Here is a 57671-nt window from a genome sequence, read left to right as displayed (position 1 = left end):
CTGGAGTAATTTCTATTAATTTTTTTTGGATACCGTAAATAACCAAACCAGCTACATTTTTAGATTGGGTTTTTAATAATAAGTTATTTCTATGACCTTCTACTGTTCTTGGACTAATAAAAAGTTTATCTGCTATTTCTACAGTAGTATATTGTTCGCAAATTAATTCCAATACATCAATTTCTCTTTTAGAAAGAAGTTTTTTGTCTAAATCGCTTTTTATTCTTTTTCCACTAGAGGAAATGATGTTTTCATGAATAATTTTTAAGACTTTTTCATCATAATAGAAACCCTTTTCGAATACCTCATTAACAGTATGAATTACCATTTTGGGGCTTGTATTTTTTAATAAGTAGGATGATGCACCAACATCAATCATATTAGTGATAAAAGACTTTCCATCGTAACTGGTTAATGCAATTATTTTAATATCAGGATGAGTTTTATGAATAATTTTTGTGGCTTCAACACCATTTACTTCTGGCATTTTTAAATCCATGAGAATTACATCAGGAAATTCATTTGTAGAGGTTATAAAATCAATTAATTCTTGTCCGTTTCCGGCCTCAAAAATTACATTAAAGTTAGCTTCTCTTTCTAATAAAAAGCGAATTCCTTTTCTAAATAACTGCTCGTCATCTGCAATGGCAATATTAATTGTTTTCATACTAAGAGGGGTTTATGATGGTGATTATTATTTTAAAACCTTTGTCTTTTTGACTTTTTATTTGATAGTTTCCATTTAAAAGTGATACCCTACTTTCAATATTTTTCATTCCTAAACCTTTTTGATGGTCTAAGTTATTTTGATTAAATCCTTTACCATTATCTATATAAGTAAACCGTAAATTCTTATTTATAATTTCAATATTTATAGAACTGTTTTTGGCTTTACCATGCCTTATAGAATTATTAATGAGCTCTTGTACTATTCTAAACATATGCAACTCACTTTGAGATGATAAAAAATCTTTAGGATAATTTAAGATGTATTCAATTTTAATTTTTCTACTATTATTAAAAGAGTCTGCTAATTCTTCTAAAGCATCTTTTAATCCAAATTTGTCTAAGATTGGAGGTAATAAGTTATGTGCAATTTTACGAGCACTTTCTAAAGTTTTGTCTGTTGCTTCTAGTATAGTGTCATTTACTAAAAGGTATTCTTCTGGTTTTAACTCACCATCCTTTAAAAGATTAGCATTTAAATTAATTACGTTTAGCTTAGAACTAATATCATCATGTAAATCTTGCGCAATTCGTTTGCGTTCCTTTTCTTGTGTAACAATTATCGATGATATCATTTCTCTTTGATGGGTAATCTCTAATGATTTCTTTTCCAATTCTTTTTCTACTATTTTTTTTCTTGATAAAAAGAAAAAAATCAACAATGCAGAACCCATTAAAAGAAGCATTAAAACACCAATAAGAACAACTTGTATCACTTGATTTTCATTAGAAAATATTTCTTCCATTAGGGGTTTGGCTATTTAAAGTAACCACGAAGTTAAGAAAAAATATTTTTAAATAAAGGTAAGTATTTGTGAAGTAAAATTTTTACTTGATTTAAAAATCAGGTATTTATACTTGATTTCAATTCTGATGATTCTTTCTTTCTAAAATTTTTATACCATTCTAGAAACACTAAGATTTGATATATTATGTAAAGAATACTATTCACTTTCCAAACAAATAGTTTAATGGGTCTTAATTCTAAATTTCCTAAACCAATATTGCCTAACGTAAATAGTAATGTACTGGATAGTAGATAAACAAAAAAACCAGAATTAAAATAAATAAAAGAACGACTTGTTTTAATTTCTATTCTTTGGGTAAAAAACAGAAAACTATAAACTAATAGAGGTACCGATGTTATGGATATTTCAAAAACATTCCACTTAAAATAATCTTTGGGATAAAGACTGTAATACCCGATTAATAAAATAATGACTAAGATTAAGATGTTTTTTATGAATGAAATTAGCTTTTTTCCTTTTAAGACTTTAGCATAAAAACTACTTAAAAGGATAAATTGACCAATAAAATAAAAATGAGAAAGATATAAATTTCTTTCCTTCAAGTGCGATAAATAAGTTGAGTAAAGTTGAATAACTAAGCATAAACACAAGTAATAGAATATTATTTTAAAAACTACCGAATTTTTTCGATAGCTTTTAAAATATAAAATTGTATTTATAAAAAGAATAAAATATCCTATATAAATAATTGATCTATCCAAATATTAATCATTTAAAGGGCTCTTAGGATCACATACTTCTGGACATGGATCTGTAAAATCATAAATACCTCCCCCTTCTGGGTCTAGTACATCTGCATCTTCAGAAGATAATGTTAACATATCTTTTCCATTTTTATCAACACCAACAATCATAAGTTTTTCAATAAAAACATTTTCTCCTTCAATTTTTAACTTTTCTACACCTATGTATGCTCTTACGCTTTCCACTCCATCTTCTTGTAAAACTTCAATCAAATCTTTTTTAGGAATGTTGAAAGCTCTACACTCAAAATATTTGTTGTAAGAAGCTTCATCATCTCTCCATTCTTTAGCCCATTTTTTTGCTGTTTTTAAACTAATTGTATTTCTTTTATTAGGTTTTGGCCCTTTGCTTGGTTCTCCCATAATGTTTTAGTAAATTTTTGTTAATATTTAAGTTTGGTTAGACTCTAAAAATATAGAAAATAGATTAACTGGAGTATTAATAGCAATAAAATTATCTAAAAACAGGGGTTTTTACTTAAATCTTAATTTATTAAAATAGGTGTTTTCCTTTAGATAATGTTTTTAATTGTATTTTCGTTAGATGTCATCTAGTCTAGAAATACAATTAAAAACATTACCAAATTCTCCAGGAGTTTATCAATATTTTGATAAGAATGACAAAATTATCTATGTAGGTAAAGCTAAAAACTTAAAAAAAAGAGTTGCTTCTTATTTTACAAAAAATCATGAAAATGGAAAAACAAAAGTTTTAGTAAAGAAGATTGCAAAGATTAAACATATAGTTGTTAATACTGAAACTGATGCTTTATTATTAGAAAATAATCTGATAAAAAAATACAAACCACGCTATAACGTTTTATTAAAAGACGATAAAAGTTACCCTTGGATTTGTATAAAAAAAGAACGTTTTCCTAGAATTTTTATGACACGAAGAGTCATTAAAGATGGGTCAGAGTATTTTGGACCTTATACTTCTGTAAGAACAGTAAAAGTATTACTAGATTTGATAAAGGAACTCTATCCTTTACGGACTTGTAATTACGATTTGAGTCAAAAAAATATCAATGAACGTAAATATAAAGTTTGCTTAGAATATCATTTAAAGAATTGTAAAGGAGCTTGTGAAGCTTTAGAAACAGAAGTAAATTACAATAACTCTATCAAGGAAATTAGAAATATCATCAAAGGAAATTTTAAAGAGAGTCTAGAAAGATTTCAAAAAATGATGTTGAATTTTGCTGAGAAAATGGAGTTTGAAGAAGCTCAAAAAATAAAGGAAAAACTCGATTTATTAAGCAACTATCAATCAAAATCAACAATTATAAATCCATCAATAAATAATGTAGATGTATTCTCTATTATTTCTGATGAAACTCATGGATATGTTAATTTTTTAAAGATTTCAAACGGTTCAATTATTCAATCTCATACCACAGAAATTAAGAAAAAATTAGAAGAGATAGATAAAGAATTGTTAGAGTTATTTATTGTAGAAATTAGACAACGTTTTAATTCTCAATCACCAGAAATTTATGTTCCTTTTAAAGTAGATTTGGGTGAAAGTATAAAAGTTACTATTCCAAAGTTAGGAGATAAAAAACGGATTGTAGAACTATCAGAAAGAAATGCAAAATACTATAGACAAGAGCAATTTAAACAGATTAAAATTGTTGATCCGGATAGACATGTAAAAAGAATAATGACGCAAATGAAAAAAGATTTGCGTTTAAAAGAAGAACCAAGGCATATTGAGTGTTTTGATAATTCTAATATTCAAGGTACAAATCCTGTGGCAGCCTGTGTGGTTTTTAGAGATGGAAAACCTAGTAAAAAAGAATACAGGCATTATAATATCAAAACTGTTGTTGGTCCAGATGATTTTGCTTCTATGGAAGAGGTGGTATACAGAAGATATAAGCGCTTGCTTGCTGAAGGAGAGTCTTTACCACAATTAATAATAATTGATGGAGGAAAAGGACAATTATCATCAGCTTTAAAAAGTTTAGATATTTTAGGTTTAAGAGGAAAAATTGCGATAATAGGAATTGCAAAACGTTTGGAAGAAATTTACTATCCGGACGATCCAATACCTTTATATTTAGATAAAAAATCTGAAACTTTAAAGATAACTCAGTATTTAAGAAATGAAGCACATCGATTTGGAATTACATTTCATAGAAACAAAAGAAGTAAAAGTGCTATTCAAAGCGAGTTAGAACAAATTCCAGATATTGGTAAACAAACAATTACAACTTTATTACGTAAATTTAAATCGGCAAAAAGAGTTAAAGAAGCTTCTTTTAAAGATTTAAAGGAGGTTATCGGTAATTCTAGAGCTATAAAAGTGTATCAATATTATCATCCTCAAAAAAAAGAATGAAAAAGTTTTTAGTAACACTCTATTTACTCTCTTCAGTTGTTTTTTTTAGTCAAGAAAAACAACCAAAAATTGGATTGGTTTTAAGTGGAGGTGGTGCTAAAGGGTTTGCTCACGTTGGTATTCTTAAAGAAATTGATAGAGCAGGTATTCAATTAGATTACATAGGTGGTACTAGTATGGGGGCTATAGTTGGCGGCTTATATGCAGCTGGTTATTCTGCTAATCAAATAGAAGAAATTATACTTAAAAATGACTTTATCTCTATTTTAAGAGATAGATTGCCCAGAAACTCAGAACCTTTTTTTGAGAAAGAATATGGAGAAAAAACAGCAATTACATTACCAGTAAAAAATGGTACAATTGGGTTGCCCAAAGGAGTTTCTAAGGGGCAAAATGTATTGAATTTATTGCTTGAGTTGTTAGATCAATATAATAAAATTAAAGATTTTTCTAAATTACCTATCCCGTTTTATTGTATTGCTACAGATGTAGAAACAGGCGGGCAAGTGTTATTAGAAAAAGGTTCTCTACCTTTAGCTTTAAGAGCAAGTGGTTCTTTTCCTACTTTATTAAATCCTGTTTTACTAAATAACAAAATGTTAGTAGATGGAGGTATTGCAAATAATTTTCCTGTAGGAGTTATGAAATCTAAAGGGGTAGATATAATAATTGGTGTTGATGTAGAAGGAAGGTTGTTTGAAAAAGAAAAATTAAACTCTGTTATTTCTATTATGAATCAGATTATTAGTTATCAAATGTATCATAAAAGTGACGAAGAAAAAAAGAAACTAGATATTTATATTCATCCAGATGTTTTTAAATATAATGTTGTAGATTTTGATAAAAAACAAGGTATTCTGCAAAAAGGAATTGAAGCAGGTGTTAAATATAGAAAAGTTTTTAAAGAATTAGCAGACAAACAAAAGCATAAAAAGAAAATATTAAAAATTGAACCTGATAACAAAAAATATAAGATTTCTGAGATAGGTACTACAGGCTCTAAATACTATACAAGAGCATATGTTCTAGGAAAATTAAAAATTAGACCTGGAGATAGTTTAACTAGAAAAGAAATTTCTAAAAGAATTTATTTACTTTCTGCCACAAAAAATTATGATAGAATAGAGTATTCTTTGGTAAAAAAAGACAATAAAAATTACAAACTAGATTTTGTAGTAAAAGAAAATGAAGATTATGCAAACTTAAAATTAGGTGTGCATTACGATTTATTATATAAATCGAGTGTTTTGGCCAACTATAATCAAAAACATTTATTAGTAAATAATGATTTGTTTTCGTTAGGCTTAATTTTAGGTGATAACTTAAGGTATAATCTTAACTATTTTGTTGATAATGGATTTTACATTAGTTATGGATTTAGGTCGAGATACAATCATTTTAGAGCCAATTCTAAATTTAAACCAATTATTTCTCAGTACCCCCCTATAAGTAGTATCAATTTAAAATATACAGATTTTACAAATCAAATATTTTTTCAAACCACATTTAATAGAAAATTTGCTCTAGGTGGTGGGTTAGAACAAAAATATATAGATGCAACCACAGAAACAGTTCTAACGAATAATGTAGAAACTACTTTCGATGATAGTAATTATTATAATGTATTCGGGTATGTAAAATTAGATACTTATGATAAAAAATACTTTGAAACTAAAGGGTATTTTGCCGATTTGAATTTTAAATGGTATCTAGCTTCTTCAGATTACAATAATAATTTTAAAAGTTTCGCTCAAGCCAAAGGTACGTTGGGTTTTGCAACTACTTTTTGGGATAAATTAACGTTTAAACTAACAAATGAAGCGGGTTTTACATTAACAGATACGGCATCTGAAGTATTCGATTTTTACCTTGGTGGATATAACCAAAACTATATTAACACCTTTATTTCTCTTTATGGTTATGATTTCGGTGAGCTTTCTGGCAAGTCTTTTGTAAAATCTGAGTTTAATTTTAGATATCGATTTGCAGAGAAGCATTACACCAGTTTTATTGCTAATTATGCTCGAATAGAGGGGAATGTTTTTAGAGATATAGATCTTTTTAAAGATGTAAAATCTGGGTATGCAATTGGGTATAGTTACAATTCTTTTATAGGGCCATTAGAAATAAAATATAGTTGGTCTCCTGATATAAAACAGAGTTTTTGGCTGTTTAATTTAGGGTATTGGTTTTAAAGATTAAAAAAAAAGCCATGAATTTAATTCATGGCTTTTTTTAAGATATTTTAATATTATTTATCATCAGAAACATTTATTGTTGCAGGTTCAATTGAACCGTCAAAAGAATTATGATACTCTTCTAAAAGATTCATTGTAGCATCAAGCAAATCTTTTGTTTCCAGGAGAATACCAAAGTGTAAAGTAGTATTTTTTGGACTTGATTCTTCGCTACGAGTACGATCAATTTGTTTTTCGATTTTAATATTTAATAAGTCAAAAACTTCTTTCTTTTCATTTAAGATAGCTCCAATTTTTTCAAACGATTCAGATTTAAAAGCATTTTCTATATCACTAAATAAAAGCTCTAATTTGTCATCAATAACTTTAAGTTCATTAATTTGACTTGATTTTAATTTTTTGTGATTGTTATTAATATGTTTATAACTTATCTTAGAAATATACTCTAACGACTGAGACATATCTTGCAAATGTCCAAGTATATTAATATAAAACCCACTTGCATTTAAACTAGATGCATCAAGATTTTTAATGAAATATGTAATGTTATCTCTTAAATCATCGATTTCATTAGTAAGTTTTACTACTTGATTTTTACTCTTTTTTAGTAGTGAGATATCTTCTTTTGCTAAACCAACAATAGAATTAGAATAGATTCTATTAGTACGTTTAACAACTTTAGCAATATTACTAGCGCTCTCAAGAATAACACCTTGTACAGAGCTACTTTCAGCTTCACTTAAACTATCTTCATCTTCTATTTTTGTTGATTTTATTTTATGAGATTTATAGTTTCTATATAATAAAATAGAAGTTAATAGAAGTAATATTGGTATAATAACGCTTGGGTTAAAATTGATAAGGAAGACTACAATACCAGCAGCCATAAATGCTCCAATTGCGGTTCCAAACCATCCACCAATAACATTTAAGACACCTGCAACTCTATAAACAGCACTCTCCCTACCCCAAGCTCTATCTGCTAAAGAAGTACCCATTGCTACCATAAACGTTACATAAGTTGTAGATAAAGGTAGTTTCATTGAGGTTGCAATTGCTATTAAAACACCAGCAACCATTAAATTTACAGAAGCACGAATCATATCAAATGCAGGTGCATTAATACTTTGTGACTTTGTCATTGTATAATTTGGTTTTTCAAAACTCTTTTCAATTTTTTTCGAAATTGAAGAAGGTATAATTGCGGAAAAGTAAGCAGATAATTGAGATGTACCTTTAACGATAGATCTAGAAATTAAATTTGGTTCGAATTTTTCATGAGTTTCACCTTGACGAGAAAGACTTATTTCGGTTTCAGCTACAGTTTTTGCTTTTTTAGAAAACCATAAAGTCAACACCATAATAGTACCTGCAATAAATAGTAAAAAAGGTTCAGCTGGTACTTTTTTCTCTAAAACAGCCATAGACATTGTGGTATCCATTCCACCTGCAACCCAAGCTTCATAAGAATGATAAGCAGCCATAGGAACACCAATAAAGTTTACTAAATCATTCCCTGAAAAAGCTAATGCTAATCCAAAAGTTCCAATAGCTATAACAACTAATAAAACGGTTTTTTTAGTTGTTTTCTCAAATATGTAAGAAAACAATGTCCAGAAAAGAAAACTACCAGCAATAATAAAAATTTCGTTCCCTTCTAAAAGACTTTTTAAATTTTTATAATATGGAGTTCCTTTTAATCCTTTAAGAAAGATAAAGTATGTAATAGCAGTTAAAGCTACACCTCCAAAAATAACCCCAAAGGTTTTTACATTTTTCTCATAGTTAAAAGTAAATATAAGTCTAGATACCCATTGTACAATTGCTCCCACTGAAAAGGCAATAACTACGGATAATAAAATACCTGAAATAATCTCTATAGCCTTAGCGGTATTGATATAAGAAGCTAAATCTGCAATAGTTTCAGAATCTGAGTGGCTAATCTTTATTAAAGACATCACTACGGCAGCTCCTAATAAGTTAAAAACAATAGAAACTGTAGTTGATGTAGGTAGACCAAGTGTATTGAAAAAGTCTAATAATAATATATCTGTTATCATTACAGCCATAAAAATTAGCATAATTTCACCAAACTCAAATTGAGCAGGAACAAAAATTCCTTTTCTAGCAACCTCCATCATTCCGCTAGAAAACACAGCACCAATAAAAATACCTAAACTAGCTACAATCATAATTGTCCTTAAAGAAAGAGCTTTAGAACCAATTGCAGAGTTTAAAAAGTTAATAGCATCATTACTAACGCCTACAATAATATCCGCTACAGCTAATACTGTAATGGCAATTAATATGAGTAAATAAATATTATCCATAATTTAGTTAAAATTTAGTTTTGCAAATTTACAAACATAAAAATACGTTAATGTTACCTTTGTGTTATATTAATATATATTAAAAATGAATATCTACTTGAAATCTATATAATAATTGATTGGTTTTAAAACCAATGTCAGTGTAGCTTACATCTGTCTGTACTTTTAATTTATGACCGACTATATATTTAGATAAACCTAAAGTATATTGATTTTCGGCTCCTTTACCTGTAATACTTTTATCTAAAGAAATATTAGTATAACGTGCTGAAACTTCAACGGTTTTAGAAAGTAAATAACCTGTTTGTAAATTTAAACCATTACCAACTTGCACTTCATCACCAGTTAAAGAACCATCAGAGTTTTTTGCAAAAGGATCAGCAGCATCTCTACTTGCATATTCTGCCATAAAAGAAAATCCTTTATGTTTATACATTGCATCTATATAAAATGTAGAAATATTGGTTGTGTAAAACTCAGCGCTAGAACCTGCAGACGTTCCATTGATAAACATGTAAGAACCTTGGTTACTTCTTGTTTTAGAAGCGTTATTATTATAGTCATAATTAAATGCAAGTGATAATTTTGGGTTTTCCTCAAATTTTAAATCACTTCCTTTATAATCTCCTTTTCCAGAAAAATCACCAAAAGGGAATAATTCTATTCTTGCTGTGTATTGATGTCCACCAACATTTCCTCTAGTAATATTTCTACCTTCACCTTGTGAAATTGCATAAATATGTTTTACTAAAAAATTATCAGAGAGTTTAAACTTGTGTCTTAATTGTACACCAATATCACGATCGATAGTAAATCTACTATTTAATAAAGAACGATCTACCATTTGTAAATCTCCAGAAGAAATAACACGTTCTCTATTTCCAGGAAGTTTAGTTTGTCCAATCCATATTACCCAATTACCAGAAAAATTCCATTTTAAAACGGCATCTAAAATATGTCTAGGAGAATTGTGTGTAAAATAAGACCCACCAGATTCATCTCTATTTGATAAACCTAACTCTAGTTTGTATTTTAATTTTGGTGAAAAAGCCCAACCATCAAATTTTAAACGAGACCTTCTTATTAACATATTACTAGAAGGATTTGAAAGCCCATTGTTTACATCCCAACCTGCAGTTGCAAGTGTTTGAAATCTTAGACCAACTTTCATTGTCCAAGTACTGTCTTTCCCTATTAAGTTAAATAAACCTTTTCCAAATTTTGGAGTATTTGTTTCTTGAGCATTAATACTCATAAAAACGACCATACTTAAAGTTATAAGTAATGATTTTAATTTCATAATTATTAGTTTTTGTCGCTGCAAATAACCAACAACTATGTTAAGTTAATGTTAATGTAATATTATTATAATAAAAAAAAGCTGCCTTGATCAAAAGCAGCTTGTCATAATAAACTAGTTGACAAAAACTAATAATTTTATGATGACTAAATCTTAAAAGATGTAGTGCAAATATGATGTCGTTATTTAAAATTAATGTTTTCTCTAAATTAAAAAACTGTTAAGAATTCTTTTCGATTTAACCTTTATTTAATGTTTCTCTAATGTAATCATAATTTACAACTAACACAGAATTTACAAAACAGACAGACTTTTGCGGCAGTAAATTAAACACTAAAATGAAAAAATTTTTATTTATTACTTTTCTAGCTTTAAGTCAATTTGTTATTGCTCAAAGTAAAGGTACATTAAAAGGTTTGTTAACAGATAAAGAAACGAATAACGACCCTCTTCCTTTTGCAAATGTTCTTATTAAAGGAACAACGATTGGAGCAACAACAGATTTTGATGGGAAATATTCTATAAATGTTCCTGAAGGTACACATATACTACAATTTAGTTTTTTAGGATATAAAACTATTGAGAAAACTTTTACAATCAAGGCAGGTGAAACAATTACTATAAACCAAGTAATGTCTGCTGAAGAAGGTGTTTCTTTAGATGAAATTGTGGTAAAATCATCATCAAGTAAAGAAAAAGAAACTGCATTACTTTTAGAACAAAAGAAATCTGTAGTAATTAAAGAAAGTATTGGAGCACAAAGATTAAGTAAAATAGGTGTTTCTAATGCAGCAAATGCAACTACTAAAATATCTGGTGTAACAAGAAGTGAGGGAACTGGTAACATATACATTAGAGGTTTAGGGGATAGGTATTTATCTACAACGATGAATGGTCTACCAATACCTTCTGATAATGTAGATAATAAGAACATTAATTTAAATTTATTTTCTACTAACGTGATTAAAAACGTTGGAATTAGTAAAACATATTCTACAGAAAGTTATGCAGACCAAGGTTCTGGAAATGTCGATGTAAACTCTAAGGAATTTACAAAAAATCAATACTCTATTTCTATTTCTGGAGGATCAAATTCTAACGTTTTAGGGGTTATGGATAGTTTTAGAAGAACTATAGTTAGTAATGATGCAACTCTTGGATTTCATCAAAAGAAATATGCCTTACAAAACCTAATTACATATCAAGGTTGGGATACAGAAACGCAATCTACTCCAGTAAATTATAGTGGTTCATTTTCTATTGGAAAGAAATTTGAGCTTTTTGGAAAAGATGTTTCTATTTTTGCTACAGGAGCTCACTCAAGATCTTTTCAGTATCAAGAAGGAGTTTTTAGAGCGTTTAGATCAAATGTTTTGGATAAAGCTTTTCCAGATATTACTAGACCAATCAATATAAATAAAGGCGTAGACCCTAATGAAAATGATGTAGAGAACTTTATTACAAATACAAATACAACTGGATACGTAAATGTAAAAATAAAGTTGAATGATAATAATGAAATCAAATACAATACATTGTTTGTAAATAGATCTGAAGACAATCTATACGAACAAGGTAGAAAAGGATTTGGTTATGTATTTGACCAAGACCCGCAAGAAGATGGAGCTTTTGTTAGAGATCAAAACTTTAAACAAACTACAATGTTTGTAAATCAGATTATGGGTAAACATAATTGGAGTGAAAACAATACTTTAAATTGGGCAGCTGGCTATAACTTTGTTTTAGCAGAAGAACCAAATAGAATAAGAAATGAGGTTAATATTTTAGATATTACTACGGCACCGACAATACAATATGCTCACGTAGGAGATTTTCAACAAAGAAAAACAAGTCAAAAAATTCAAGATACAGAATACAATGCCTTTGTTAAGAATACACTAGACTTAGGGGCTACAAATGAAGATGATAACAAACCTTATGCATTACATTATGGTGCCAACTTTAGATATAAAGAAAGAACTTTTAAATCTTTATTTGTTGGAGTAAAAGCAAAAGATTTTACAGCACCTTCTATAGATGATTTATCATCAACTTTTACGTCAACCGGATTTAATAATGGATTGATTTTAAGAACATCACCAGCAGATCGATTTGAAGCAGATTTAACGATTATGGCAGGTTTTGTAGATTTCGACTTTGATTTAGGCAATAAATTATCTGGAAATTTAGGTTTACGTTTTGAGAAAAATGAAATAAATGCAATTTGGGATGTTGCCAATTATATTGATTTTGCTAATAATGGGCGTCCAAGATTAGGAACCCTTAAGAGAAATTATGAGAGCTTATATCCAAGTGTAAATTTAAAATATGAAGTTGCTGAAAATCAATTTTTACGTTTAGCATCTAGTGTAACACAAACTTTGCCTGAGTTTAAAGAATTATCTCCATTTGAGTATGTATCTCCAACAGGTCGTGTTACAAGAGGTAATCCAGATTTAGAAAGATCAGAAATTTATAATTTTGATTTAAAATGGGAAATGTTTCCAGAAAGTGGTCAACTATTCTCTGCAACAGGTTTTTATAAAGAAATTATAAATCCAATAAATTTAGCACAAACTAGAGGTTCATCAGGATATTTCTATTATGCAAATACAGGAGATAAAGGAACTGTTTTAGGTTTTGAATTAGAAGCAAGAACAGATGTCATTAAGAATGAAGATGATAAAGGAATCTTAAACTTTACAGGTAATGTTACCAAAATGTGGTTAGAGCAAGATTTATTAAAAGATTTTCAATACAAAAATGTTACAACTTCTAGCTTACAAGGAGCTTCCGATTTTATTGTCAATGGAGCACTAAGTTATAGCAACCATAAAGAAAAAGAATTTGTTGCAACACTAACGGGTAATTATTCTTCAGATAAAATATTTGCTTTAGGATCTCCAGAAGATTTTAATAATAGTGCAGTTTTATATAATGATGAAATTATAGAAAAAGGATTTGTAACTTTAGATTTAGTTTTAAGTAAACAACTTTCAGAAAAGTTAAAAATAAAATTAGTAGGAAGAAATATTATCAACCCAGAGATTAGACAAACTCAATTGGTAAGAAGTTTAGTTACTAATATTGAAACTAATGAAACTGTGCTCTCGTATAAAAAAGGAAGTCAGTTTACTTTAAGTGTTAACTATACTTTTTAACGCTTAACGATTCCTTAACAAAATAGGAAAAACCTTAAAAAACCTAACATACTATTAATATTTAGATAAAGAATATTAAATACTATGTTAGGTTCTTTGCATAAAATTAATAACCATATTAAACTTAATAATGAAAAAATCAGTTTTTAAAATTTTAAATATTGTAGCATTTTCTTTAGCTACTTTAACACTAACAAATTGTGGTAGTGATGAGCCAGGAATCATCATAGAAGAACCAAAATCTGAGGTTTTACAAAATCTTGCCGCTGGGGTAATGAACGGGAATTTAAATGAAAGCTTTACTTTAAATTCTAATACAGTATACAATTTAAATGGGTCGTTTATAGTAGAATCTGGAGCAACATTAACTATTCCTGCTGGAACTAGAATACAAGCTTTAAACGGCGGAACAAGTGTTTACATTGCGGTTTTAAAAGGAGGTAAAATAGATATTCAAGGTACATCATCTGCTCCAGTATTTATGTCTTCTGCCTCAGGGAATCCTGGAGATTGGGGAGGTTTAACAATTTGTGGTGAAGCAACAACTACAGCTGGTGTTGATGCACAAGCAGAAGTAGGTGGTTTTATTTATGGAGGAACTAATGATGCTGACAATTCTGGATCAATCAATTACTTAGTAATTAAAGGAACGGGAGCACAAATTAATGCAGATTCTCAATACAATGGAGTTTCTTTATATGCAGTAGGTTCTGGTACAACTATAAACAATGTAGCTGTAATTAATGGTTCTGATGATGGCATAGAATTTTTTGGAGGAACTGTTTCTGCAACTAATTTATACTTAGAAAATTGTGAAGATGATTCTATAGATTGGACTGAGGGGTGGAGTGGTACAGTAGATAATACTCATATTTCACATACTATTTCTGGATTTTCAACTGCTTTTGAAGGTGACAAAGACAATAAAAACCCTAAATTCAATAATGTAACTGCAGTTTCTACTGTTGGTGGTACCGCTTTGCAATTTAAAAAACAATCTGGGGCTACTATCACTGGTTTATCATTAACAGGATATGATACTTCAATTGATATGAAAGATGGTGGTGCACTAACCAATGTAATTATTGATGGTGTAGCAGCTAACCCAGCATTAAGCTATACAAACCCAGCTACTGTGCAAGCTTCTAGTTTTGCATGGGTAAATTCAAGCGTATCTATATCAACATCGATTTTACAAGGTACAGTTTCTGGTAAAGTAACTCTTGATGCTTCTGTAAAATACAAATTAAACTCTTCTTATATTGTTCAATCTGGTGGAGAATTGGTAATTCCTGCTGGAACAAAAATTGAAGCGAGAAATGGTGGAACTGGCGTTTACATTGCTGTATTAAAAGGAGGTAAGATAGATATTCAGGGCACAGCTGTAAATCCAGTAGTAATTTCTTCTCCTGCTGAAAAAGCTGGAGATTGGGGAGGGTTAACAATCTGTGGTGATGCTACTACAACTGCTGGTATTGACGCACAAGCTGAAGTAGGTGGGTTCATCTATGGAGGAAATAAAGATGACGATAACTCAGGTTCAATTAAATACTTAGTTATTAAAGGAACTGGAGCTCAAATTAATGCAGATTCTCAATATAATGGAATTTCTTTTTATGCAGTAGGTTCAGGAACTACAATTGAAAATATCTCAGTAATTAATGGTGCTGATGATGGTGTCGAATTCTTTGGAGGTACAGTTTCTGCTACAAATATTTATTTAGAAAATAACGAAGATGATTCTGTGGACTGGACAGAAGGATGGAATGGTACTTTAACAAATACTTACATTTCACATACAGTTTCTGGTTTCTCAACTGGTTTTGAAGGTGATAAGGATAATAAGAATCCTAAGTTTAACAACTTAACATTAAAATCTACAGTTGGTGGAACTGCGTTACAGTTCAAAAAACAATCTGGAGGTTCTATTACTAACTTGAATTTATCTGGTTATACAGTAGATTTAGATATGAAAGATGGCGGAGCAATATCTAATGTTAAAATTGATGGAAGTGATGCAAATGCTACTTTAATATCTGGAGAAACAAGTAAATATACTTTAAACTCAGGAAAAAGTGCTACAGCAATTGATATTTCTGGATGGACTTGGATTAACGCAGGTTTGTAATCTATAATAGATAAATTATTAAAAATAAGAAAAGCAGGCTTAAAGCCTGCTTTTTTTTTGATTAAAATTAGTGTTAACTTTTTTTGTCTGTACAACAAGACATTTTACAGTCTTTTCTACAATCCTTTTTTTCAGAAGTTTTAAGTTCACATTTTTCTTTGCAAGCATCAGAACAAGAATGAGTTTCTTTTCCTGAATTTACAGAAGCTTTATATAGTTCTCCGCCTGCAATTCCATCTACAAAAGCTATTAAATCTTTTTTAGAAGTAGTGTTTGCATCAAATTCAATATTAGCAATACTATCTTTAAAAATAACTTTAGCGTCTAAAACACCTTCTTTTTTAGATAATTTAGATTGAATTGTTTTTGCACAACCAATTTCACAAGTCATACCCGAAATTGCCAAAGAAACATTTTCTTTCTTTACCGGCAAAGTTTCTTTTTTAGCTTCGTTTTTGCATCCTACTAAAACAAAACAAGCAACTGCTAATGAGAATAATAAATTTTTAGTTTTCATACTATTTGATATTTATAACCATTTAAAAACGGTATTAGGTTTAATTATTAAAAGATTGTACAAATTTATGAATATAAGACCTGATTATTAAAGAATAGTCGGACTTTTGTGAATATTAAACTTCAAATATGAATAATCAACAAAAAAAGTGGCTATATCTCAGTGTACTTTCAGTAGTTTGGGGGAGTTCTTTTATCTTGATGAAAAAAGCATTAATAGGTTTAACTCCAATTCAAATGGGAGCTTTGAGAATATTAATTGCAGGACTTTTTTTATTGTTGATAGGATTTAAAAGTTTAAAAAAAATACAAAAAAAACATTATAAGCATATCGTATCAACTGCATTGTTAGGTACTTTCTTTCCGGTTTTTTTATTTGCTTATGCTGTAAATGGAATAGATAGTTCTATAGCCTCAATTCTAAATTCTCTAACACCTTTCAATACTTTTATTATAGGAGCTTTAGCATTTGGATTTACATTTAAAAAGAGGCAATTTATTGGAATTGTTATTGGCTTAGTTGGAACAGTAATCTTAATTTTAAAAGGAGCAGATTTAAACCCTAATCAAAATTATTGGTTTTCAATTTTGGTAGTGATAGCATCAATTGGATATGCATTAAACGTTAATATTGTTAAGAAATATTTATACGATTTAAACGCGTTAAGTATAGTAGCAGGAAATTTTTTGCTATTGGTCATACCCGCTTTTATTGTACTATTTTTTACTGGTTTTTTCAATTCCCTAGAATTTACCCCAACTAGATTTACATCTCTTGGTTACATTTCAATTTTAGCGGTATTTGGCACAGGAATCGCTAAGATATTTTATAATAAGATGGTGCATTTAGCATCTCCAATATTTGCATCATCAGTTACCTACTTAATCCCTATTGTTGCAGTTTTTTGGGGGATATTAGATGATGAAAAATTAAGTTTAATTCAATTATTAGCTGGAGCTGTTATTTTGATTGGAGTGTATTTAGTCAATAAAAAGAGATAATGTATTAGTTTTGTATTTATTAGCTTGATTTTTTCAATAATTATTTTGTGAGAACAATATTGTTAGATACTAAAAAAGTATGTATATTTGCATCCGCATTTTCAGTAAGAAAGTGTATTAATAAGTATAAATACGCAAAACAAATAGTATGTACGCAATCGTAGAGATAGCAGGGCAGCAGTTTAAAGTAGCAAAAGACCAAAAAGTATACGTACACCGTTTACAAGGAGAAGAAGGATCAAAAGTAACTTTTGATAACGTTCTTTTAACTGAAGACAAAGGTAATGTAACTATTGGCGCCCCAGCTATAGAAGGAGCCGCAGTAACGGCAAAAATTCTAAATCACTTACAAGGTGATAAAGTAATCGTCTTTAAAAAGAAAAGAAGAAAAGGTTACAGAAAGAAAAATGGACACAGACAAGCTTTAAGTGAGATTCAAATCGAATCTATAGCTGCATCTGGTGCAAAGAAATCAGCAAAAAAAGAAGCTGCTCCAAAAAAGGAAGCTGCTCCTAAAGCTGAGGTAAAAGAAGCAACTACAACAGATTATAGTTCTATGACTGTTGCAGAATTAAAAGCTGCTGCTAAAGAAGCAGGTATCAAAGGATATACTTCTTTAAAGAAAGCAGAATTAATTGAAGCTTTAACTAAATAAAAAATTTCAATTTTAAAACCATAGTATCATGGCACATAAAAAAGGAGTAGGTAGTTCGAAAAATGGTAGAGAATCAGAATCGAAACGACTTGGAGTAAAAATATTTGGAGGGCAAGCTGCTATTGCAGGTAATATTATTGTTCGTCAAAGAGGAACTACTCACAATCCAGGAGAAAACGTTTACATGGGTAAAGATCATACTTTACATGCAAAAGTTGATGGAATTGTTGAGTTTAGAAAGAAAAAGGATAACAGATCTTATGTATCTATTACCCCGTTTGAGGCTTAATAAGCATTTCTTTTTTAAAATTTTTAAAACGCTTAAACATAATATGTTTAAGCGTTTTTCTTTTTTTATTTATTATGCTGTTTTTCTTAAGAATATTTATGTAGTTTTATATTCTAACAAATTATCAAGAATGAGATTATATTTACTTACTCTCGTGTGTTTTCTTGTAGTAAATAGCTACGGGCAAAATTCATCTAAAAAAAAATATTCTAATCTAGTTGAAGAGTTTATCCTAGAAAAGAAATTGGATTCTGCGAGTTATTACTTAGACTCAATAATTGAGGTTTCATACAAGAATACATTGAATAAATTTATTAAAAAAGAAAACCTTTCTTATAAAGAGTATTACTCTTTTATTGCAAAATTAGGAAATCGCCAATCTGTAAAGTATAAAAAGATTTCAGATTTTATTAATTCAGAAATAAAAGAGCCTAAAGATAAAAACATCAATTTAGACTATGCAGAAATAAAATGGACTCAAGTTTCTAAATTAAGAGATGAGGTTGGTTTGGATGAAGCATCAGCAATTCAAAAAGATTTAGAAAAATATATAAATCAATTTGAAGATAATAAACCTGAGGTTTTAAAAATAAAAACTAAAATTAGGACTCATCCTATTGTAATGTTTCAAATTGAGAAAAATGTAAAAAAAGGTAAAGAAGTAATTGCAGAAAGTTTAGATATTGCAAAAAAACTTAATGATAAAGAATTGCAAATTATATTCTTATATCACCTTACAGATTTTCTAATCATTGAAGGCAAGCTTCAAGAATATATAGAGGTTTCTGAAAAAAGTCTAGCACTTGAAAAAGAGTTGCCTAGACATTCTAACTACTATTACAGTATTATTGAAAATTTAATTGATGCATATGCTTACAAAGGAGGTAATAATGAGAGAGTAATACATTTAATTAATATTCTTTATACGAATCCAGCTACAAAAATCCACACTTATTCCTTGTACGCAAAAATTGTGTCACGTTTAGATAAGAAATCAACAATAAAAGAAGATATTCTCAAAAAATTTAATGTAGAAACTGTTCCTGAATTAACATCTAAATTTATGAAGTTAGGAAAAAATTTAAATCCTAACGATTTTTTTCAAGTAATAAATGAGAGCTCTGCAGCACTTGCAAAGCATGGATTTTCTGATTTGGCTCTAAGATATAAAGACGAAGCAATACAGATTACTCAAAAAATATACTCACAAGATTTGTCTAAATCTTTGGCAAATTATAAAACAGAACAAGCCGTAAAAGAGAAAGAAAAAGAAATAACCCACGAAAAAGAGAAAACTGCTTTATATGGTATAATTGCCCTATTAGCTTTTATACTTTTTATAATTACTTTACTGGTTTTAAGAAAAATAAAAAAGCAATCTAAACAACTTTCTGAGAAAAACAAAATTATCGAAGAATCATTAAAAGAAAAAGAACTTTTGGTAAAAGAAGTACATCATAGAGTAAAAAACAATTTTCAAATTGTATCGAGCTTATTAGAATTACAAACCAAAGGAATCGAAGACGAGAAAGCATTAGAATTAGCTAATGAAGGTAAAAATAGAGTGAAGTCTATGGCGCTAATTCATCAAAAGTTATATCAAAATGAATCTGGATTAATCGATTTCGATGAGTATATCAAACTATTAATTAAAGAGCTTTCTTCTATGTATTCTTCAACAAATAAAGTAGATACTTCTATAAAATCTCAAAACATAAAATTTGATGTAGATACTGCAATTCCTTTAGGTTTAATAATTAATGAAATTATAACAAATTCTTACAAATACGCTTTTAACAAAGGTAAAGACAATAGTTTATCTATTTCCATTGAGAAAGCTACAGAAGACAACTATAAGTTAGTTATCGAAGATAATGGACCAGGATTAGAGAAAAATTTTGATGTTAAAAAGGCCAAAAGTTTAGGCTTACGATTGGTAAATAGACTAGTAAAACAATTACACGGTAGTGTGAAGCAGAGTAATACAGCAGGAGCAAAATTCGAAATTTATTTTAAAGATACTTCTGCAAGACAATTGGTGAGTTAATTTTTAGAATTTCTTTTTTGATGTTTAGAACATTTTATTGAAGTTTAGTATCAACTTTTAAACGAATTCTTATTTTAGTATAAAATTGAGCTATATGAGTAAAGTGAAAATTCTTGTGGTTGAGGATGAAATGATTATCGCAGATAATATTTGTGATGCCTTAAATGATTTAGGTTATGAAGCTTTAGAGCCAGCCATAAATTATACAGAGGCTATTGAAAGAATTGAAGAAGAAAAACCAGATATTGCTATTTTAGATATTCAACTTTCAGGAAAAAAAACTGGAATAGACATTGCTAAAAAAATTAGAGATTCTTACAATTTTCCCTTTATTTTCTTAACTTCAAATTCCGATACTTTTACTGTAAACCAAGCTAAAGAGGTAATGCCTCCAGCTTATTTAGTAAAACCTTTTTCTAAGGATGAATTATATACCTCTATTGAAATTGCCCTACATAATTTTTCTAAGAAAATAGGTGAAATGAATAGCGATAATTTGATTATCAAAGATTCAATTTTTGTAAAGGATAAAGGTTTTTATTCCAAAGTACATTTTGAGGATATTTTGTATTTAAAAAGTGCCCATGTTTATATTGAGATTATTCTAAAATCTCAACAGAAAATAGTAGTTAGAACTAGTTTAAATGATATTATTCAAAAATTGAACGATAGTTTTATTAGAATTCATAGAGGATATATCATAAATACAAAATTCTTATCGCAAATTACCCAAACATCAGTTAAGGTTTTAAATGATGAAATTCCAATAGGTAAAAAATATAAAGACGATATTATAAAAAGAATTAATTTAATTTAGGGCGGTTAAATTTGTATAATTTAAGAACAATATAGGTGCGTTCAGAACATTTTTAAGGTTTGCAATTTAGTTTTAATGTATTTTTGACCTAGATTTAGGTTGTTTTAACATTTTTCGGGGGAATGTGATGTTATAACAGAACTGAATTTGTTTAATAAAATTGAGCTATCCATTTTTGGGTAGCTTTTTTTATTTACACCACTTAGTATTTTGTACTTTTACAAACGGTGAAAATTCTATACAACATATTCGTATTTAAGGCACAAATACTACTTTCTTTAATTGCTTTGTTCAATAAAAAAATAAAGCTTTTTGTTGATGGGAGAAAAGAAATATTTTCTAAAATTTCATCTTTAAAAAATAAGGATACTATTTGGTTTCACGCTGCTTCTTTGGGCGAATTTGAACAAGCAAGACCGATTATAGAAGAAATCAAAAAGAAATATCCTAATTATAAAATACTAATTACTTTTTTCTCTCCTTCTGGATATGAAATTAGAAAAAATTATAACTTGGCAGAAGTGGTTTGTTACTTACCATTAGACTCTAAATCAAATGCTAAACAATTTGTAAAAGCTCTAAACCCAAAGTTGGCTGTATTTATTAAATATGAGTTTTGGCCAAATTTGTTAAACGAACTAAAAAAAAAGAATATTCCTACAATTTTAGTTTCAGGAATTTTAAGAGAAAAACAAATTTTCTTTAAATTTTATGGAGGTTTTATGAGAAAATCTCTGCACGCCTTTCATCATTTTTTTGTTCAAAATACAACTTCAAAAAAACTTCTTAAAAATATCAACTATTCAAATGTTACTATTGCAGGAGATACACGTTTTGATCGTGTTTCTAAAATTTTAGAACAAGATAATTCGTTAGATTTTATAGAAGATTTTAAAAATAATCAATACACAATTGTTGCTGGCAGTACCTGGAAAGAAGATGAAGAATTGTTGGTAAATTACATCAATAATCAATCATCAGAAAAAGAGAAATTTATTATTGCACCGCACAATATTAAAAGTGATGCAATTGTAGCACTACAAAAATCAATCACGAAAAAAACAGTTCTTTTTTCTGATAATGATGGAAAAAATTTAGCAGAATATCAAGTGTTTATTATTGACACTATTGGAATTCTTACAAAAATTTATGCAGCTGCAGATGTTGCTTATGTAGGTGGAGGTTTAAAAACGGGTTTACATAATATTTTAGAACCTGCAACTTTCGGAATTCCTGTAGTGATTGGAAATAAATACGACAAATTTAAAGAAGCTGTAGATTTGGTAAAAATTGGAGGTTGCATTTCTGTTAGCAATCAACAAGAGTTTACAAAGGTTTTTATCAACTTTAAAAAAGATGAAAATTTTAGAAAATTAACAGGAACTATCAACAAAAAATACATTCAAGACAATTTGGGTGCAACAAAAATAATTATGAATTATTTAAAAACTAAACTATAGTTATGGATTTTATATTTCAACCTTGGGCTTGGTATATTGGAGGGCCTTTAATTGCCATATCATTACTCTTGTATTTTTATTTTGGTAAAAACTTTGGAGCTTCCACAAACTTCGAGACTTTGTGCACTATGGCAGGGGCAGGAAAAATTTCTGATTATTTCAAAACTGATTGGAAAGAAAGTAGTTTTGCACTATTATTTGTTGTAGGATTAATTATTGGTGGGATGATTTCTTCAAATTTTTTGATTCCAGAACAAAGTATTGATTTGAATCCTACTACAGTGTATGAGCTCACAGATTTAGGGTTTTCCAATGTTGGCCATCAATATTTTCCTGATGAAATTTTTGGAGAAGATGTTATTTTTTCTTTTAAAGGATTTTTAATTTTATTGATATCTGGAGTCTTTATCGGATTCGGAACACGCTATGCGGGAGGTTGTACTTCTGGACATGCTATTACTGGTTTAAGTAGCCTACAGTTACCATCGCTATTAGCTGTAATAGGTTTTTTTATTGGTGGTATTATTGCTACTTGGTTTTTAATTCCTTTAATTTTTTAGATGATGAAGAATATTAAATTTTTACTATTAGGAATCTTTTTTGCCATAGTTTTAAGTAAAACACAGGCTATTTCTTGGTACCGTTTTTATGAAATGTTTAAATTCCAATCTTTTCATATGTATGGAATTATTGGTGGGGCAGTAGTAATTTCGATGATTTTTATGCAATTGTTTAAAAGAGGAAAAATTAAAGATATTAAAGGAAATAGAATTTATCCAACACCAAAAAAGAAAGGTTTATTTAGAACTATTATTGGCGGAACATTCTTTGGCTTAGGTTGGGGAGTTTCAGGAGCATGTGCCGCTCCCATTTTTGTAATTTTTGGTTTTAAAGCAATTCCTGCAATCATTTTATTAGTTGGAGCGCTTTTAGGTGCATTTATTTATGGATTATTAAGCAATAAATTACCAAATTAATAAGTGATTAAAATCATAAAAATAAATCTTTAAAGGCGATACTTTAGCAAACCTTATGAGCAAATTAATAGACAGTTTTGGACGACAAATGGAATACGTAAGATTAGCGGTTACAGATCGTTGTAATTTACGTTGTCAATATTGTATGCCTGCTCACGGAATTGATATTGTACCAAGAGAAGAGTTACTTACGTTTAAAGAAATGTACAGATTAATTCGTGTGTTAACAGAATTAGGTGTAAAAAAAGTGCGTTTAACAGGCGGTGAGCCTTTTGTGCGAAAAGATTTTGTTGGTTTTTTAGAAATGCTGTCTTATAACGATTTGTTAGATGCTATCAATATCACTACAAATGGTGCTTTAATTTCTCATCATATAGATAAAATTGAATCACTTAAAAAAGTAAAAAACATCAATTTAAGTATTGATAGTTTGCAGCGTGATAAGTTTGCAAAAATTACACGTAGAGATGTGTTTCCTGAAGTTTACAAAACTTTTGAAACCCTTGAAAAAAGCAGCTTGAATTTAAAATTGAATGTAGTAGTACAATCTGGTTTTAATACAGATGAAATTGTCGATTTTGTAAGATTGACAAAAGATAAAAATGTTGCAGTACGTTTTATTGAAGAAATGCCTTTTAACGGAAAAGGACAACGTGATATGCAAGAAAACTGGACATTTAAAAAGATTTTAAACGAGATAAAAACTGAGTTTTCAGTGGGTGAAATTCAAACTGAAAAATCATCAACATCCAGAAATTATAAAATTGAAGGACATTTAGGCTCTGTGGGGATAATTCCTGCATTTACAAGAACTATTTGTGGTGATTGTAACCGAATAAGAATTACAAGTACTGGAACTTTTAAAAATTGTTTGTTTGATGATGGCGTTTTTAATTTGCGAGATTTTATCAGAAATGGAGCTTCTAATGACGATTTAAAAGAGCTCTTTTTAAGTTTGGTAAAAGACAAACCAGAAAATGGTTTTATAGCAGAAGCAAACCGAAAAAAAGGAAATGTTTCTGAAAGTATGAGTACGATTGGGGGGTAAATATGGATGTTTTTCTTAGTGCTCTTGATGGTTATCCAATTCAATCTGGTTTTATTTTAATTGGATTAGGAATTATTGGATTGTTATTTCAATTAGATTTAAAAGAACCTTTAAAAATGAAAGATCACAGTTATTTTTCGTGGAAAGTTTTTATTAATAAGTGGTTTCTGATAATTATGGCTTTTATTTGGGGATTAACATTAATACTTAAAAATATTTAATGATTTCAGTAGAAGAAGCAAAAAATAGCATATTAAATACAACTCAAAATTTTGGAGTTGAAGAAATTCCGTTTATAAAATCTGTTGGTAGAATTTTAAAAGAAGATATTGTTGCAGATAGAGATTTTCCACCATTCAATAGAGTTTCTATGGATGGAATTGCAATCGATTTTAACGCTTTTAAAAACGGGCAAAGAGCATTTAAAATAGAAGGAATTCAACCTGCAGGAAGTAAACAAATCACCTTACAAAATTCAGAAAATTGTATTGAAGTAATGACTGGAGCTGTATTGCCAAAAAATGCAAATTCAGTGATTCGTTATGAAGATGTAGAAATTGAAAATGGAATTGCAAATATCCAAATTGATAAAGTAAATGACTTCCAAAACATACATACGAAAGGAAAAGATAGAAAGCAAGGAGATGTTTTGATTCACAAAAACAAACTCATATCAGCAGCTGAAATAGGTGTTTTAGCAACCGTTGGAAAATCAATTGTAAAAGTTGCAAAACAACCCAAAGTAATGATTATTTCTACAGGTGATGAATTGGTTGGTGTTGATGAAACTCCCTTAGAGTATCAAATACGTAGAAGTAACGTCTTTACCTTGGTTTCTTTGTTAGAGCGATTAAATATTCCGTCAGAAACTGCACATATTACTGATGATAAACCTGTTTTAAAACAGAAAATAGCAGCTTATTTACAAGAATATGATGTGTTGTTGTTTAGTGGAGCAGTAAGCAAAGGAAAATTCGATTTTTTACCAGAAGTTTTTGAAGAATTACAAGTACAAAAATTGTTTCATAAAATAACTCAAAGACCTGGGAAACCTTTTTTCTACGGAAAAACTGATACTAGTAATGTCTTTGGTTTTCCTGGAAATCCTATTTCAACTTTTGTAAATTGTTTGGTGTATTTTTATTCTTGGTATTACAAATCTGTTGGTTTAAAGGTAGAAGAAGAAACCGCAATTCTAACTGAAGATGTTGCTTTTAAACCCAATTTAACCTATTTTTTGCAAGTAAAATTAAGTGATAAATTCGGACATTTATTAGCATCACCAATCAAAGGGAATGGTTCTGGAGATTTAGCAAGTTTGGTAAATGCAGATGCTTTTATTCAATTACCAAAAGGAGAAACAGAATTTAAAAAAGGTGAGAATTTTCCTGTAATTAGATATAGTTAATTATAGTTTTAAATGTTTAGTTTTGAGTCTTAAGTTAAATTATTGCTATGAAAGAAAGTATCGTCCAAAAAAAGAGTTTTGATTTTTCATTGAAAATTATTTCACTTTATAAAAAATTACAAAAAGAAAAAGAATTTGTAATTTCTAATCAAATATTGAGAAGTGGAACTTCAATTGGAGCAAATATAGAAGAAGCTTTAGCTGGACAAAGTAAAAAAGATTTCATAGCAAAAATGTCTATTTCTTCTAAAGAAGCTAGAGAAACTAAGTATTGGTTAAGGTTACTAAAGGAAAGTGAACTAACAAATATAGATGTAAATTCACTAATTTTGGATATTCACGAATTAATAAGAATTTTAACCTCAATTGTTAAAACTTCTCAAAGCAATCTAACTAAAAACTAAACATTTAAAACTAAAAACTATTTAAATGAGCTTTTCACATTTAAATTCAAAGAACAATCCTAAAATGGTAAATGTTTCTGATAAGAAAATTACCAAAAGAACAGCTATTGCAAAAGCAGTTATGTTTTTAGGAAAAGAAGTAATTTCTCATTTTACAAATGATGAGTTAATTACAAAAAAAGGACCCGTTTTTCAAACTGCAATTATTGCAGGAATTCAAGGAGTAAAAAAAACCTCAGAATTAATACCTATGTGTCATCCATTGTTAATTAATGGAGTAGATGTTGATATCAATATCGTAGATGATGAAAGCATAGAAGTGTTTTGTAAAGTAACTATAGAAGGAAAAACAGGAGTAGAAATGGAAGCTTTAACTGGGGCTAATATTACCTGTTTAACTATTTATGATATGTGTAAAAGCATAAATCAGAAAATGGTAATTAAAGAAGTGAAGTTGTTAGAAAAAACAGGTGGAAAATCGGATATTAAAAATGGCTAAACACAAAAAACATACAAATTTAGAAAGACGAGATAATGGTAATTTTGCGCCAAATGAGATTTCAATCTTAGGTACAAATTGTGGTAATATTTCTGATTTAGTGCATCAAGTTTCTGAAAAATTATCAAAATATAAGTTAGCTTATTTTGATGCATCACACGCAAAAAATGTTGAATTAAATCAAATTTCTGAATACACTTTTCATCATCAAGGTAATTTACAGATTACTACATCTAAGATGGTAAATAAGTTCCAACAACGATTAGATTTCGCTCAGTATGATTATGTGTTTATCAACGGAAATCACTATCAAGGAGCAAAACAGATTTTAATTTTAGACGAAACTAAAGAAGCCTCTGTTTTAAAAAGACTAGCTCAATTAGATAGTATTCAGTTTGTGGTAAAACTCAATTCAGAAACGGAATATTTCGATTTTTTAGTTGAGAAATATCCAAACATTAAAAATATTACTTGTTATACTATTGATGAAGTTGATGCAATTGCAAATCATATCAATAATCTGATTCAAGAAAAAATTGCTCCAATAAAAGGACTCGTTTTAGTTGGCGGAAAAAGCACAAGAATGGGGCAAGATAAATCTGAATTGAATTATTTTGGAAAACCTCAAAAACAAGTTGCCAAAGAGTTGTTAGAAAACAACAATTTAAAAACGTATTTTTCTGTAAGAACTTCTGAAAATGACAATGAGATTTCTGATAAATTTATCAATTTAGGCCCTTTTGGTGGTATTTGTTCTGCTTTTCAAAAAGACCCAAATGCAGCTTGGTTTGTATTGGCAACAGATGTTCCTTTTGTAAATGATGAGGTGATTCAGTTGTTATTAAAACATAGAAATCCAAGTAAAGCAGCTACAGCAATAAAGGGAAAAAGCAAAGATTTTGTAGAGCCTTTAATTACGCTTTACGAACCAAAAGCGTATCCTATTTTATTACAATATTTAGCACAAGGATATTCTTGTCCACGTAAAATGTTGATTAATTCTGATGTTGAAATTGTTGAGATTGATGACGATATTATTAGAAATATAAATACTCCAGAAGAATTTGAAGATGCTAAAAAGGAGATAAATTCTTAGAATGAACCCATCAAAAAAACAACTTTTTAAACGTCAAATTACTTTGTCAGAAATTGGTGAAGTTGGGCAAAAAAAACTACAAAATGCTTCAGTTTTGGTGGTTGGTTGTGGAGGTTTAGGAAGTCCGATCGCGGTGTATTTGGCTGCAAGCGGAATTGGGCAACTTCATTTAATAGATTTTGATACAGTTGATGTTACAAATTTACATAGACAAGTTTTTTATAGTTTAGAAGATGTTGGCAAACCAAAGGCAGCTGTTTTATCAGAATTTATAAAGAAAAGAGCGCCTTTTACAGAAGTCAGTTTTACCAACAAATCTATAACAAAAGAAAACGTTTTTAATTTGATTGAAAATGTAGATATTGTTGTTGATGGTACAGATTCTCTTCCAACAAAATATTTACTAAACGATGCCTGTGTGATTAAAAACAAACCATTGGTGTATGGTTCTTTATATAAGTTTGATGGATATGTAGCAACATTTAACGTATTGCAAACTGATGGAACTTACTCATCAAATTTAAGAGATGCTTTTCCAGAAATGGCAACTGATATTCCGAATTGCGAAGAAGCTGGAACGCTAAATGCAATTGTTGGTATGATTGCAACACAACAAGTAAATGAAGTATTAAAAGTTGTAACAAAAGTAGGTAAACCATTGACTAATGAGTTGTTGATTTACAACTCACTTCAAAATACGCAATTGAAAATGAAACTAAATCCAACTGTTTTAAAAGAAAAAATCGCCAAAATTTTCAAAGCTCAAACTTATTTTGATATAGCCTGTTCTACACAAAATAAAGAATGGCAAATATCTCCTGAAGAATTAAAACGAGAATTATCATTTAGTTCGCAGTCGACAAATCTCGAAATTATAGCGGTTTTAGAAAATCTAAAATTACCTTTTGAAGTAGACCAAACTATTCATATCAATAAATTCGACGCTTCTAAAATAGAAGTCGATTTTGATAAAACCTATGTGATGGTTTGCCAACGAGGATTCAATAGTTACAGAGCAACCACAAAAATGAAAGAACAATATCCAGATTTAAAAGTGTTGAATTTAACTGGAGGAATTTCGAGTTATTAAAATGCAAAAAAAAGGAATTGTAAAAATTGTATCAAATAAAAGAGCTTGGTATGAAAGGCTCTTAGGAGCAGTGTTTTTCTCAATTGCTACTTATAGTGTTATAATATTTTATATTAATAATGGTGTTGCAATAACAGAAGATTATTATAAAATAAGCTTTAGAGTTTTAGCAGGATTGATTGTTTTGGTGGCTTTTGGAATTAAGTTTTCTAGAGTTTTAAGTCATTATTTTGACTTAGAATTAAACAAATACAAGGCTTATTGGTCTGTGGGTCCTTTTGGTTTTGGCTCATGGGTAAACACTAATAAATTAGATAGAGTATCTACTTTTTTGAATAATAAGAATTATTGTGAAGTAAATATTTGGGATGTTGAGAATAATAAATATAGCATTACCTCATTTTATGAAATTGATGATGCCGTTAATTTTGGAAGAGAATTGGCAATTAAACTTGATATAAAATTTAAAGAACGTAAATAATTCAATGAATAACCCTTTAGAGTTTTATATTAAACAAAAAGATAAATTAGAGAAGGAATCTTCTAATCTTAGAACAAAACTTATCAACCTAGGAGTCTTTAGGTTGTCTGTTTTTCTTGTGACATCTTTTTTAATTTATCTCACTTTTGGGAGTTACCCAGATGTTTTTATTATTGCTTTTTTAGGGATTTTATTATTCTCTTTTTTAGTGATAAAATATTTGAACATTAAAAAAGAAAAAGCAATTGTAGACGCTAAAATTGAGATTAACAAAACTGAAATTAAAGTTTTAAATAGAGATTTTCATTATTTAGAAACTGGTTCAGAATTTGTGAATCCTTTGCATTATTATAGTAACGATATAGATTTATTCGGAATAGGTTCTTTTTTTCAATATATCAATAGAACAAACACAAATGATGGTAAAATAGCATTGGCAAAGACACTTACAAATAATAAAACGGATGACATTTTTGAGAAACAAAAAGCAATTGAAGAGCTTTCAGAAAAAGTAAAATGGCGCCAACATTTTTCTGCTTTAGCAAGTTTGGTAACTGTGAAAAATAAAACCAATTTTATCACGAAATGGATACTAAATTATAAGCCTGTTCTCCCAAAATATTTGGCAAAAGCACAAATAGGTTTTTCTCTAATTTCTTTGGTGTTAATTGGTTTATTTTCTTTTGGGTTTTTATCCTTCAATTATATCTTAGGTTGGTTTTTTACAGGACTTTTTATCACAGGGAAATTTCTTAGGAAAACCAATAATTTATATGAAGAAACAGATAAAGTTAGAGAAACATTTAAACAATATCACCAACTGTTAAATGAAATTGAGACCGAAGAATTCTCTTCAAACCATCTAAAAGAAAAACAAGAAGTAATTCAATCGGAAAATAAAAAAGCATCTACAATATTTGCTTCTTTTTCTAAAATTTTAGATGCTTTTGATAATCGAAATAACATTATTATAGCTGTTTTTGGAAATGGTTTGTTTCTATGGGAAATTGCAAATGCTTGTAAAGTAGAAAAGTGGATTTTTAACTACAAACATACAGTTGAAAATTGGTTTGAAGTAGTCGCGTATTTTGATGCTCAAAATTCTTTGGCAAATTTTAAATTCAATCATCAAAAATTTGTTTTTCCAGAACTCTCATCAGAAAAACAAATTATAAAAGCTACCAATTTAGGGCATCCTTTATTAGATACTCATAAAAGAATTGATAATGATTTTACCATTGATACAGCACAATTTTTTATTATAACTGGCGCAAATATGGCTGGGAAAAGTACTTTTTTAAGAACAGTTTCTTTATCAATTGTAATGGCAAATTGTGGACTACCCGTTTGTGCAGATAGTTTTCAATATCAACCCATAAAATTGATTACAAGTATGCGGACAACAGATTCTTTAACAGAAGATGAATCGTATTTTTATTCTGAGTTAAAGCGTTTAAAATTTATTGTTGATGAGATTAAACAAGAACAATACTTCATCATTTTAGATGAGATTTTAAAAGGCACAAATAGTAAAGATAAAGCTATTGGTTCTAAAAAATTTGTAGAAAAACTCACCAAATCAAAATCTACAGGTATCATTGCTACTCACGATGTAAGTTTGTGCGAATTAGAAAATGAATTTTCGGGTATCAAAAACTATTATTTTGATGCAGAAATCATAAAAGACGAATTACATTTTGATTATACTTTAAAAAGTGGAGTCTGTAAAAATATGAATGCTTCTTTTTTGTTGAAGAAAATGGAGATAGTATAAAAGAGGCCTAAAAAAATTAGACCTCTTTCTATATGAATTTGATCAATTAAAATTGTTTAGTTAGTGTTACTTTCCAAATTTTATTAGAAGCTCTCGAGTTTCTTTTTCCGTAAGTTCCAGGATTGGATTGGAAAGCTTCAATTCCGCCTAAAACATAACCAATTTTTATAGAATTGCTATCTGTATCATTAAAAGCTTTTTTAAGATCTATAATTTCATCTGAGTTGTTGGAGAATGGTAAACTTTTATTAAGAAATAAAATCGATTCTGCACCATAAAAAGGTGGTTCATTATTACCACTATTAAATATATTATAATCTAAAACTGTGTGTGTACTTTTTAAAGTAGGGTTGCCAATATTCATTTTTATATGAACTCCTGTGTTTGTAAAACCAGATAAATGACCAACAGCAGCTCTTTTACCATCACCAATTCCGCCTAATAAATAAGTATGTATAATTTCTGAATCAGAATCAAATAAAGCTATATTAGGACAAGAATACACATTAAAGTTTTTCTGATTGTAACTAGCATCATATGTGTACTTTTTTGATTCTACAATTTTTTCTGGATGCACATAAATTGCATTATTCCAAGCCAAATGATAAGAGGTTTTCTTGCCATTAACAATTGCAGTACTATCTGGTCTAAAAACACCTGTATAGAAAGTTAAGCCTCTTTTTATTTCGCCGTTTACTTTATAAAAATTTGGCGTTATTGGACCATCTCTTCTTCTAAAAATAGAAACTGCATCTGTTCCTTTAGCAGATGGGGTTGTAACATCAGAAATTGTGTCTTGTATTGTCACTGTTAGTTTATAAGGTTTGTCTGCTGTAGAAACTTTAAAAGGATACACAGCATTTACATATTTTTGACCTTGAGAAAAACTTGGAGCAGAACTACCAAAATTGTGACCACCTGCCAAATAAAGAACATCATCAAATTTGTACATTTCACCACCTGTGCTTACAAGATGTTTATTTTTTCCAACACTAATTAAACTTTTTAGGTTTTGTAAAGATAATTTTTCGCCTTTTATTAGTTTAATCATATTTGGTACATGAATCCTAGCAATCTGATTAAATGTTAAATAATTTTTTGTATTAACATCATTAACTGGAGCACCATAACCACCAACTGTATATAAAAAATTTCCATCTTGTTTTACAAGCGCATTTGTATTTCTAAAAATTGATAAATTTTGATTTAAGAAGTTTTTTAATTCGATACAAGGAATTGTCATTTCTCCAATTTGCTCAAAACATTGTTTGTTTATGGTTTCTACTACAGTTTTATAATGCATCCTAATAGGTTTTGCATTTGAGATTGGATTATATACAAAAAGACTATCGTTAAAAGATGGGGGCAAAAAAGAAGTATTTGCATAATTTCCTTTGAAAATACTGTGTAAACCACCAATAGAATCGTTTTTATTGTTAGTCCTTCCTGCAAATAAAAGCCATTCATTTCCTGAAACTCCGTGTGTAAAAGACTGTAATGCTGGGGCTTTAGAATTTGTGATTTCTGTAATAGATAATACATATTTTGGAGCTGTAGCAAGATCTTCTTTTACTTTTTTTGTGCAAGATGGCACTAATAATATCATCAATAAAATAGATGATAATTTAAAGATTAATGATTTCATAATTTTAGATAAGTTTGGTTATTGAAATTTAATTAGCAAGAAACTAAAAGAGAAGCAGAAAAATAAGAGTTAGAATAGCTATTTTATAAAACAGGTAGATTTACTTATCGCTTTCATTTTTTCCATTCTAAAGTTTCTACCAAGTGTAGAATATCTTCTTTGATGTAATTTACTGCTGGTAAAATAGAATCGTAATTAGGTTTTGCATAAAAGTATAAAGAACCTTTTATAAAGTTTTTAGTGCTGTCGGTAACATGAAATTGCAAATGAGATGCCGCATTACCAGTAATTTCATACAAACTTCCAAACACTCTTTTTTCAGGGTTTACAAAGTCTTTAGGAATAATTTGTTCAGCCTTTACTGCATGCTTAAAGACTAGTTTTTCAGCTTCAGTTAACAATTCTTTTAGGTTGTTTTTAACAGGTCTGTATGTGATATCTATGGAGGCTTTTAAACTCGGATATTTAATTTTTAACCAATTATTAGTTTCATCTATAACATTTGTATTCTTTAAAATATGAAAAGTATAAGGTCTTTGTATAGTTAATTTCTCATAAGTTTTTTTAGGATAAACTAAGCTTAAATATGCTTTTGGTTTTGGTAAAGTTTCTTCTTTACAACCTGTAAGAATCAATATAAAAAAGAATATAAAAAGGTTACGCATTTTTAGTTGCTTTAACTTGTTTTATGCGTTTTTTATCTAACGCTTCAATAGTAAACGAGTAATTTTTAAAATTTATTTTCTCTCCTTTTTTGGGGAATCTACCTGAAACTTCTAAAATAAACCCAGCTAATGTTTCACTTTCACCTTTTTCTTCTTCAAAAATGGCTTCATCTTCATCATCTAAAACTCTACAAAAATCTTTAATGGTTGTTTTTCCTTCAAAAATGTAATTGTTGGCATCTATTTTAGAGTAAGACAAATCATCATCATCAAATTCATCATTTATGTCACCAACTATTTCTTCAATTACATCTTCTAAAGTAACCAACCCACTTGTGCCACCATATTCATCTACAACAATTGCTAAATGGTTTTTGCGTGCTCTAAAATCGTCTAATAGATCATCAAGTTTTTTGTTTTCTGGAACAAAAAAGGCTTCCCTAACTAAATTTTGCCATTTAAAGGTTTTCTTATTTAGGTGGGCTAATAAATCTTTAGCGTATAAAACCCCAATAATATTGTCTATATTTTCTTTATAAATTGGATTTCTAGAATATCCATTTTTAAGAATTTTATTTAAAACATCTTCGTAAGATTCTTCATCAGAAAGTGCAAAAATATCGATTCGAGGCTTCATAATTTGCACAGTTTCGGTATTTCCAAAATTTACAATTCCTTCCAAAATTTTTTGTTCGTCTTTTGTGGTTGCTCCTTCAGAAGTTAGCTCTAAAGCTTGTGATAAGGTTTCTACAGAAAAATTACTTCCTTTGCTTCCTCCTAATTTGTTTTCTATCCATTTGGTTAAAGATATTAACGGCAAGCTAAAAGGGGTTAATAAAATATTAACGGAATGAATAAATTTAGACATTGCTTTTGAAAAACGTAGTGCGTTTCTAGAGGCATAAACCTTTGGGAGTACTTCTCCAAACAATAAAATTAAAAATGTAACTAAGACTATTTCAACAAAAAAACGAATGGTAGCTGTAAAGAAGTAAAGATTCAATTCGTAATTGAAATCACCAAATAATGTTTCTGACAAAGAAGCAAAAAGCAATACAATTAAAATATTGATAAAGTTATTGGTAATAAGAATTGTTGCTAGTAGTTTTCGAGGTTTTTCTAATAAATTTACAACAATATTTTCTTCCTTTCCGTTGTTAGAAAGTTCGTTTAAATCTGTTTGAGAAAGTGAGAAAAAAGCCACTTCTGTTCCAGAAATTAAAGCAGAACTTAATAATAAGCCAAGAAGAATTATAATATCGATACTAGTAAGAACATCAATAGAGGCAATAAATAAAAATAAAGGTTCGGGATCTGAATCCAAATTTTATGATTTTTATTGATAAAATAAATTAAAAAGGTAAATCGTCATTTTCTTCAGTTGTAACAGACTTTGGTGCTGTTGCAGCAGGTTGTTGATTTTGTATTGGTAGATTATTGTTTTTATTGGACAACATCGTCATTTCGTTTACCTGAATTTCAGTTGAATACCGTTTTACACCATCTTGTTCCCATTGACGATTTTTTAGTTTTCCTTCTACGTATACTTTATCTCCTTTAGAAAGATATTTTTCGCAAACTTTTGCCAAACCATTTCTAACTACAATATTATGCCAGTCGGTATTGGTTATTTTTTCTCCAGTTTGTTTATTGGTGTAACTTTCTGAAGTGGCAATTGGAAAACGCCCTACGCAGTTTTGGTCGTCAAAGTAATGCATTTTTACTTCGTCACCTAAATTTCCAATTAAAATTACTTTGTTTATTGTTCCTGCCATAGCTTGTATTTTATCTTTGAGTAATAATATCAAAAGTACTAAAAATATTAATTACTTTTTAGCTTGATAAGTTTCTAAAAAGTTAGCAATTAAAATAGGAACAGGATATTTTTCAACTTTATTCCAATTAATTTCTGCCTGGGGTAATTTTTTAGTTTCTACAATCCAGAATTGCGTGTGTAAATGTTGATGCGATAATTTATGTACAATTTCTTTTTTATTAAAGAGAGAAATCGTGATTTCATGTGGAAACAAATTATTAAACTCTTCTGTTGTAATTAACTCATTTTTGTTGATATTTTTTTTACTTTCAATTAGAGGAAATTGATATAAACCCTGCCAAATTCCTTTTCCTTTTCTTTTTAATAAAATGGTTTTATTATCATCTGTTTTTATGACTAAAAAATTAAAATAACGATTTCTAACTTTTAACTTCTTTTCTTTAATAGGAAGTTTTTCAACCACATTTTTTTGTAATGCAACGCAGCTATCAGATAAAGGGCAGAAGATGCATAATGGTTTTTGGGGTTTACATTGTATAGCTCCAAACTCCATGATGGCTTGATTGTAATTTGCAGGTTGTTTTTTATCAATTAAACTTTGTGCTAATGTTTTAAACTCTTTAATTCCTGTAGATGAATTAATTGCGGTTTCAATTCCAAAATATCTTGATAATACTCTGTAAACATTACCATCTACCACTGCATTAGGTTTATTAAATGCAAAAGAAGCTATTGCCGATGCTGTGTAGTCACCAATTCCTTTTAGTTTAATGATGTTTTTATAGGTTGATGGAAACTCTCCGTTTAAATCATTTGCAATGTGTTTGGCTGTAAAATGTAAGTTCCTAGCACGAGAATAATACCCTAAACCTTGCCACATTTTTAAAACAGTGCTTTCATCTGCTTTTGCAAGGTCGAAAACCGTAGGAAAAGCTTCTGTAAACTTTAAATAATAAGACAAACCTTGAGCAACTCTTGTTTGTTGTAACATAATTTCACTTAACCAAATAAAATAAGGGTTCTTGGTTTTGCGCCATGGCAATTCACGTTTGTTTTGTAAATACCAGTTTATGAGAGTGTTAGAAAATTTCATTAATTAAAAATAGAAATGCGAAATTACATTATAAAATTCATATAAAATTAGTCTTTAATGTTTTTGGAATTGATTAATTATCATATATTTGCATCCGCATTTTTGAAATTAAATTAATAAAAATATAGTAAAAATAGAGACATGACGAAAGCAGATATCGTATCGAAAATTTCAGATAAATCAGGGATTGAAAAAACAGATGTTTTGGCAACTGTTGAAGCATTTATGACTGAGGTGAAAGATGCATTAGAAAATGGCGATAACGTTTATTTAAGAGGTTTTGGTAGTTTTATCATCAAAACAAGGGCAGAAAAAACAGGTAGAAATATTTCAAAGAATACAACTATCAAAATACCAGCTCACAATATTCCAGCTTTTAAACCAGCTAAAACTTTTACAGAAGGAGTAAAAAGTAAAGTAGCGGTTAAGTAATAAAACATTAATCTAAGCCTTTAAAAGAGGCTTGTAAAACATTAGAACATTATGCCAAGTGGTAAAAAAAGAAAGAGAGCAAAAATCTCTACACACAAAAGAAAGAAAAGAGCTAGAGCAAATAGACACAAGAAAAAGTAAGCATTCGCTTACTTTTTCGTTTATAGTTTAGCGAAAAATACAAAAAGTTCATTGACATTAGAGGTTAAACTAACCTCGCACGGTATTTATATACCTGACACAATATTAATCCATCTGCACTATTACGTGCAGTGTTAAAACCATTTCAGTATGAAAACAGAATTAATAATTCGTTCAAATTCATCTGATATTGATTTTGCCTTATTAAGAGATGGAAAACTTATTGAATTAAATAATGAAACAACTGATAACAAGTTTTCTGTTGGCGATATTTTTTTAGCCAAAATAGGAAAAGTGTTAACAGGTTTAAATGCATCCTTTGTAAATGTTGGTTATCCAAAAGATGGCTTTTTACATTATCATGATTTAGGAGCGCAAGTAAACTCATTAAATACATTCATTAAGAAAGTAAGCACAGGTAAGTATAAAGAATTCACTTTAAAAAACTTCCGCAAGGAAGAAGACATTAACAAAGACGGTAGTATTAAAGATGTACTAAAAACAGGGCAAAACCTGTTGGTACAAATTGTAAAAGAACCCATTTCTACTAAAGGACCTAGATTAAGTTCAGAGTTGTCTATAGCAGGTAGATTTTTGGTTTTAGTTCCTTTTTCTAACAGAGTTTCTGTATCTCAAAAAATAGCAGACCCAAAAGAAAAAGAACGTTTAAAAAGATTAGCAAAAAGCATTAAACCTAAAGGTTTTGGTGTTATCTTAAGAACTGTTGCAGAAGGAAAAAAAGTAGCAGAATTAGATAAGGATTTGCAAAACTCGTTAGATCGTTGGAAAACCATGTGTAAAAGAATACCTAACACAAATACACCAACCAAAATTTTAAGCGAGTTAAACAGAGCATCTTCTATTTTACGAGATGTTATGAATGAAACTTTTACAAGTATTGTTACTAATGATGAAACGTTAAAAGTAGAAATTAAAGAGTATTTACAAGAAATTTATCCTGAAAAGGAGAAAATTGTAAAATTACATAGATCTACAGTTCCAATTTTTGAAAAATATGGAATAGAGCGACAAATTAAAACATCATTTGGTAAAACAGTTTCTATGAGTAAAGGTGCTTATTTAGTTATAGAGCATACTGAAGCTTTGCACGTTATTGATGTAAATAGCGGAAACCGCTCTAATAAAGCAGGTTCTCAAGAAGATACAGCGTTAGAAGTAAATTTAATTTCAGCAACCGAAATTGCACGTCAGCTACAACTGCGTGATATGGGAGGTATTATTGTAATTGATTTTATCGATATGCACAAAGCTGAAAATAGAAATAAACTGTATCAACATTTGAAAGAACAAATGGCCTTAGACAGAACAAAGCACAAAATATTACCTCCAAGCAAATTTGGATTGGTACAAATTACAAGGCAAAGGGTAAGACCTGAGTTGAGTATTAAAACTACCGAAGCCAACCCAAATAAAGATGGACAAGTAGAAGCTCCTATAGTTTTGTTAGACAAAATTGAAGCAGATTTAGAAAAATTTATGTCAAACTCTAAAAACAATAAAAAGATACAATTACACGTACATCCTTTTATTGCAGCTTATTTAACAAAAGGAGTTAATTCTATACGTTTTAAATGGTATTTAAAACACAAAAAGTGGATTACAATTATACCTCGTGACGCTTACACATACTTATATTATAGATTTAAGACTATTAAATCTTAAATTATATTTTATAAAGGCAATAATTTATTATCAAAAAACCCCGTAACTTAAAAGTTGCGGGGTTTTGTATTTTATAAAGTTTATATTAATATTTTAAATTGTTGTTTTTTGGAGCGTCATAAAAAATAATTACACTTTTTTTTGCAATATGATTTATATCATATTTATGCATAGTTAGCAAAGGTACTTTTACAAAAATTTAGAAAATAATTTAGACTTTTAAGTTTTTCCTAAAAAATGGTTAAAATTATTGTAACTTGTAAATAAATAGGGTACCGTTGAATACAAAAAAGAAAATTTTACCTCAAGAGCCCAAGTGGAGAAAAACTGCTTTGTTTTTTATTGCTGTAATTATTGGTTTAGGGTTGTTTATGGCTAAAGAATCTAAAGTGGTTTCTTATCTTTCAGATGATCCCCAAGCATGTGTAAATTGCCACGTCATGACACCAGTTTATAATAGTTGGATGCATAGTTCTCATAGAGAATGGGCTAAATGTAATGATTGTCATGTACCTCACGATAATGTTTTTAATAAATACTACTTTAAAGCAAAAGATGGTCTTTATCATGCTTCTGTATTTACGTTAAGAGCAGAACCAGATGTAATCGAAATGAAAGAAGCTTCACAAAAAGTTGTTCAAGACAATTGTATTCGATGTCATGTTCAGCAAGTTACTCAAACAAAATATGCAGGTTTTATTGAAGATCATAAAGAAAATAGAACCAAAAGGCAATGTTGGAGTTGTCATAAACAAGTACCTCACGGAAAAATTCATGGTTTAATGACCATAAAATTCAATTTAGCACCATTACCAACCGATCAACAAGAAACTGTAATACCAGATTGGTTATCAGAAAAAATTAAAGAATAAATATAGTAGTATGAAAAATAAAGTATTATTTGTTGTAACAATCCTAGTCGTTTTTCTCTTGGGGCTTTTGGCTTCAAGTATTGTAAATCGAAAATCTGAAGCAAAATATAAATATGTTCCTCAGGTAAATATTGGCGAAAATGAACCTAGAAATCAAGTTTGGGGAGAGAATTTTCCTTTAGAATATCAATCTTCTTTACAAACTTTAGATACAACTTTTGCTTCTTTTCAAGGAGGTTCTCAAATGAGAGATGTCTTAGAAGAAGACCCTAATTTAGTTATTTTATTTGCTGGTTACGGTTTTTCCAAAGATTATAATCAAGGAAGAGGTCATGCGTACGCAGTAGAAGACATCCATAATTCATTAAGAACAGGTGGCCCAAAGGCAAAAGGAGATGGCCCTATGCCCTCTACTTGTTGGACTTGTAAGAGTCCTGATGTTCCTCGTTTAATGAATGAAATAGGAATTGCTGAATTTTACAGCGGAAAATGGGCAGATAAAGGAGCCGAGGTTGTAAATTCAATTGGGTGTGCAGATTGTCATAACCCTAAAACAATGAAACTAAGAATTACAAGACCTGCTTTAGTTGAGGCTTTTGATGCTATGGGTAAAGACATTAATAAAGCTACTCACAATGAAATGCGTTCATTAGTTTGTGCTCAATGTCACGTAGAATATTATTTTGATAAGAAAAAACCAGGAAAAGAAGGTGTTCCTTATTTAACTTTCCCATGGAAAAACGGAATGTCAGTTGAGGCTATGGAAGACTATTATGATAACCTTAAATTTAAAGATTGGACTCATAAGATTAGTAGAGCGCCTATGTTAAAAGCGCAACATCCTGGATATGAAACTTTTTTAACAGGAGTTCATGCAGATAGAGGTGTTTCTTGCGCAGATTGTCATATGCCATACAAAAGCGAAGGTGGTCAGAAATTTACAGATCATCATATACAATCTCCATTAAACAATACATCTAATGCTTGTCAGGTTTGTCATAGAGAAGACTCAAAAAAATTGATTGCTAATGTTTATGAAAGACAAAATAAGGCAAAAGAGAATAGACTTAAATTAGAAGGTTTACTTGTAAACGCTCATATAGAAGCAAAAAAATGTTGGGATTTAGGAGCAACTGAAAAAGAAATGGAACCTATTTTATTAGATATTAGACACGCACAGTGGCGTTGGGATTACTCCGCAGCTGCTCATGGCGCTTCTTTTCACTCTCCAGTAGAAACGGCAAGAGTTATTGGTAGTGGTTTGGTAAAAGCGCAAGATGCTCGTTTAAAATTAGCAAGATTATTGGCTAAATATGGTCATAACAAACCTGTTAACATGCCAGATATTTCTTCAAAAGAATTGGCACAAAAATATATTGGTTTAGATATGGAAAAATTAAATGCAGAAAAAGCTGCATTTAAGAAAAATCTTTTACCAAAATGGTTAGAAGAAGCAAAAAACAGAGAAGATAATATGGAAATTAAAACAAGTGCTTCTCTAAATAAATAAAAATAAAAATTTAAACTAAAAAGATACCTTTTGACCTTAGAAGGTATCTTTTTTTATGATTTAATTCCTAAAGAATTTTTCTAATGAACAGGATTTTTAAAATTTTTTCATCATCGGCTTTAGCACTAATTTTATTGTTACTTTTTGCTGTGGCTATGGCAGTTGCCACTTTTATAGAAAATGATTTTGGTACCGCTACTGCTTGGAAACTAATTTATGATTCTTGGTGGTTTGAAATGGTGATGTTAGGTCTTGGTATTTCGTTTATATTTAATATTTTCAAGTACAATTTATGGTCATTAAAAAAATGGCCAATTCTATTATTTCATATTTCTTTTATTTTAATTCTTATAGGAGCTAGCATTACAAGATATGCATCTTATGGTGGAATTATGAGGATAAGGGAAGGAGCTTCATCTAACTTAATTATTTCAAGTAATAATTATATACACATCCATTTATCTGATGGAAAAACTACAAAAACAATTAGTAAACAATTAAGCTTTTCTCCAATTAGTGATAACGACTTTACAATTAATACAGCTATAAATGACATCCCAGTTTCTATATCATATAACAATTTTATTGCAGATGCTGTGCCAGAAATTATTGAAGATTCTATAAACGGTAAAGCCATAATACAAATGGTGGTTTCTGCAGGAAATGGTAGAGAAACTGTTTTTTTAGAAAAAGGAGAAATTGAATCGATTGGTTTACATCAGCATAAAGTGGGCTTTGAATCTGATGAAAAAGGAATTATCAACATCACAGAAAAGGACGGTGTTTTTAAAATCTTTTCCCCTAGAGATTTAAGTTCTTTTGTCATGGCAACAGAAACTGCGAGTACCATAAAAAAAGACAGTTTACATTCTTTAGAATTGCGAACCTTGTATAGAGATGGAGACGCTTCTTTTGTGCCACTATCTTATCATCCTAAAGGAAAAATATCTTTAGTAAGTGGAGCAGAAAAACCAAAAGATAATGATGAATTAAAAGATGATGCTTTAGTTGTAAATGTAAAAGTGAATGATAAAGTAAAAGAATCTACTTTATTATACAGACAAGGTTTTTTGCCTACAGAGCACAAAGTAGATTTTGACAAAATAAAAGTTTCATTGTCTTATGGGTCTAAACCAATTCAAACGCCTTTTTCTATTCATTTAGACGATTTTCAACTTGAACGTTATCCTGGTTCTACAAGTCCTTCTGCCTATGCAAGTGAGGTACAAGTAATTGATGGAGAAGAGCGTTTTTTACACAGGATATTTATGAATAATGTGTTAGATTATAATGGATATCGCTTTTTTCAGGCAAGTTACGATACAGATGAATTGGGAACTGTTTTAGCGGTAAATCACGATGCTTTAGGAACAAATGTTACCTATTTGGGTTATTTTTTAATGATGATAGGTATGTTTTTTACACTTTTTGGTAAAGGTTCTCGTTTTACACTAATCAATCAAAAATTGAAAAAATTAAAGAATAAAACAACTTTAATACTATTGTTGCTTTTATCCATTTCAAGTGTTTCTTTCTCTCAAAAGAATAATCCTGAAATAAATATTCAAACGATTCAACAACAAACTGTAGACAAACAACATGCAGATTTATTTGGACGTTTAATGGTGCAAGATTTAGACGGAAGAATAAAACCTTTAAATACGCTTGCTTCAGAATTTTTAAGAAAACTTACGAGAAAGCCGTATTTTAAATTCACAAAAAATGGAGAAAGTATAAAATTAAGTGCCAATCAAACTTTTTTAGCAATGCAATCTGCTGCTAATGTTTGGCAGTACATTCCTTTAATTAAGGTTGATAAACAAAAAGGAGGAGAACTGTTTTCAGATTTAAAAATAAGTGAAGATAGTATGGTTTCTTTTGTAGGTTTATTAGACGATAAAGGAGATTATATTTTAGGAAAAGTAGTTGAAGCTGCCAACAAGAAAAAACCTGCAGAAAGAAGCGAATTTGACAAAGAAGTTTTAAAAGTTGATGAACGATTTAATATTTTATTCAATGTCTTTTCTGGAAATTACTTAAAGATTTTTCCAAATAGTAACGATGAAAATAACAAATGGCACAGTCATACGCATCATTTTGAAGATTTCCCAAAAGAAGATGGTCAATTCGCAAAAAGTATTATTTCTACTTATTACAAAGACGTTAATGAAAAAAAGTGGGTTGAAGCCAGCGAAAAATTAGAATACATAAAAAAGTTTCAAGATGTTTTAGGAAAAGAAATAATCCCTAGTAGAAAACGTATTGAGGCAGAATTATGGTACAATCAAATGAACCTAAATTTTTGGTTATTTCAAATTCTTTTCGTTTTAGGAACTGTGCTTTTAGTATTGTCAATTTTTAAAATTTTTACTAGAAAAAAATTAGTCGATATTATTTGGAATGGAACTATCATTTTAACATTAATCAGTTTTATTTTCTTTACAGGAAATATTCTTTTAAGATGGTATGTTTCGGGTCACGCACCTTGGAGCAATGGTTACGAAATGCTCGTGTTCGTTGCTTGGGTTTTATTACTTTGTGGATTACTTACATTTAGAAAATCAGACTTTTCATTGCCATTATCAACACTATTTTCTGGTGCACTTTTATTTGTAAGTTACTTAGATTGGTTAAGTCCAGAAATCACGAATTTAATGCCTGTTTTAAAGTCATTTTGGTTAAAAATTCACGTAGCAACTATTGTAAGTAGTTATGCACCTTTAGCACTTTCTGCCATTCTTGGTTTTATGGCTTTGTTATTAATTATTTTTAAAACTGAAAAAACCAAGAAAGTAATCGATATCAGAATAAAAGAACTTACCTATATCAATGAAATATCAATGACCATTGGTCTATTTGTGTTAGCTGTGGGTACTTTTTTAGGCGGCATTTGGGCAAACGAATCTTGGGGTCGTTATTGGGCTTGGGACCCAAAAGAAACGTGGGCTCTAATTAGTATAATTGTCTATGCAATTGTTCTGCATTTGCGATTTGTACCAGCTTTAAGAAGTAATTATGTACTAAATATGGTCAGTGTTTTTGCCTTTGGTTCTATTATAATGACCTCTTTTGGAGTGAATTACTATTTATCTGGCTTGCACAGTTATGCTGCCGGAGATCCGCTACCAATTCCCACTTTTGTTTATGTTTTAGTTGCAATTGTCATTGTTGTTTCTGCGACTGCATATTACAGAAATAAAAGATTTAAAACATCAAAGAACAGTTAATTAAACAACTTTTTACGAATTCTAATATTGCTATTACGAATTCTAAATAGCACCATTTATAAGTACTTAAAAGAGTATTTTTGAGTTATATTTATAAATGATGTTTATTATGAAAATCAAAAATTTACTTTCAGCTTTCCTTATTTTTTTATTGATTTTTTCTTGTAAAAAGTCAGCAATAAAGACTGATAACATCTATAAATTTAAAGAATACATTAGTTATACCACTTCTGGAGTGGTTTCTGTAGCAGAAAAAATCAATGTAAACCTGTCTAAAGAAGTAGAAGGTTGGGAGGCTAATCAAGAACTTTCTACTGATTTCATAACCATAAAACCGTTTGTGAATGGGAAAATAAAAACCATTAACAAACACGCTTTTGTTTTTATTCCTGATGAAAATCTAGATTCAGATACTGAGTATACAGTTTCTGTAAAATTAAATGAAATCTATAAAAATATTGATAAGGAATTTGCCAATTACACCTTTCAATTTAAAACCATAACACCTAATTTTAGTATTCTAACAAATACATTACAATCTTATTCTAAAGAGTATCAATTTATAGAAGGTGTTGTAAAATCTGCAGATATTATTAATTTGAATGATGCAAAACAACTACTAAAAGCCTCACAAAATGTAGCAGCTAAAAATATTGTTTGGGATGAATCGTATACTTCATCAAAAGTATTTGAATTTAAAATTGATAGTATTCAACGTTTTGAAGATGATTCTAAATTGAAAGTAGTTTGGAATGGAAAAGCAATTAATGCAGATAATAAAGGCGAAAATGAAATTATAATTCCGGGTAAAAATAATTTTAAAGTGATGCGTCTTGCTGTTCAAAAAGGAGCAGAAGAATACATTTCTATCAACTTTTCTGATGCTTTAAAAAAACAACAAAATTTAAACGGTTTGGTGGTTGTTCAAAATGTGAAAAAACCACGTTTTATCATTAATGGTAATGAATTAAAAGTATTTTCTAACGCAAAATTGGAAGGGAATATATCTGTATCTATTTTTCCTGGAATTCTAAATTCTGATAATTACAGACTCAAAAAAACATTTAAAGAAATCATCACTTTCGAGCAGCAGAAACCTCAAATCAGAGCAATTTCTAGCGGAACAATTTTACCAAATTCAAACAATTTAAAATATAATTTTGAAGCGATAAATGTAAAAGAAGTTGATGTTAGAATCATTAAAATATATGAAGAGAATGTGTTACAATTTTTGCAAGAGAACAACATCAATAGCAAAAACGAATATGCCATAAAAAGAGTTGGGAGACGTGTTGCTAAAGAAACCATTACTCTTATTGGTAGTAAAGAAAATAACACTCAAAAATGGAAAGCTTACAGTATAGATATTTCTAAAATGGTGGCAACAGAACCTGGAGCTATTTATAGAATTGAGTTGAGTTTTAATAAAAATCAAGTGTTTTATAATTGTTCAGAAAACACTGCCAATTCTGATGATTATGAGGAAGTTTTTATTGATAATGAAGGAGATTATGTTGATATAGAAAATCAAGAACAAAGAGAAGAGTTGTATTGGGACAATAAACTTTACAGCTATAAAAATTATAGATACAATTGGCGAGAAAGAGAAAATCCTTGTCACGATGCATACTATTATGCAAATAGAATGATTACTCAAAACTTGCTAGCATCTAACCTTGGTATAATAGCCAAAAAAGGAGAAAGTAATACCTATTTCTTTGCAGTAACTAATATTTTAAACACAAAGCCAGAAGCTGGAGCAACTATTCAATTGTTCAACTTTCAACAGCAAGAAATACTGTCAACAAAAACAGATTCAGAAGGTTTTGCAAAGATTGAAACTCCAAAAAACGCTGCTTTTGCTGTGGTTTCTAAAGGAAATAATACAGGCTATATCAAGTTGTTTGATGGAAACTCTTTATCGCTAAGTAAGTTTGATGTTTCTGGAAGCAAAACCCAAAAAGGTTTAAAAGGATATATGTATGGAGAACGTGGAGTTTGGAGACCTGGAGACAATATTCATTTAACTTTTCTTTTGAATGATGCAGATAATAAACTCCCGAAAAATCATCCTGTAAAACTGGAAGTGCGAGATCCAAGTGGAAAGTTGATGTATAAAAAAGTGACCTCAGAAAATGTAAATAATTTTTACAAGTTCACAGTAAAAACGGCACAGGAAGCTAAAACTGGGAATTATTCTGCTAAAATTTCTGTAGGTGGAGCAAAGTTTTATAAGAATTTAAAAGTTGAAACAGTAAAACCAAATCGCTTAAAAATTAAAGTTGATTTTGATGATGAAATCTTGACATCAGAAAAACCAATAAACGGAAGTTTAGATGTAAAGTGGTTGCATGGAACTCCTGCCAAAAACCTAAAAGCAGAAATTAAAGCAAAAGTTTCTACATCAAATTATAGTTTTAAAAATTTTAAAAACTATGTGTTTATTGATCCATCAAGAAAATTTTCGTCAGAAGAAATCAATGTTTTTGATGGTAAATTAGATGCCAACGGATTTGCAAAAATCAACAAAAATTTAAAAGTTGGTAAAAATGCTCCAGGAATGCTAAATATTCAATTTTTAGTGAGAGCTTTTGAAAATGGAGGCGATTTTTCTATGGATGCATTCACTAAAAAATATGCACCTTATACTAGTTTTGTGGGTTTAAAATCTCCAAAAGGAAACAGATATGGTTCTTTTTATACAGATGAGAATCAAGAGTTTTCTTTGGTTTCTGTAGATGCAAGAGGAAACCCAATTCAAAGAGATGAAATTGAAGTAAAAATTTATCAAATAAAATGGCGTTGGTGGTGGAGTTCTTCTGAAGACAATTTATCAAGGTATACCTCTAGCAGTTATAGAAAACCTTATAAAACTATAAGAATCAGTACAAATTCAAAAGGAAAAGGCAGTTTTAAATTGAACATTCCAGATAATGATAGAGGACGATTTTTAATTAGGGTAATTGATAAAAAAAGTGGTCATGCAACAGGTAGAACTGCTTATTTCTACAAAAATTGGTGGCAAAATTCATCATCAAAAGATATAGATGCTGCAAAAATGTTGGTTTTTTCTGCAGATAAAGAAACCTATAATGTTGGTGAAACTGCTAAAATTACATTTCCATCTGGTGCAAAAGGACGTGCATTAATCAGTATAGAAAATGGTACAAAAGTTTTGGAAACAAAATGGGTAGAAACTCAAAAAGGAACAACCTCAGTAGAAATTCCTATCAACAAAAAAATGACACCAAATGTGTTTGTAAATATCTCTTTATTACAACCACATCAAGCTACTGAAAATGATTTACCAATAAGGTTATATGGTGTAATTCCGATTTTAGTGGAAGATAAAAACACCTTATTATCTCCAAAAATTTCGATGCCAGATGAATTGCAACCCAAAAAAGAATTTGTGGTAAAAATATCCGAAGAAAAAAACAAATCAATGACCTATACTTTGGCAATTGTAGAGGAAGGTTTGTTGGATTTAACACGATTTATAACTCCAAATGCTTACAATACATTTTACGCAAGAGAAGCATTAGGTGTAAAAACCTGGGATATTTTTGATGATGTAATTGGTGCCTATTCAGGAAGTGTAGATCAAGTTTTTGCCATTGGTGGAGATGGAAGTGCTGCCAAAGGGAAAAACCAAAAAGCAAACAGATTTAAACCTGTAGTCAAATTTTTAGGACCTTTTGAGTTGGAAAAAGGAACTACAAAATCGCATAAAATTACTTTGCCCAATTATATTGGCTCAGTAAGAACAATGGTGATTGCTGGTGATGTAAAAAAGGAAGCTTTTGGAAACGCAGAAAAAGCAACTCCCGTTAAAAAACCATTGATGGTGTTGGCTACCTTACCAAGAAAATTATCGCCAAAAGAAAAAGTAACCTTACCCATTTCTGTTTTTGCGATGGATAAAAAAGTGAAAAACGTTAGCATTCAAGTAAAAACTTCAACTGGAATAAATGTAACAGGCAAAAAAACTCAACAACTAAGTTTTGAAAAACCAGATGAAAAAATGGTCTATTTTGAGTTGGAAGTTTTAAAAGCAAATGGCATCAATACTGTTGAGGTAATTGCCACTGGTGGAGGAGAAAAGTCGACCTATAAAGTAGAATTGGATGTTGTAAATCCCAACCCAATAACTTCCAAAGTAATAGATGCAACTATTGAAGGAAATCAAACACAAACAATTAGTTTTAAAACATTTGGAATAGCAGGTTCTAACACAGCAATTTTAGAATTGTCTACAATTCCCCCAATTAATTTTTCAGGAAGATTGGAATATTTAATACAATATCCTCACGGATGTGTAGAGCAAACTACATCAAGTGTTTTTCCTCAATTATTTTTAACAGATTTGTTTGATTTACCATTTGCGAAGAAAGAAGAAATTCAAAGAAATATAGAAAAAGGAATTGCACGTTTGGGTAATTTCCAAAAAGCGAATGGAGGACTGTCTTATTGGATGGGAGAAGGTTATATCAGTGATTGGGGAACAAGTTATGCAGGTCATTTTTTATTAGAAGCAGAGAAAAAAGGCTTTGTTTTACCCTTAACTTTCAAGAGTAATTTTATCAAATATCAAAAACAAGTAGCCAGAAATTGGAGGCAAAATTATAATGGTTATACCTCAGATTTAGCACAAGCTTACAGGCTATATACCTTGGCTTTGGCTGGAAGTCCAGATTTATCTGCGATGAATCGTTTGCGAGAATTCAAACAAATTTCAAATGGTGCAAAATGGCGTTTGGCTGCAACCTATGCTTTGGTTGGGCAAAAAGAAGCTGCTGATGAAATTATACAAAAAGCAGATTTAAAATTCTCTGGTTACAATTATTACAATTATGGTTCTGTAACTAGAAACAGAGCAATGGCTTTAGAAACGATGCTAATTACAAACAATAAAGAAGCTAAAAATGTGGCAAAAACTATTGCTAAAGAATTGTCTTCTAAACGTTGGATGAGCACACAAACTACCGCTTTTAGTTTATTGGCAATTGGAAAAATGGTAGTTAAAAATGGTGGAAAATCTATCAATATGAATTATCAATTTGGAGGAAAAACAGAACATTTACAATCTTCAAGTGCTATGATTCAAAGAACTTTAAACGTGAAAAAAGGAATGAATACAATCACGTTTCATAATAATGATAATAATATTGTTTTTGTAAGAATTATCAATGCTGGAAAACTTGCTTTAGGCGATGAAATATCAGAACGTAGAGGTTTGAGTGTTTCTGTAAATTATGCGGATTTAAAAGGGAAAACCATCAACATTGATAATTTAAAACAAGGACAAGATTTTGTGGCAAAAATTACGGTAAGCAACCCTAAAAATGAAACTGTAAAAGACATTGCATTAACGCAGATTTTCCCTTCAGGATGGGAAATTGTAAACACACGTTTTACAGATTTTGGTTCTACTGTTAAAAGCAAAGCTAGATATACAGACATTAAAGACGATCGTGTAAATTTTTATTTCGATTTGAACAGAAAAAGAAATAAAAGTGAAACCAAAACTTTTACAGTGTTATTAAATGCTGCTTATTTAGGTAAATATTATTTATCAGGAGTACAAGTAGAAGCGATGTATGATAACGATTATTTGGTGAGAACTAGAGGAAAGTGGATTAATGTAATTAAATAATAAGGCGAATTAAAAGTAAGAATGTCATTTCGAGCGGAATGAAATGAAGTCGAGAAATCTCAAATGACTAATGATTGTGTTGAGATTTCTCCATAAAGTCGAAATGACATAAAAATAAAACTAGAAACCTTGAAAATCAAAAACTACATAAAACGTCATAAAAAGAAAACAATACTTCTTGTTATTCTCCTGATTTTCTATGCTTTTTGTTTACCAAAAGAACTATTTACAAAACCAACATCTACAGTAATAACAAGCAATAAAGGCGAATTATTAGGGGCATTAATTGCCAAAGATGGTCAGTGGCGTTTTCCTCATAATGATGCTGTTCCTCAGAAATTTAAAACTTGTTTAATTCAGTTTGAAGACGAATATTTTTATAAACATCCAGGTTTTAATCCTGTTTCCATTTTTAATGCAATTAAACAAAATATACAAGCAGGAAAAGTAGTTAGAGGAGGAAGTACCATTACCCAACAAGTAATACGTTTGAGTAGAAATGACAGACCAAGAACGTATTTTGAAAAACTGAAAGAACTCATTTTAGCTTCAAGATTAGAGTTTAGAGCTAGTAAAGAAGAAATTTTAGCTTATTGGAGTTCTAACGCGCCTTTTGGTGGAAATGTAGTTGGTTTAGATGCTGCTTCTTGGCGATTTTTCAATAGAAAAGCATCTGATTTATCTTGGGCTGAAGCTGCAACTTTAGCAGTTTTACCCAATGCCCCAAAATTGATTTATCCAGGAAAAAATCAACAAAAATTAGTAGCAAAAAGAAATCGATTGTTAAAAAAGTTACTTGTTAAAAAAGTGATTGATTCTCTCACTTATGATTTGGCTATTTTAGAAGAAATACCGCAAAAACCTTATAAATTACCTCAAATTGCTCCACATTTATTGCAAAAAGTTAATAAAGAAAAAAAAGGTCAATTTGTAAAAACAACCATTGATAAAAATTTACAAAACCAAACCAATTTGATTGTGAAAAATCATTACAATCAATTATCTAAAAATGGCATTCACAATATTGCTGTGTTGGTCTTAAATGTAAAAACAAGACAAGTTTTAAGTTATGTTGGGAATGCACCAACATCTATAAAAAACCAAAAAGATGTTGATATAATTGATAAACCAAGAAGTACAGGAAGTATTTTAAAACCTTTTTTATACACAGCAATGTTAGATCAAGGTGAGTTGTTGCCCAATAGTTTGGTGGCAGATGTTCCTACTAATTTTGGAAGTTATCAACCTGAAAATTTCGATAAAAAATATGCAGGTGCAATTTCTGCAAAATTGGCTTTGTCAAAATCATTAAATGTGCCAACAGTAAGAATGTTGCAAAGTTTTGGTTTGGAGAAATTCCATCATTATTTGCAACAGTTAAAACTAAAAGACATTAAAAAAAGTGCCAATTATTATGGATTAACCTTAGCGTTAGGAGGGGCAGAAAGCAATTTGTGGGATTTGTGCAAAAGCTACGCATCATTAGCATCCACAGTAAATCATTATACAGAAAACTCTAGCAGGTATTTTAAAAGTGAGTTTGTAGCACCTACTTTTTATGCGGATAAGAAAATCGATTTTGGAGAAAAATCATCAGAAAAAATCATTTTTGATGCGGCTTCCATTTATCTGACCTTAGAGAGTTTAAGAGATGTAAACAGACCTAATACAGAACAAAATTGGCAATTTTTTGATTCGTCAAAACAGATTGCTTGGAAAACAGGTACTAGTTTTGGTTTTAGAGATGCCTGGGCAATTGGTACAACCAAAGATTATGTAGTGGGAGTTTGGGTAGGAAATGCAGATGGAGAAGGAAGACCAGGTTTGGTGGGCGTACAAACTGCAGCACCCATTTTATTCGATGTGTTTGATAAATTACCCAATTCAGAATGGTTTGATAAACCTTTTGATGAAATGACTGAAATAGAAATTTGTGCTAAAAGTGGTTATAGAGCCACCACAATTTGTGAAGTTAAAAAAATGGAATTTGTCCAAAACTCAGGTTTAAAAACAGCTCCTTGTCCGTTTCATATTTTGGTAAATGTAGATGCTTCAGAGAATTATCAGGTAAATACTTCTTGCGAAAGTATGGATAAAATTAAACAGCAATCTTGGTTTGTACTGCCTCCATTAATGGAGTATTATTACAAGAATAAAAATCCATTTTACAAATCCTTGCCAAAATTTAGAAATGATTGTTTGGGTGAAGTACAAAATGCAATGAAGTTTATTTATCCCACAGAAATAAGCGCTGTTTTTTTACCCAAAGATTTTGATGGAAAACAAAACGAACTGATTGTAAAAGTAGCCCATTCAAATGCAGATGCTACATTGTTTTGGTATACAAATCATCAATTTTTAGGAACTACAAAAGAAGTACATCACTTTGCAATCAACTCAAAAATAGGTAATTACAATATTTCTGTCACAGATAATTTTGGGAATGAAATTCATCAAAAAATTATTATTAAAGAATAATAAAAGACATTTAACTGTAAATTAACGATAGTAAATTACCGTTTATCGAAAAGGTTTCAAAAAAACTAGTATACTGGGGTACATTTGTAGAACTAATTCAAAACACTAGAAATTATGTTTTTACAAATATTACCACCTGATAACACTCTAACAGCAGAATCAATCTTTGAAAATCAACTACTTTTTGTAATTTTAGGATTGACAATAGGTGTATTTGCGATACTTAGAATAACTAAATATTTAAGTAAGCTTAAATTTGAAAAAACCTCGAATAAACCAAGTTATACTTCTTAAGAATTAGATTTTATTTAACATAAAATAAAGTTAATTTCAGCATCTTTGTTCTTGTGTAATTCTAAATTTAACACATCCAATATTATTAAATCATTAATTGATTATTTTTATAAATAATTTTTAATGATTTTAATTTTATAGAATGAAGATTTATCCCATAGAAACCGGTAATTTTAAGTTAGATGGAGGTGCAATGTTTGGCGTTGTGCCCAAAACTATTTGGCAAAAAACAAATCCTGCAGATAATAATAACATGATTGAAATGAGTATGCGATGCATGCTTATTGAAGATGAGAACCGTTTGATTTTGGTAGATACCGGAATGGGAAACAAACAACCAGAAAAGTTTTTTGGTTATTACTTTCTCTTTGGAGATTTTTCATTAGATACTTCTTTAGCAAAATTGGGTTTTCATAGAGATGATATTACAGATGTTTTTCTAACCCATTTACATTTTGATCACTGTGGAGGTTGCATAACATGGAATTCAGATAAAACTATCTTACAACCAGCTTTTAAAAATGCAAAATTTTGGTCTAATGACAAACATTGGAAATGGGCAACAGAACCAAACCCTAGAGAAAAAGCCTCTTTTTTAAAGGAAAATATTAACCCAATTAAAGAAAGTGGACAATTAAATTTTATTCATAGAAATTATAAAGACCAAATTGGTTTTGATGTCTTATTTGTTGATGGTCATACAGAAAAACAAATGTTACCCAAATTAAATTATCAAGGTAAAACTATTGTTTTTATGGCAGATTTATTACCAACAGTTGGGCATATTCCTTTGCCTTATGTAATGGGCTACGATACAAGACCTTTATTAACTATAAAAGAAAAAGCAGCTTTTTTAAACTTAGCTGCAGATAAAGAATTTTTACTATTTTTAGAGCACGATCCATACAACGAATTATGTACGGTTCAGCAAACTGAAAAAGGAGTAAGATTAAAAAACACCTATAAATTTAACGATATATTTAATTAAGAAAAGATAGATTATGAGAATTTTAAAACCAGTTTTATACACAGCAGTTGTGGGTCTTGTTTTTACAAGTTGTAAATCAATTTCAAGTATTCCTGTACCAAAAGGGACAAATAATGTAGTTACTATTTCTGCTAAAAAAGGAGCATTAACCGATTCTGAAAAAGATAATTGGCAACACTTAGATTTGGCCACAGATACTATTCCTGGTATGAGTGTTAATAAAGCTTATGAATTTTTAAAAGGTAAAGAAGGTGTCGAAGTTATTGTAGGTGTTGTTGATTCTGGTACAGATTTAAAACACGAAGATTTAGTTGATGTTGCTTGGGTAAACCCAAAAGAAGTTGCTGGTAACGGAAAAGATGATGATAAAAATGGTTATGTAGATGATGTTAATGGATGGAATTTTTTAGGAAAATCTTACAAAGAGCATTTAGAATATGAACGTATTTTAATGAATCCTGATATTGCAGATGCGGAAACTTTAGCAGAAGTTAAAAAATACTACAAAGAAAAAGTAGATGGTGCTAAAAAAGCAAATGAAAACTTATTAAGAAACAAAACAAGATACGAGCAGCTATCTCAAGGAGTAAATAGTGCTGATGAAGCTTTTGCAAAACATTTAAATAAAAAAGATTATACAAAAGCAGATGTTTTAGCAATTAAAACAGAGGATGAAACTTTATTAAAACACATAAATTTTGCAAAACAAATGTTTGGTTTTGGGTTACCATCAATGGCAGCAGCCAAAAAAGAATTAAAAAACGGAATTGAATACTTTACGAGTCAGTTAAATAAAAATAAAAAAATGATAAGTGGTGATAACCTAAAAACAGATTACAGAACTGTTGTTGGTGATAATGCTTATGATATAAAAGACAAACCAGGATATGGAGATGGTAACACTGGGCATTCTGTAAAAAAAGAAGCACATGGATCTCATGTATCTGGAATTATTGCTGCTACAAGAAATAATGAAAAAGGAATGAATGGAGTTGCAAATAATGTAAAAATTATGGCAGTTCGTTCGGTTTCTGATGGTGATGAGTATGATAAAGATGTTGCTCTTGGTATCAGGTATGCTGTAGACAATGGTGCTAAAATAATTAACACAAGCTTTGGAAAAGCATTTTCTCCTAACAAAGAATGGGTTTATGATGCCATTAAATATGCAGCAAAAAATGATGTTTTAATCGTAAATGCTGCTGGTAATGATGGTAAAAATATTGATGTAGAAAAAACATATCCTAACGATTCTAAAGATTTAAAAGTTGAAATTGCTGATAATGTTTTAACAATAGGTGCTATGAGTGCAAATTACAATGAAAAATTACCAGCTTCTTTTTCTAATTACGGAAAAATAAATGTTGATATTTTTGCACCAGGTGTTCAAGTTTATTCTACTACTCCAGAAAATGGATATGCTAAATTTAGTGGAACATCTATGGCAGCTCCTTCTACTGCTGGTGTTGCTGCGTTAGTTCGTTCTTATTATCCAAAATTGTCAGCAAGTCAAGTAAAACATATTATCATGAATTCAGGGACTAAGATTGATTTAAAAGTGATTAAACCAGGATCTCAATCTAGGAAAAACCCAAAAGGAGAATTAGTTTCTTTTTCCGATTTATCAGTTACAGGTAGAGTGGTAAATGCTTACAATGCATTAAAAATGGCAGATAACATTGTAAACGGAAAGAAATAGTATTTTAAATATCATAATAATTATGAAGAAATTATTTAGCATCTTATTTTTAATAATAATGGTGTCTTCTTGTGCACAAACTAAAGAAGTGAATTCTACTAAAAAGTTAGTGTCGAAAGTTTCTAATTCCACAAATGTATATTGGCAGCAACGTGTTAAGTATACTATGGATATTGATATGAATGTAAATAACTATCAATACAAAGGAAAACAGAAGTTAGTATATACTAATAATTCTCCTGATGAACTGAATAAAGTTTTTTATCATTTGTATTTTAATGCTTTTCAACCGGGTTCTCAAATGGATGTTAGATCTTTAAATATTAAAGATCCAAGCGCTAAAATTGGAAATAGAATCAGTCAGTTAAAACCTGATGAAATTGGATATATTAAAGTTAACTCTTTAAAACAAAACGGAAAAACGGTATCACATCAAACTGTTGGTACAATTTTAGAAGTTACATTAAATTCACCCATAAAATCAGGCGAAAGTGTAACTTTTGATATGATCTTTGATGCTCAAGTTCCGGTTCAAATTCGTCGTTCTGGTAGAAATAATAAAGAGGGAGTGGCATTGTCTATGGCGCAATGGTATCCTAAATTGGCAGAATATGATTTTGAAGGATGGCATACACCTCCTTACATTGCTAGAGAATTTCACGGAGTTTGGGGAGATTTTGATGTAACTCTTCATATAGATAAAAACTATGTAGTTGGAGGTTCTGGATATCTGTTAAATCCTCAAGAAATTGGACACGGTTATCAAGATAAAACCAAGTCTTTAAATTTACCTAAAAGCGATAAATTATCTTGGCATTTTATAGCGCCAAATGTGCACGATTTTACTTGGGCTGCTGATCCAGATTACAATCACGATATTTTAAAAATGGATAATGGTATTGATTTGCATTTCTTGTACAAGAAAAATATGAATGCAGAGTATCTAAAAAATTGGAAAGATTTGCAGCCAAAAACAGCAGAATTAATGACCTATTTTAGTGAAAATGTTGGACAATATCCATACAAACAATATTCAGTAATTCAAGCTGGAGATGGGGGTATGGAATATGCCATGTCTACTTTAATTACCGGTCATAGAAAATTCGGAAGTTTATTTGGTGTAACTGCTCACGAAATGGCACATACCTGGTTTCAATTTTTGTTAGCATCAAACGAAAGTTTACATCCTTGGATGGATGAAGGTTTTACAACTTATATTTCAAACAAAGCATCTAATGAAATCTTAAAAAGAGGAAGCCAAAATCCTCATGCTGGTTCTTATAGAGGTTATAATTATGTTGTAAAAAATAGAATAGAAGAAGTACAAACTACACATGCAGATAGATATGAATTAAATACTGCATACAGCATTTCTAGTTATAGTAAAGGAAATATTTTTTTAGCTCAATTAGAATATGTAATTGGTGAGGATAATGTAGCAAAAGGATTAAAAAAATACTACACAGATTTTAGTTTTAAACATCCTACACCAAATGATATTAAGCGTTCTATGGAGAAAGTTTCTGGTATTCATTTAGATTGGTATTTAAATGAGTGGACGCAAACTACGCATACCATAGATTATGGTGTAAAATCTGTTGAAGGAAAAACAATTACTTTAGAAAGAATAGGACAAATGCCAATGCCTATAGATGTTGAGGTTACCTATGTAGATGGAAGTAATGAGAATTTTAATATTGCTTTAGAAATGATGAGAGGAAACAAACCTACAACAGCAACCATACTAAAAGATTGGGGTTGGGCTTACCCTACTTATTCTTTTAATGTTTCTAAAAATGTAAAATCGGTAATCATTAATAAAAGTGGATTAATGGCTGATGTTTATCCAGAAAACAATACTTTTGAGTTAAAGTAAACATAAAAAAAGCGAGATAACTGTCTCGCTTTTTTTATATTCTTTGTCAGGTATTCGCTTTTACTTTTTAACTAATTTTATGGTTTTAATTTTATTATTTTCATATATTAAATAGATGAAATATATTCCTGAAGAATAGCTTGATAAATCTATTTCAATTTCGTTATTAACTTGAAATTCAGACTCTAATTTTAAACCAAATATATTATATATTTTTAATTGTTTTTTCTCTGAACGATTTGATACTATTTTAAATTTATTCTTTGAAAGAGTTAAAACTTTAAGTTCTTCAAATTCATGATTTTTATTTCTCAAAATAACAGAAGAACAATT

General features: G+C 29.6%; 44 protein-coding genes (2 of these 44 running past the window's edge). 32 read left to right on the top strand and 12 right to left on the bottom strand.

Translation table 11 applies throughout. The features are described from left to right. The 3 genes from DIS07_RS04465 to DIS07_RS04450 form a co-directional block, all read right to left on the bottom strand. On the bottom strand, positions 1-667 hold the 5' portion of the coding sequence (locus DIS07_RS04465; protein WP_109404037.1) for a response regulator transcription factor. Its footprint begins 14 nt before the window's first position; the window shows 667 of its 681 coding nt (coding positions 1-667); it begins with the start codon at positions 665-667; its stop codon lies beyond the left edge, outside the window. Position 668: 1 nt separating this feature from the next. Further along, positions 669-1472, bottom strand: a complete 804-nt coding sequence (locus DIS07_RS04460; protein ID WP_109404036.1) for a sensor histidine kinase — start codon at positions 1470-1472, stop codon at positions 669-671. A 767-nt stretch (positions 1473-2239) separates the two neighbouring features. Continuing rightward, a complete protein-coding gene (locus DIS07_RS04450) occupies positions 2240-2641 on the bottom strand; it encodes a hypothetical protein (protein ID WP_109404034.1) in 402 nt (133 codons plus the stop codon). 181 nt (positions 2642-2822) lie between these two features. Here DIS07_RS04450 and uvrC point away from each other — a divergent pair, with 181 nt between their 5' ends. Together uvrC and DIS07_RS04440 are read left to right on the top strand one after the other, a co-directional pair. Then, complete coding sequence (gene uvrC / locus DIS07_RS04445) at positions 2823-4622, top strand: excinuclease ABC subunit UvrC (protein ID WP_109404033.1); 1800 nt, start codon at positions 2823-2825, stop codon at positions 4620-4622. Beyond that, entirely contained in the window at positions 4619-6817 is a 2199-nt protein-coding gene (locus DIS07_RS04440; RefSeq protein ID WP_109404032.1) for a patatin-like phospholipase family protein, read from the top strand. Before uvrC ends, DIS07_RS04440 begins: the two co-directional genes overlap by 4 nt. Positions 6818-6873: 56 nt before the next feature. Here the strand turns inward: DIS07_RS04440 and DIS07_RS04435 are convergent, their stop codons facing one another. Then, positions 6874-9150: an inorganic phosphate transporter gene (locus DIS07_RS04435; protein WP_109404031.1), complete on the bottom strand. Its 2277-nt coding sequence runs from the start codon at positions 9148-9150 to the stop codon at positions 6874-6876. Positions 9151-9229: 79 nt separating this feature from the next. Continuing rightward, positions 9230-10450 carry a porin gene (locus DIS07_RS04430; RefSeq protein ID WP_109404030.1) on the bottom strand — a complete coding sequence of 407 codons (1221 nt, stop codon included), beginning with the start codon at positions 10448-10450 and terminating at the stop codon, positions 9230-9232. Positions 10451-10788: 338 nt separating this feature from the next. Here DIS07_RS04430 and DIS07_RS04425 point away from each other — a divergent pair, with 338 nt between their 5' ends. Both DIS07_RS04425 and DIS07_RS04420 read left to right on the top strand, forming a co-directional pair. Beyond that, complete coding sequence (locus DIS07_RS04425; RefSeq protein WP_109404029.1) at positions 10789-13611, top strand: TonB-dependent receptor; 2823 nt, start codon at positions 10789-10791, stop codon at positions 13609-13611. Between the two features lie 130 nt (positions 13612-13741). Further along, positions 13742-15739 (top strand): hypothetical protein, encoded by a 1998-nt coding sequence (locus DIS07_RS04420; RefSeq protein ID WP_109404028.1) that lies wholly within the window; start codon positions 13742-13744, stop codon positions 15737-15739. Between the two features lie 73 nt (positions 15740-15812). Here DIS07_RS04420 and DIS07_RS04415 read toward each other — a convergent pair whose 3' ends face one another. Further along, on the bottom strand, positions 15813-16256 hold the full coding sequence (locus tag DIS07_RS04415; protein WP_109404027.1) for a cation transporter: 444 nt from the start codon (positions 16254-16256) through the stop codon (positions 15813-15815). 128 nt (positions 16257-16384) lie between these two features. Between DIS07_RS04415 and DIS07_RS04410 the strand changes: the two genes are divergently transcribed. From DIS07_RS04410 to DIS07_RS04330, 17 genes are all read left to right on the top strand, one after another. Continuing rightward, positions 16385-17257 (top strand): DMT family transporter, encoded by an 873-nt coding sequence (locus DIS07_RS04410; RefSeq protein ID WP_109404026.1) that lies wholly within the window; start codon positions 16385-16387, stop codon positions 17255-17257. A gap of 148 nt (positions 17258-17405) precedes the next feature. After that, complete coding sequence (gene rplU, locus DIS07_RS04405) at positions 17406-17912, top strand: 50S ribosomal protein L21 (protein WP_109404025.1); 507 nt, start codon at positions 17406-17408, stop codon at positions 17910-17912. A 28-nt stretch (positions 17913-17940) separates the two neighbouring features. Further along, the gene (rpmA, locus tag DIS07_RS04400) at positions 17941-18201 is read left to right on the top strand and encodes a 50S ribosomal protein L27 (protein WP_109404024.1); all 261 of its coding nucleotides are present in this window, start codon (positions 17941-17943) and stop codon (positions 18199-18201) included. A 130-nt stretch (positions 18202-18331) separates the two neighbouring features. Next, positions 18332-20248: a sensor histidine kinase gene (locus tag DIS07_RS04395; protein ID WP_181374530.1), complete on the top strand. Its 1917-nt coding sequence runs from the start codon at positions 18332-18334 to the stop codon at positions 20246-20248. 94 nt (positions 20249-20342) lie between these two features. Then, entirely contained in the window at positions 20343-21065 is a 723-nt protein-coding gene (locus DIS07_RS04390; RefSeq protein ID WP_109404022.1) for a LytR/AlgR family response regulator transcription factor, read from the top strand. A gap of 227 nt (positions 21066-21292) precedes the next feature. Next, positions 21293-22525, top strand: coding sequence for a 3-deoxy-D-manno-octulosonic acid transferase (locus DIS07_RS04385; protein WP_109404021.1), 1233 nt, complete (start codon positions 21293-21295; stop codon positions 22523-22525). A 2-nt stretch (positions 22526-22527) separates the two neighbouring features. Next, on the top strand, positions 22528-23085 hold the full coding sequence (locus tag DIS07_RS04380) for a YeeE/YedE family protein (protein WP_109404020.1): 558 nt from the start codon (positions 22528-22530) through the stop codon (positions 23083-23085). A gap of 3 nt (positions 23086-23088) precedes the next feature. Further along, positions 23089-23502 carry a YeeE/YedE thiosulfate transporter family protein gene (locus tag DIS07_RS04375; protein ID WP_109404545.1) on the top strand — a complete coding sequence of 138 codons (414 nt, stop codon included), beginning with the start codon at positions 23089-23091 and terminating at the stop codon, positions 23500-23502. A gap of 55 nt (positions 23503-23557) precedes the next feature. Continuing rightward, complete coding sequence (moaA, locus tag DIS07_RS04370; protein ID WP_109404019.1) at positions 23558-24550, top strand: GTP 3',8-cyclase MoaA; 993 nt, start codon at positions 23558-23560, stop codon at positions 24548-24550. 2 nt (positions 24551-24552) lie between these two features. Continuing rightward, positions 24553-24771, top strand: coding sequence for a hypothetical protein (locus DIS07_RS04365; RefSeq protein WP_109404018.1), 219 nt, complete (start codon positions 24553-24555; stop codon positions 24769-24771). Next, positions 24771-25958 (top strand): molybdopterin molybdotransferase MoeA, encoded by a 1188-nt coding sequence (locus DIS07_RS04360; RefSeq protein ID WP_109404017.1) that lies wholly within the window; start codon positions 24771-24773, stop codon positions 25956-25958. The genes DIS07_RS04365 and DIS07_RS04360 overlap by 1 nt, the downstream gene beginning before the upstream one ends. A 47-nt stretch (positions 25959-26005) precedes the next feature. Then, positions 26006-26362, top strand: coding sequence for a four helix bundle protein (locus tag DIS07_RS04355; protein WP_109404016.1), 357 nt, complete (start codon positions 26006-26008; stop codon positions 26360-26362). A gap of 25 nt (positions 26363-26387) precedes the next feature. Beyond that, complete coding sequence (gene moaC, locus DIS07_RS04350; protein WP_109404015.1) at positions 26388-26861, top strand: cyclic pyranopterin monophosphate synthase MoaC; 474 nt, start codon at positions 26388-26390, stop codon at positions 26859-26861. Further along, positions 26854-27957, top strand: a complete 1104-nt coding sequence (locus DIS07_RS04345; RefSeq protein ID WP_109404014.1) for an NTP transferase domain-containing protein — start codon at positions 26854-26856, stop codon at positions 27955-27957. The genes moaC and DIS07_RS04345 overlap by 8 nt, the downstream gene beginning before the upstream one ends. Position 27958: 1 nt before the next feature. Continuing rightward, entirely contained in the window at positions 27959-29047 is a 1089-nt protein-coding gene (locus DIS07_RS04340; protein ID WP_109404013.1) for a HesA/MoeB/ThiF family protein, read from the top strand. 1 nt (position 29048) lies between these two features. Next, on the top strand, positions 29049-29528 hold the full coding sequence (locus DIS07_RS04335; protein ID WP_109404012.1) for a hypothetical protein: 480 nt from the start codon (positions 29049-29051) through the stop codon (positions 29526-29528). 4 nt (positions 29529-29532) lie between these two features. Beyond that, positions 29533-31302, top strand: coding sequence for a MutS-related protein (locus DIS07_RS04330; RefSeq protein ID WP_109404011.1), 1770 nt, complete (start codon positions 29533-29535; stop codon positions 31300-31302). 46 nt (positions 31303-31348) lie between these two features. Here DIS07_RS04330 and DIS07_RS04325 read toward each other — a convergent pair whose 3' ends face one another. The 5 genes from DIS07_RS04325 to mutY form a co-directional block, all read right to left on the bottom strand. Next, positions 31349-32947: a hypothetical protein gene (locus DIS07_RS04325; protein WP_146190708.1), complete on the bottom strand. Its 1599-nt coding sequence runs from the start codon at positions 32945-32947 to the stop codon at positions 31349-31351. Positions 32948-33060: 113 nt separating this feature from the next. Further along, a complete protein-coding gene (gene gldD / locus DIS07_RS04320; RefSeq protein WP_109404009.1) occupies positions 33061-33612 on the bottom strand; it encodes a gliding motility lipoprotein GldD in 552 nt (183 codons plus the stop codon). Continuing rightward, positions 33605-34936 carry a gliding motility-associated protein GldE gene (gldE, locus tag DIS07_RS04315; RefSeq protein ID WP_109404008.1) on the bottom strand — a complete coding sequence of 444 codons (1332 nt, stop codon included), beginning with the start codon at positions 34934-34936 and terminating at the stop codon, positions 33605-33607. The genes gldD and gldE overlap by 8 nt, the downstream gene beginning before the upstream one ends. Positions 34937-34964: 28 nt before the next feature. Further along, the gene (locus DIS07_RS04310) at positions 34965-35387 is read right to left on the bottom strand and encodes a single-stranded DNA-binding protein (RefSeq protein ID WP_109404007.1); all 423 of its coding nucleotides are present in this window, start codon (positions 35385-35387) and stop codon (positions 34965-34967) included. A 51-nt stretch (positions 35388-35438) separates the two neighbouring features. Then, entirely contained in the window at positions 35439-36482 is a 1044-nt protein-coding gene (gene mutY, locus DIS07_RS04305) for an A/G-specific adenine glycosylase (protein WP_109404006.1), read from the bottom strand. A 141-nt stretch (positions 36483-36623) separates the two neighbouring features. Between mutY and DIS07_RS04300 the strand changes: the two genes are divergently transcribed. From DIS07_RS04300 to DIS07_RS04250, 11 genes are all read left to right on the top strand, one after another. After that, on the top strand, positions 36624-36914 hold the full coding sequence (locus tag DIS07_RS04300; protein WP_087521132.1) for an HU family DNA-binding protein: 291 nt from the start codon (positions 36624-36626) through the stop codon (positions 36912-36914). A 291-nt stretch (positions 36915-37205) separates the two neighbouring features. Beyond that, complete coding sequence (locus DIS07_RS04295) at positions 37206-38738, top strand: Rne/Rng family ribonuclease (protein ID WP_109404005.1); 1533 nt, start codon at positions 37206-37208, stop codon at positions 38736-38738. Positions 38739-39016: 278 nt separating this feature from the next. After that, positions 39017-39610, top strand: coding sequence for a cytochrome c nitrite reductase small subunit (gene nrfH / locus DIS07_RS04290; protein ID WP_109404004.1), 594 nt, complete (start codon positions 39017-39019; stop codon positions 39608-39610). 10 nt (positions 39611-39620) lie between these two features. After that, entirely contained in the window at positions 39621-41120 is a 1500-nt protein-coding gene (gene nrfA, locus DIS07_RS04285) for an ammonia-forming cytochrome c nitrite reductase (RefSeq protein ID WP_109404003.1), read from the top strand. Between the two features lie 83 nt (positions 41121-41203). After that, positions 41204-44347, top strand: coding sequence for a cytochrome c biogenesis protein (ccsA, locus tag DIS07_RS04280; RefSeq protein ID WP_109404002.1), 3144 nt, complete (start codon positions 41204-41206; stop codon positions 44345-44347). A gap of 109 nt (positions 44348-44456) precedes the next feature. Then, entirely contained in the window at positions 44457-50003 is a 5547-nt protein-coding gene (locus DIS07_RS04275; RefSeq protein ID WP_109404001.1) for an alpha-2-macroglobulin family protein, read from the top strand. A 129-nt stretch (positions 50004-50132) separates the two neighbouring features. Then, a complete protein-coding gene (gene pbpC / locus DIS07_RS04270; RefSeq protein WP_235869091.1) occupies positions 50133-52481 on the top strand; it encodes a penicillin-binding protein 1C in 2349 nt (782 codons plus the stop codon). A 114-nt stretch (positions 52482-52595) separates the two neighbouring features. Then, positions 52596-52775, top strand: a complete 180-nt coding sequence (locus DIS07_RS04265) for a hypothetical protein (protein ID WP_109403999.1) — start codon at positions 52596-52598, stop codon at positions 52773-52775. Positions 52776-52917: 142 nt separating this feature from the next. After that, a complete protein-coding gene (locus DIS07_RS04260; RefSeq protein WP_109403998.1) occupies positions 52918-53763 on the top strand; it encodes an MBL fold metallo-hydrolase in 846 nt (281 codons plus the stop codon). Positions 53764-53776: 13 nt separating this feature from the next. Continuing rightward, complete coding sequence (locus DIS07_RS04255) at positions 53777-55462, top strand: S8 family serine peptidase (protein WP_109403997.1); 1686 nt, start codon at positions 53777-53779, stop codon at positions 55460-55462. A gap of 22 nt (positions 55463-55484) precedes the next feature. After that, positions 55485-57338 carry a M1 family metallopeptidase gene (locus DIS07_RS04250; RefSeq protein WP_109403996.1) on the top strand — a complete coding sequence of 618 codons (1854 nt, stop codon included), beginning with the start codon at positions 55485-55487 and terminating at the stop codon, positions 57336-57338. Between the two features lie 60 nt (positions 57339-57398). On the opposite strand, the gene DIS07_RS04245 is transcribed toward DIS07_RS04250, so the two are convergent. After that, positions 57399-57671, bottom strand: partial view of a T9SS type A sorting domain-containing protein gene (locus tag DIS07_RS04245; protein ID WP_109403995.1) — the 3' end only. The gene runs 507 nt beyond the window's last position; 273 of the gene's 780 nt are visible here — the last part of the coding sequence; its start codon lies beyond the right edge, outside the window; the stop codon is at positions 57399-57401.

It is taken from the genome of Polaribacter aquimarinus (genome assembly GCF_003129485.1).
GTDB classification, from domain to species: Bacteria; Bacteroidota; Bacteroidia; order Flavobacteriales; family Flavobacteriaceae; genus Polaribacter; species Polaribacter aquimarinus.
Note: the sequence above shows the minus strand (reverse complement) of the source record. Positions and strands in the feature narration are given on the sequence as shown.

Bases quoted from the DNA above. Each gene is read 5' to 3' on its own strand.
- DIS07_RS04265 (WP_109403999.1), top strand. From the start codon at position 52,596: ATGTTTTTACAAATATTACCACCTGATAACACTCTAACAGCAGAATCA.
- DIS07_RS04390 (WP_109404022.1), top strand. From the start codon at position 20,343: ATGAGTAAAGTGAAAATTCTTGTGGTTGAGGATGAAATGATTATCGCA.
- DIS07_RS04330 (WP_109404011.1), top strand. From the start codon at position 29,533: ATGAATAACCCTTTAGAGTTTTATATTAAACAAAAAGATAAATTAGAG.
- DIS07_RS04335 (WP_109404012.1), top strand. From the start codon at position 29,049: ATGCAAAAAAAAGGAATTGTAAAAATTGTATCAAATAAAAGAGCTTGG.
- nrfA (WP_109404003.1), top strand. From the start codon at position 39,621: ATGAAAAATAAAGTATTATTTGTTGTAACAATCCTAGTCGTTTTTCTC.
- DIS07_RS04395 (WP_181374530.1), top strand. From the start codon at position 18,332: ATGAGATTATATTTACTTACTCTCGTGTGTTTTCTTGTAGTAAATAGC.
- DIS07_RS04440 (WP_109404032.1), top strand. From the start codon at position 4,619: ATGAAAAAGTTTTTAGTAACACTCTATTTACTCTCTTCAGTTGTTTTT.
- DIS07_RS04420 (WP_109404028.1), top strand. From the start codon at position 13,742: ATGAAAAAATCAGTTTTTAAAATTTTAAATATTGTAGCATTTTCTTTA.
- DIS07_RS04310 (WP_109404007.1), bottom strand. From the start codon at position 35,387: ATGGCAGGAACAATAAACAAAGTAATTTTAATTGGAAATTTAGGTGAC.
- DIS07_RS04365 (WP_109404018.1), top strand. From the start codon at position 24,553: ATGGATGTTTTTCTTAGTGCTCTTGATGGTTATCCAATTCAATCTGGT.
- ccsA (WP_109404002.1), top strand. From the start codon at position 41,204: ATGAACAGGATTTTTAAAATTTTTTCATCATCGGCTTTAGCACTAATT.
- DIS07_RS04460 (WP_109404036.1), bottom strand. From the start codon at position 1,472: ATGGAAGAAATATTTTCTAATGAAAATCAAGTGATACAAGTTGTTCTT.
- DIS07_RS04430 (WP_109404030.1), bottom strand. From the start codon at position 10,450: ATGAAATTAAAATCATTACTTATAACTTTAAGTATGGTCGTTTTTATG.
- DIS07_RS04295 (WP_109404005.1), top strand. From the start codon at position 37,206: ATGAAAACAGAATTAATAATTCGTTCAAATTCATCTGATATTGATTTT.
- DIS07_RS04300 (WP_087521132.1), top strand. From the start codon at position 36,624: ATGACGAAAGCAGATATCGTATCGAAAATTTCAGATAAATCAGGGATT.
- DIS07_RS04415 (WP_109404027.1), bottom strand. From the start codon at position 16,256: ATGAAAACTAAAAATTTATTATTCTCATTAGCAGTTGCTTGTTTTGTT.
- mutY (WP_109404006.1), bottom strand. From the start codon at position 36,482: ATGAAATTTTCTAACACTCTCATAAACTGGTATTTACAAAACAAACGT.
- gldD (WP_109404009.1), bottom strand. From the start codon at position 33,612: ATGCGTAACCTTTTTATATTCTTTTTTATATTGATTCTTACAGGTTGT.
- rplU (WP_109404025.1), top strand. From the start codon at position 17,406: ATGTACGCAATCGTAGAGATAGCAGGGCAGCAGTTTAAAGTAGCAAAA.
- DIS07_RS04380 (WP_109404020.1), top strand. From the start codon at position 22,528: ATGGATTTTATATTTCAACCTTGGGCTTGGTATATTGGAGGGCCTTTA.
- DIS07_RS04360 (WP_109404017.1), top strand. From the start codon at position 24,771: ATGATTTCAGTAGAAGAAGCAAAAAATAGCATATTAAATACAACTCAA.
- DIS07_RS04375 (WP_109404545.1), top strand. From the start codon at position 23,089: ATGAAGAATATTAAATTTTTACTATTAGGAATCTTTTTTGCCATAGTT.
- DIS07_RS04340 (WP_109404013.1), top strand. From the start codon at position 27,959: ATGAACCCATCAAAAAAACAACTTTTTAAACGTCAAATTACTTTGTCA.
- DIS07_RS04345 (WP_109404014.1), top strand. From the start codon at position 26,854: ATGGCTAAACACAAAAAACATACAAATTTAGAAAGACGAGATAATGGT.
- uvrC (WP_109404033.1), top strand. From the start codon at position 2,823: ATGTCATCTAGTCTAGAAATACAATTAAAAACATTACCAAATTCTCCA.
- DIS07_RS04355 (WP_109404016.1), top strand. From the start codon at position 26,006: ATGAAAGAAAGTATCGTCCAAAAAAAGAGTTTTGATTTTTCATTGAAA.
- DIS07_RS04450 (WP_109404034.1), bottom strand. From the start codon at position 2,641: ATGGGAGAACCAAGCAAAGGGCCAAAACCTAATAAAAGAAATACAATT.
- DIS07_RS04275 (WP_109404001.1), top strand. From the start codon at position 44,457: ATGAAAATCAAAAATTTACTTTCAGCTTTCCTTATTTTTTTATTGATT.
- DIS07_RS04255 (WP_109403997.1), top strand. From the start codon at position 53,777: ATGAGAATTTTAAAACCAGTTTTATACACAGCAGTTGTGGGTCTTGTT.
- moaA (WP_109404019.1), top strand. From the start codon at position 23,558: ATGAGCAAATTAATAGACAGTTTTGGACGACAAATGGAATACGTAAGA.
- DIS07_RS04410 (WP_109404026.1), top strand. From the start codon at position 16,385: ATGAATAATCAACAAAAAAAGTGGCTATATCTCAGTGTACTTTCAGTA.
- DIS07_RS04325 (WP_146190708.1), bottom strand. From the start codon at position 32,947: ATGAAATCATTAATCTTTAAATTATCATCTATTTTATTGATGATATTA.
- rpmA (WP_109404024.1), top strand. From the start codon at position 17,941: ATGGCACATAAAAAAGGAGTAGGTAGTTCGAAAAATGGTAGAGAATCA.
- DIS07_RS04425 (WP_109404029.1), top strand. From the start codon at position 10,789: ATGAAAAAATTTTTATTTATTACTTTTCTAGCTTTAAGTCAATTTGTT.
- DIS07_RS04435 (WP_109404031.1), bottom strand. From the start codon at position 9,150: ATGGATAATATTTATTTACTCATATTAATTGCCATTACAGTATTAGCT.
- DIS07_RS04250 (WP_109403996.1), top strand. From the start codon at position 55,485: ATGAAGAAATTATTTAGCATCTTATTTTTAATAATAATGGTGTCTTCT.
- DIS07_RS04260 (WP_109403998.1), top strand. From the start codon at position 52,918: ATGAAGATTTATCCCATAGAAACCGGTAATTTTAAGTTAGATGGAGGT.
- moaC (WP_109404015.1), top strand. From the start codon at position 26,388: ATGAGCTTTTCACATTTAAATTCAAAGAACAATCCTAAAATGGTAAAT.